Here is a 57,671-nt window from a genome sequence, read left to right as displayed (position 1 = left end):
ATAATCCTTTTGCTAAAACACTTTCTGTCTCTGAATCGATTAACTGATATTTTAATGATGAGCTTCCGCAGTTGATAACTAAAACTTTCATGAAATATGATTCTCCTTAAATTTATTCTTATTTATCTGCTTCCAGTGCTGCTGCCTGTACACATGTGATTGCTACTGCACCAACGATATCTGATGCTACACATCCACGTGATAAGTCATTGACTGGTTTTGCGATTCCCTGTGTAATAGGTCCGAATGCCTGTGCTCCACCTAATCTCTGTACTAATTTGTATCCAATGTTACCAGCATCTAAATCTGGGAATACTAATACATTTGCTTTACCAGCAACTTCACTTCTTGGAGCTTTAGCTGCTGCAACTTCTGGTACGATTGCTGCGTCAAGCTGTAATTCTCCACAAATTAAATACTGAGGATATTTTTCTTTAGCGATATTTGTTGCTTCTACAACTTTTGTTACATCGTCATGTTTTGCACTTCCGCATGTAGAATGGGATAACATTGCAACTCTTGGTGTTGCTCCGATCAGCTGTTCAAATGTCTTAGCTGAGCTTGAAGCGATCGCTGCTAACTGTTCTGGATTTGGATTCTGGTTCAGTCCACAGTCAGCGAATACGAAACATCCGTTTTCTCCCATATCTTTTGCCTTTGTATCCATTAACATGAAGGCAGATACGATTTCTGTACCAGGTGCAGTTTTAACAACCTGAAGTGCTGCACGAAGTACGTTTGCAGAGGAGTTGATCGCTCCTGCTACCATTCCGTCTGCATCTCCGACTCTTACCATTGTTGCTCCGAAGAACAGTGGGTTGGATAGCAGAATCTCTTTTGCATCTTCTGGAAGCAGTCCTTTGCTCTTTCTTGCTTCACATAAAGATTCGATATATGTATTTAAACGATCACTGTTTTCTGGATCAACAAAAGAAGCTTTTGATAAATCCAATCCTTCTGCTTTTGCTTTAATCTCGTCTTCTTTTCCAACTAAAATAATATCAGCAATTCCTTCACTGATAACTTCTGCTGCTGCTGTTAATGTTCTCATGTCTGTAGTTTCAGGCAGTACAACAGTTTTCTTATTTGTTTTTGCCTTGTTTTTAATCTCATCAATAACACTCATTTTTTGCGTTGCTCCTTTCAACTTTCCAAAAAGATGAATTTAATCCTGTTAAATTATACAACATCATTTCTGTGTATACAATAATGGTATTTGTATTTTTCGTTGTACATTTCCAGAAAAATCTATATTCTATTCTACATTTTTTTGTTTCCTCTGACAAGATACTTGTTGTCCATTTTTTGTTTTTTGTGCAATTTTACTTTTTTTGTTTCGTGATTTATAATACATTTATTATATAAAAGATTTAATTTTGGAATTCTGAAAGGATATTTTATGAAGACTGCAGCTATCATTTGTGAATATAATCCGTTTCATAACGGACATAAATATCATATTATGGAAACAAAGAAAAAAACCGGAGCTAAACGTGTAATTGCGCTAATGAGTGGAAACTACGTCCAGCGTGGAACTCCGGCGATCATGGATAAAAAAATACGTGCTCATGCAGCTCTACTATGTGGTGTTGATCTTGTAATCGAACTGCCTCTTTTTGCAGCTGCCTCTTCTGCTCCTGATTTTGCCATGGGTGCTGTTGCTTTGCTTGATAAATTAGGTGTTGTTGACTACCTTTCTTTCGGAAGCGAATGTCAAGAGATTAACAAACTTAAAGCAATTGCATCCTTTCTTATTAAATATGAAAATGAAATTGAATCCGGCATAAAAGATCTTATGAGCCTTGGGCATTCTTATCCAAAAGCTAAAGAACTGTATCTTACAACTCACCTTAAGGATGCTTCCATGATTCAGATTTTAAAGCAGCCAAATAACATTCTTGGGATTGAATATCTAAAAGCATTGATCCGTCTCAATAGTTCTATAACACCGGTCTGCGTAGAACGAATTGCAAACGATCATCACAGCACAGATCTGACACCATCGATCTCTTCTGCGACATCGATCCGCAGTACACTCGAGCAAAATCTGATCGAACCATTATTTTCAAGAGTCCCTGATTCTTTGCATGATCTGTATAAACATCATTACCAACATGATTTTCCTGTATGTTCAGATGACTTTTCTCTTCTTTTGCAAACTAGTATTCATTCCACTGATGATCTGACTAAGATTGTCGGAATTTCTAAGGATTTCAGCGATCGCCTTATGAAAAAACTTCGTCCTGATCAGTCCTTTGAAGATCTTATTTTAGCATGTAAGAGCAAAAATATCACGTGGAGTAAAACAAGCAGAAACCTTCTCCATATTATGCTTGGAATGACAGATTCGAAATTTCTTCTGGCAAAGAAATATCATATGGCACCTTATTACCAGATCCTTGGTTTCCGCCGGGATTCTTCTTCTTTGATCGGTGCTATAAAAAAAGAAACAAGTCTCCCTATGGTCCGTCACCTCCGTCCACTCCACGATCCACTTGAAAAAGAGCAGCAAATTCTGTTGTCAGTTGATCAATATGCCCACCAGATATATCAGGCTGTCATAGGTCAGAAATTCCATACGATCTTGAAAGATGAACAGATTATCGTCTAGTTTTATCTCCCGTTTCATACATTATAAAAAAGGAACGGGAGATTTCCTATGCGTAATGGTATTATTCAATTTTTGCTCATTTTTTGTGCAGTTTCCTTGTTATTTTTTCCACAAACTTCAATCGATGGAGCCAAAAATGGACTACTTTTATGGTCTGCAACGATCACTCCAACACTTCTTCCATTTTTACTTCTATCTGGTTTTATGCAATATTACCAAACGTTCCATTTTCTTTCCCGCCTGTTTTTCCCTTTAAAAAAGCTCTTTCCTGACATTAATGATGACTTTTTCTACACCTGTATTCTTGGTTTTTTCTGTGGCTGTCCACTCGGTGCAAAAATTATCAATGATCTTATTCTCTCTGGTTCTTATACCAAACAGGAAGGTCAGGCACTTCTTTATGTTTGCAATCAGATCAGCCCAATGTTTACTATTGGATATACATTAACTTTGATTCTCCACGGAAACATAAATACTCTTTGTTTCTTTTTCTGTCTTTATTTTCCTGTACTTTGTTATCTTTTTTATTTATTTTATCTATTTTTCACAAAAGATTTTCTTCATGCACATCAAATTTCACATCCTGTTTCTATAAAAAAATCGGCTGATCAGATAATCTTTGACAGTCTCCATTCTATTTTTACGATCGGTATCTGTATCATGATCTTTTCAATCGGTGCATCTTTAATCTCTGTTTTACCATTTCCATTTTTTATAAAGCAAGTGCTGATCGCTATATTTGAGATTACAAACGCCGTCTCTTATTTTGGTACAATGCAGATTTCTTCTTATCATAAAATAATCCTTCTTTGCATGATCACTTCTTTTGGCGGACTTTCTGCTGCTGCACAGACAATAAGCGTATGTAAAAAAAGCAGACTTTCCTTCTGGAAATATCTGCTTGTTAAATTCTTATTCAGTTTATCAAGTGGTCTGCTTGCTGCCCTATTCTTCATCTGAGATAAAATCTTCAACCGTTCTCGTTCTTGTCTGAGGTATGCTGACTCCTGAAAGCTGTTCTTCAATCTCTTTCGCATTTGTCTTAATTGATTCAAGATCAGAATCTAATGCAGACAACAACTGATCAAATATACTTTGCTGTGCTTCTTTTACGCTCACAACATATCCCTGAACATCTTCCATGATCTCATTGACATAACGAAGTGCTCCTGCACGGATCTGATCTGCTTCTTCATTCGCATTATGCATCACACTTCTTGCTGTTTCTTTGGCATGGTTCTCAATCTCATCTGCCCTCATCTTAGCCATCTCAACAATCTCATTATGATCGATCAATTCTCCTGCATCTTTCGCTGCCTGGTCGATCGTCTGTTGTGCTTTCACTCTTGCATCTTCTAAAATCGCATCTTTATTAAGAATGATCTTATGGCTTCGTTCAATCTCTCCTGGAATCTGTTTCCTTAATTCTTCGATCACTGTCATCAAAACATCTTTCTCAATTGTGATCTTTCCCGGACTAAATCTTGCCGGTTTTGCTTCATCGATCAGAACCTCGATATCATCAATCATCTCATGTAAATATTTTTCACTCATTTATTTCGCCTCCTGTGCTTTAAATTTCTTCTCAAGACATTCTTGTACGTAAGGCGGTACCATCTCAGAAATATCTCCATGATAAGAAGCTATTTCTTTTACGATCGTGGAACTTACATAAGAATACTCTATGCTGGTTGTAAAAAACATTGTATCTAAATCTTTATTCAACTTCGCGTTTGTCTGGGCAATCTGAATCTCATACTCAAAATCTGTTACTGCACGCAATCCTCTTACAGATACACTGGCCCCTTGTTCTTTTGCAAAATCTACCAATAATCCCGAAAATGACACTACTTCTACATTATCAAGGTGACTTGTTGCCTTGCGTATCATATCGACTTTCTCCTGTGTCGTAAATAATGGTTTCTTGGCGCTATTAACCAGCACTGCGACGATCAACTTGTCAAATACCTTTGCTGAACGCTCAATAATATCAATATGTCCATATGTAACCGGATCAAAACTTCCCGGATAAACTGCAATACTCACTTTCTAATCCTCCTGTGTCTTCATCAAAAATGTATGTTTATTTGTCTTATATTTCTTGACTCTTGACACCTTTAATTCCTCAAAATCTGAAATCTCCGTCTCAAGTGATGACTCTGCGATCACGACCGTATCTGGCGTGCAGATTGTTGAATCATTCAGTACCGCCAATACCTCATCTTCAAATCCTTTGTTGTATGGAGGGTCCATAAAAATATAATCAAATGTTATCTTCTTTGCTTCTAACTGCCTGATAGCTGTTATGACATCCACAGCCATAACCTGTGCTCTGTCATCAAGCTTTGTATATCTTAAATTCTCTCGGATACATCGAAGTGCCGGCTTTGCCTTCTCCACAAAATAAGCCTGCTTTGCACCGCGGCTCAATGCTTCAATTCCAATCCCGCCGCTTCCGGAAAAAAGATCCAGAAATGTGCATCCGGCAATATCATATTGTATCATATTAAATAATGTTTCTTTGATGCGATCCTGCGTAGGTCTTGTCTCCATACCTTCGATCGTCTTTAATTTTAAACTCTTCGCACTTCCTGCTACGACTCTCATAATCTATGTACATTCCTTATCTGTATTTTATTCCACGATACACTTCTGCTTTCGCAGACTATCATTCTTTTATTTTATTATATCTACAGATTTTGTCAACCGACAATGAGAAAGAAGCAGTCATAGTTTATGCTTTCACTGCCTCTTTCTCTCTTATCTTTCTTTTTTCATTTGTATTTTTAATTTACTAGCGAGACATTTCTTCTTCCTGTCTGCGGATCATCTTACGAACCATTTCTCCTCCGACAGATCCTGCCTGAGCAGTTGTCAGATGTCCATTATATCCATCTTTTAAATCCACGCCAATTTCATTTGCTACTTCAAACTTAAATTTGTCTAAAGCTCCTCTTGCTTCTGGTACTTCGACTCTGTTTGTTCCTTTGCTTCTTGCTGAAGTTCGTTCTTCCATTTTGAAAGACCTCCATTTCTTTTGTTTGTTGTTTGTTACGTTCATAGTATATGTAAACGTTCAAAAGATACACTAGAATCTTTTACATATTGTGGAATTTTTTTGTAACTGTTTCTGATATTTTTTAATATCTTACATGAAATCCTTTTTCTTTTTCATCATATGGGCGTTCCTCTTTTTCAATATGATCAATTCTTACAAAACGATTTCCAGTCTGTGTTAATTCAAGAAATTGTTCGATCTGAAGCCTTGTTCCCTGAACTTCCGCTGTTACCGAACCATCCAGCATATTTTTTACCCATCCACTCAGATGACATTTTTCTGCATTCATTGCTGCAAAAAAGCGAAATCCCACTCCTTGGACTCTTCCTGTAAACCTTAGATAAAAACGTACCATATCTTCTTCCTCCTATATATTTCTTGCAAGACCGATCTGTTTTTCCAATCTGCTATTTTTTAAATTTGAAAAATCAAATCCTTCTTCTTCAAGTTCTTTCACTGCATCTGCCGCCTGCTTCATAATATCTGCATTCGTATAAATATCTGCTAAAACAAAATCTATCATTCCACTCTGTCTGACTCCAAAGAAATCTCCAGGTCCTCTTAATTTCAAATCCTCATTTGCGATGTAAAATCCATCATTTGATTTATTCAATACTTCTAAACGCTGCATAGTTTCTTTTTTCTTGGAACTTGTCATAAAAATGCAGTATGACTGATAAACGCCTCGTCCAACTCTTCCTCTTAACTGATGAAGCTGTGCCAGCCCGAAACGTTCTGCATTCTCTACCATCATAACCGTTGCATTCGGTACATTTACGCCAACTTCCACAACCGTTGTTGATACAAGTACGTCTATCAGCCCTTCTGAAAAATCATCCATCACTTTCTGCTTATCTGCTGCTTTCATCTTCCCATGAAGATAACTGATCCTTACCGATGGTGCAAACTGGCTTCTTAACATCTGTGCATACTGAATGACATTCTCCCCTTCCATTGTCTCACTTTCTTCCACCATTGGACAAATGATGTAAACCTGCCTTCCTTGACTTACCTGTTTTTCAATAAATCGATAGGCTGTCGGACGGTAACTTGTATTTACTACACAGTTTTTGATCGGCAATCTCTCTGCGGGCAGTTCATCAATGATCGATACATCAAGATCTCCATATAAGATGATCGCAAGTGTTCTTGGAATCGGTGTTGCACTCATAACAAGCACGTGTGGTTTTTCTCCTTTTAACGATAAACTTTCTCTTTGTCTTACTCCGAATCTATGTTGTTCATCTGTAATAACAAGTGCTAATTTCTGATATTCTACCTTATCCTGAATTACCGCGTGAGTTCCGATCACAATATCAATCTCTCCACCCTTAATCTTCTGGTAAATTTCTCTTTTTTCTTTTGCTTTTGTTGATCCTGTTAATAATGCAATCTTGATTCCATATGGATTCAAAAGCTCCATAAATGATTCGTAATGCTGCGTTGCAAGTACTTCTGTCGGGGCCATTAAAACGCCTTGATATCCAGCCTTTGCACACATCAAAAGCAATATGATCGCAAGGATCGTCTTTCCTGAACCTACATCCCCCTGCACAAGACGATTCATAACTTTTCCCGATGCCATATCTTTTGCCATCTCATTTAACGCCTGTTTCTGTGCTCCTGTCAGCTCATATGGAAGATTCGCTATTAATTCTTTCGCTTCCTTACAAACACCGATCTTATATCCTTCTTCTTTAATATCTTCACCTGATGTTATCATATGCATTGCTGAGATAAAAATAAAAAATTCATCAAAGATCAAGCGTTTTTTTGCTTCTATCAGATCATTCTTGGACTCTGGAAAATGAATATTCCAAATCGCTTTGTTATATTCCATCGGATGATACTGATCAAGAATATTCTGTGGAAGATATTCTGGAATCTGAAAAATATAATCTTTTGTCTGAAACATTGCTTTGGATACCAGCTTATTGGTAAGCCCGCTTGTCAATGGATAAATTGGCTGCAGTGTTTCCTGTTTTGCCTCATAATCTTCTGGTGTAAAGATTTCTGGATGTTCCATTGTGATCCTGCCATTCTTGTAGATCGGTGTCCCTGTAAATATATAGTCTCTTCCCTGATGTAATTGTTTCTTTAAATACGGCATATTATACCATACAAGCATGATCGTTCCCGTGTGATCCTTTGCAGTGCAAGTAACAATCTTTATTCTTCTTGCATACTGAATATGCACTTCTGAATTAATGCGTACTGCAATCGAAACCCTCTGTCCGATTTCTAATTCATGGATGTCTTTGGGGTCTTCGTAAGTGAGATAATATTTAGGATACATCGTGATAAGACTATCAATATCCCGAATTCCAAGTCTTCCAAATGCCGTTGCACTCTTCTCCCCAATTCCTTTTAATTCTATGATATTCGTTGTTCCATCCATAGGTCTCTCCTTAAATAGTTCCTCTTAAAAGCAAAGAAACCCCGCCTTCAAGCGGGATTTCTTTGTATCATCTTATTCTACTGACAATAAGAAATAATAAATCGGCTGTCCGCCATATTCTAACTGTACATCACAGTCACCATATGTTTCTTCTACTTTCTCAAGTAATGCTTCTGCCTGTTCTTTTGTTGTATCTGCTCCATAGTAAATGCTGATCAGTTCGCTGTCTTCATCTACCATCTCTTCTAATAATCCTAATGTAACTTTCTCGATATCCTGTCCGACTTTCTTGATTCCATCATCATCAATTCCCATAATATCATCAATCTTGATCGCAATTCCATTGATGGATGTATCTCTGACCGCATAAGTTACTTCTCCAGTCTTGACGCATTCGATGATATCTTTCATACTTTCTTCATTAGACTCGACATCTGCTTCTGGATCAAACCCAATGATTGCTGAAATTCCCTGGGGAACAGTTGTTGTCGGAATGATCACAACATTCTTATCCTCTACTAAAGACTGTGCCTGTGTTGCTGCAAGAATGATGTTCTTGTTATTCGGCAGGATAAAGACTGTCTCTGCATTAACCTGTTCGATCGCATTCAACATATCTTCTGTACTAGGGTTCATTGTCTGACCACCTTCGATCAGATAATCTACCCCTAATTCACGGAAAATGTCATTCATTCCCTGTCCAATAGAAACTGCTACAAATCCATAATCTTTCTTCGGTTCTTCTGGTTTCACTGGCTGATCGTCCACCTGTGCTTCTGCCTGTGTAAGATTCAAACGCTCTCTGTGTTCTTCTCTCATGTTATCAATCTTCATATTCGTAAGTTCTCCATATGTGAGACCTTTTTCGATTGCTTTTCCAGGATGATTTGTATGCACATGAACCTTAATGATGTCTTCGTCTGCAACGACTACGATAGAATCTCCGATTCCCATTAAGAAATCTTTGAATTTCTGTTCTTCTTCCATAGAAATCTCTTCTTTGGTCATAACAATAAACTCTGTACAATAACCAAATTTGATATCCTTCTCTTCCAATGGTGCTTCTGTCTGTGTCGCTGCTGGCTTCTTTGCAACTCTTTCTACACCACTTAGATCAACTTCTTTTCCGGACAATACATCTACTGCCCCCTGAAGAAATTCTACCAGTCCCTGTCCACCTGAATCTACAACACCTGCTTCTTTCAGTACTGGAAGCATGTCTGGTGTTTTCTTAAGAATCGCATTTGCTTCCTTGATCACAACCTCTGCAAATTCATTAAAATCTTCTGTTTCTCTTGCACATGCTACTGCTTTCTCCGCCGTTACTTTCGCTACTGTAAGGATTGTTCCTTCTTTGGGTTTCATAACGGCTTTGTACGCTGTATCTACCGCATTCTTAAACCCCGCTGCAGCAGTTTCGGTTGTCAGAACATCTTCACCCTTGACACCTTTGTAAAATCCTCTGAATAACTGAGATAAGATAACTCCAGAGTTACCTCTTGCACCTCTTAAAGACCCGCTTGATAATGCTCTTGTAACTTCCTTAACTGTTACTTCTGGTGCATTTCCAACTTCTTTGGCTGCTGCAAGTGCAGTCATTGTCATATTCGTTCCTGTATCACCATCTGGTACAGGGAATACATTCAGTTCATTAATATATTCTTTATTCGCCTCTAATCTCTTGGCTCCGCCAATCAACATCTTCTGCAGCAATGCTGCATCTATCTGTTTCATCTTAATCTTTGCCTCCATCATCTATTATCCTATATCTTTTACGCCTTCAACGTAAATATTGATCCGTTCTACTTCAAGGCTTGTAAATTCTTCCACACGATACTTTACAGATTCCATAAGATTGCTTGCCACTGTAGAAATAGAAACTCCATAAGATACAATAATATGGAAGTCTATCGTGATCTTATTATTATTTACTGAAACAAATACACCTTTTCTGATATTATCTCTTGTCAAAAGCTTGGCAATTCCATCTTTCATATTCACCATTGCCATTCCTACAATACCAAAGCATCCAAGAGCACAGATCCCGGCATATTTCGCAATTACCTGATTTTCAATGGAGATTTCTCCATTCTTTGTATTCACATGTCCTTTCATAAATTATACCTCCAAACGAGAATTCATATAACTCGATTATACATTATGAGACCCTCTAAGTCTAGTGTTTCAAAAAATGATTTAAAATAAAAGCAAATTTATTCTTGATTTTTATAAATCAATCTGTTAGAATGAAATAGTTGTCGAGCCTGGAATGAAACAGGAATAGAGATTGGAATAAGGAGGTGCTAACATGGCAAAATGTGCTATTTGTGGCAAAGGTGCTCATTTTGGAAACGCAGTGAGCCATTCACATAGAAGATCAAACAAAATGTGGAAATCAAACATCAAATCCGTAAGAGTTAAAGTTAACGGAGCAGCTAAGAAAATGTACGTTTGTACTTCTTGCTTAAGATCTGGTAAGGTTGAACGTGCTTAATCTTGATTGATTATATAAGAAACCACTAAGAGTTGGAATTTTTCCAACTCTTTTTATTTTACCTTTCTATTGAAATTCATTTAAAAAACAAACAATACGCTATAATGTCACATCCTATACAAATAACTATTTTCATAGGATCATGCGTAATCCAAAATCCCGCAAACAACCCCATAGAGAAAAAGAAAAAAGCAATAGCCCAGACTCGTTTCATATTTAAAAATCCTTTTTGTACATATTTATTCCGAAATTTTATTACTCATTCCTTTATAAATTTAGGTTTGCGACGGTAGACTTTTGTATATGTGGCAGAAATAAGATAACAAGAAATATTTAAAATTGTCCACTCTATAGACTTCTGGTATATGATAAAAAATAAATAAGCAACTGAACGCGATGCATTGGAATTTTGCCATATTTTGAATAAATTCGCAGCCCAATTGGACGATTGTCTAAGCTTCAAAGACTTTTGTCTGAAACAAAACTCCAAAGCGAGTTATCGTAGGAAATTGGGCGGATCAGCGATTTGTTCAAAATATGAGCAAAATTCCACCGCATTGCGTTCAGTTGCTTATTTATTTTTTATCATATACTCGAATTCTACAGTTGGCCAACTCGAAATTAAAATTTACTTTTCAAGATCATCCACAATATCTTCCAAACTTTCGTTCTTACCTGCGAACCTATCAATCACATCTGGTACCATATCCAATAACTTCACGATCGTCTCCTGATTCTTAATGTTCACAAGCTTCGTCTGTCCATCTTTAATAACAAGTACAGCACTTGGAGTCATCTTTCCTCCAATTCCTCCTCCACTTTTATCTTTCTTGTCTCCAGAGAAAGCTCCTGCACCCATTCCGAAGGAGACATCTACTAATGGTAAGATGATGGTATCTTTAATATAGATAGGTTCTCCTACGACTGTTTTTGATGTTAAGAATCCTTCCATGCCGTCAAATAGTGAACCCATGGTATCTTTTAAATTTTCTTTGCTCATTTTAGTTGCCTCCTATCATTCTTAATGCTCGGTCTTTTTGTTTTATTAGTTCATCTTTGTCTTTGTATATTTTCCATAACAGCTGTAAGATCTTATATCTTCTTATACTTCCTTTGATCTTTAAATGTCCTTTTAGAGTTCTTTTTTCAAAGTCTGGTGTAATATCTATGCGATCTCCGTAAATTGGAATCAGTACCGCTGCCCATCCTAAGACTTTCCCTGTGTAATATGGGTCTTCGAAACCAAATGTTATCTGTGCATTTAGTTTCTGTGGAAGCAACAGCTTTACTGCATTTATTCCATATTCTTTGATTCTCTTTATTGCATTGATAATATCTTCGTCTTCTAAGATATCTCCAACAGTCTCCATCTTATCTGTAATCTTATGAATCTTTGTTATGAGATTCTTGCATTTATTATAACACTTTTTGAGAAGATTCACGATTTTTTTGCCGAAAAACTCCTTGTCTTTCTTTGTTGATTCTTCTTTTTCATCCCATGTAAGATCAAATACGTCTTCTGAAGTCTTTTTTATTGTTATATCTTTTGCTTCCCGAACCACCTTTTTATCTGAAATTTGTTCTTGTACAGTATGCTTTTCCTGTTTTATCTCTTGTTTATTTTGTTTCGCTTCTTTTTTTGATTTCTTTTCAGATATCGATTTTTTCTTATGTTTCTTCTTGTTTTTCTTCTTATCTTTCTCTGGATGCTCCCCTAATACAGACCAATGGTCCTTTCTTGAATCATATACCGGAATTCCAAAGATGCGGATTGCAAAGTTAAGTTCTTCTTCATAAAACACCTTTGCCCGTAAAAATACGACTGCCCACGATACTTTCGCTTGTGCTTTCGGTGTTTTATCATCAAAATCTCCTTCCATCTGGTAACAGATTGGAAATATCAGAAGGATTAAAAGTAACACGATCGGTATCAAGATCAGGATTCCTATGATCTTTAATATAAAAAATAGTATGCTCATTTATCTTCCCCGCAGAAATATGTTGTGATGTCTTTTAATTTTCCTTTATGATACAGATCATCGATCATACGTCTTAACATAACGACTGCATCATCTTTTCCTGCTGCCATCCCTACGATCGTAATATCTTTTTCTTTGTGAATATCTGATAATAATTCATTATAAGGATATATTTCCAGAAATGCACTGTTCCAGAGTGGCAGTGTGATACAATACAGTCTTGAAATTGATTTTTCTTTCTCTATTTTGCGAAGTAAGTGCCTCTTTTGTATTTTTAATATCTCTGATATGTATACACGTTCTGAAACTTTCACTCGTATTTCCTCCTGAAAATATCCCATCTTATCTTAGTGAATTTCCTGATAAAAGAAAAAAGGGATGTATTGCTACATCCCCATTCTATCATATATTCGTGTCGATTACTCGCCAAATTCACCGATTTTTACTACTTTTAACATATTTGTAACACCTTTTCCACGGTGGTTAGCTGGTCCACCACCTGTTAAGACTAAGATATCATCTTTCTCTGCAAGTCCTGCATCTAATACGATATCTGTTGCTTCATCTAACAGATCTTTTGTTGTCTCAGCTTTGTGAGATTTGAAAGGACGTACTCCCCAGTAGATCTGCATCTGACGTACGATTGCATCATCTGGTGACAGACCGATGATCTGTGCATCTGGTTTGAATTTAGATACGATTCTTGTTGTAAATCCAGACATACTTGATGCTAAGATACATTTTGCATTGACATTATGTGCTGTCTGCACTGCAGAATAAGCGACTGCTGCGGAAATTCCACGATTTACATATTTAGATTTGTAATCTTTTACTTTTGTGCTTAAGTGGATTTCTGTTGAGATTGCAATCTGATTCATCATCTTGACAGCTTCTACAGGATATTTACCTTTAGCTGTTTCTCCAGATAACATGATCGCATCTGTTCCATCATAGATTGCGTTAGCTACGTCTGTAACCTCTGCTCTTGTTGGGCGTGGGTTACGGATCATGGAATCTAACATCTGTGTAGCTGTAACAACTGGTTTGAATGCATTGTTACATTTCTTGATGATCTCTTTCTGTAAGAATGGTACTTCTTCAGCTGGAATTTCTACACCAAGGTCTCCACGAGCTACCATGATACCAGCAGAAGATTCGATGATCGCATCAATGTTTTCAACACCTTCCATGTTTTCGATCTTAGAAATAACACCAACGTGCATGTTGTGTGCTCCGATGATCTCTTTGATCTCTTCTACAGCTTCTGCATTACGGATGAATGATGCTGCGATGAAGTCGATTCCATTCTCAAGACCGAATTCGATATCTGCTTTATCTTTTTCTGTGATAGATGGTAAGTTAACTCTTACGTTAGGTACGTTAACACCCTTACGGCTTCCTAAAAGTCCTCCGTTGATAACGTCACATACGATATCTGTTCCATCTTTGATCTCTTTAACTTTTAACTCAATTAATCCGTCATCGATCAGGATTGTGTTTCCAGCTTCTACATCCTGTGGAAGTTCCGCATATGTAATGCTGGTAATCTCATTATTTCCTTTGATGTCTCTTGTTGTCAGTGTATATTCCTGACCTGTTACTAATTCAACATCATCATCTGTTTCTAATAATCCTGTACGGATCTCTGGTCCTTTTGTATCAAGTAAAATAGCGATTGGTAAATTCAGTTCTTCTCTAAACTTCTTAATTCTCTTGATACGTCCTAACTGTTCTTCATGATCTCCATGAGAGAAGTTTAAACGGGCAATGTCCATTCCTGAACGCATCAGGTCTTTTAATACCTCATCGTCATCTGTTGCAGGTCCCATTGTACAAATGATTTTTGTCTTCTTGGTTAGCATAATTTTTCTCCTTTGGTTTCAAAATATATTTAAATAATAAACAACTCACCTTTTCACATGCTTATGGGTAAATAAATGATCTTGACAATATTCATAATTCCCATCGCATTTTGAACAATAACGAAATTCCAATTCTGGATCGTCAAGTTCTGTTCTGTGGCACACTGCACATTCGTGCATCGCACCATTCTTCTTCTTTGGCGTGATCGTCTTAGCTTTGTACGCTCTTGCCTTCTTCTTATGTATTGTTTTAGCCTTGAAGTTTGCTCCCATTCTTCGTATCTTCTTCATAGAGAAGAAAAATAGTAGAAAATTTAACAAAGCTGCAACTATAGATACTTTAACCGAAATTCCGGCAACTGTAAAGCCTGAACTTAAAAAAATGTAGATTAAATATAATCCGTCTAAGTATCCAAGCCATTTTACCTTGATTGGAAGGATCATGTACAGATACACTTCCATCTCTGGAAACATTGCTGCATATGCTAAAAACAATGTCATATTCAGATAAAATGTGTCCATATTCACAAAAGCACCATAGGATTCTCCATACGCAAACGTAAGAATCGCATAGGTTAAGAACGCTCCAACGATCGTTCCTAAAACTCCGATCAAATAATACATATTAAATCGGAAAGTACCCCATACCTGCTCTAATGAGCTTCCGATAGAGTAATAAAATAATAATACAAATATTACAAAAATCAAATTCGTCTCTGGTCCGATCAGTAAAAATGTTACTAATCTCCAGACTTGTCCGTGAAGGATCAGATACGGATTCAATTCCAGTAAGCTGTATAATTGTGGTGATATATTTGCGATCACAAATCCAACCGCATATAATAAAACTATGATCTTTGGAAGATCTGAAATTGCATATTTGCCAAATTTCTCTTCCAGTTTATTTAGCCACATAAAAAACCTTTCTTATCATCAATCAATATTAAAACATGTTTTTCTTACCCAGGATGTATCCTCCAAAAATTGTGAGAATTAAAGATACGATCACTAGGATCAAAAATCCATATGGTGAATGTGCTAATGGTACTGGAACATTCATTCCCCAAAAACTTGCGATCATCGTTGGAATCGACATAACGATCGTGATGATTGCAAGAACTTTCATTACTATGTTCAGATTATTTGAGATAACTGATGCATATGCATCCATTGTACCACTCAAGATATTACTATAAATATCCGCCATCTCAATAGCCTGTTTATTTTCTATGATAACATCATCCAGTAATTCCTCATCTTCCGGGTACTGTTTGATCTTATCAATCTTTAGCATCTTCTCAAGTACCAGTTCGTTTGATCTTAAGGATGTAGAAAAGTAAACCAAACTCTTCTCTAATTCCAAAAGCTCTATAAGTTCCTGATTCTTCGTTGAGATGTGAAGCTGTTTTTCAACAGAATCACTCTTTTTATCAATGATTCGCAGATATTGAAGATATAATGATGCATTCCTGTAAAGTATCTGTAAGATAAACCTTGTACGCTTAAATGTCCAGAAATTTCTAACTCTTCCATTCTTAAAGTCTGCAAGAACAGAAGTATCTTCAAGACATACTGTAATGATCACTTTCTCAGTCAGAATAATACCACATGGAATCGTTAAGAAATATTCTTTTTCTTTTCGTTCCTCTGTTGTTGGTACGTCTACAATAAACAAGGTATAACCTTCTTCCACCTCGATATGCGAACGTTCTTCTTCGTCCAAAGGGGCTCTAAGATCATCAATATCTATCTTATATTCTGCCGCAATCGTTGCAAGTTCTGCCGCTGTGGGATGAACTAACGATATCCAGGTACCTTCCATAGGTTCACTGATTTCATGAATCTGATGATCCATCGTGCGATAATACTTGATCATTGTCCGCTCCTTTCTATGGAAGTACCTTGTCCATAAGTTTCCCACAAAACAGGACTCTGTATTCTCACAGATCCTGTTTTCTTCTTTGGAATATCTAAAACTCCAAACTTTTACCTATTTCATTATAAAGAACTCATTTTGCTTTGTCAATTAACAGTACTGTACCAACTGGCAATGTCATTTCCCTTATTTTTTTGTTACTTTTTGCTAAATTTTCCACTGTTGTTTTGTGCATATTGGCTATATCAAAGATTGTTTCTCCTTTTTTTACAATATATGGAGTGTATGCATTTTCTGCAACACTTAAAAATCCAGGAACACATAATTCATCACCGATCTGTAAATTATACACATTAACAAAAGGATTTTCTCTCATGATATCTCTTACCTTCACTCCATATGCCTTTGCGATCTGATACAGGCTGTCTTTTTCTTTTACAATATAAACTGTTCCTTTGCATGTATTTGTTTGACTCATTTTTAAGAATTCCTTCGCTTTTTTATAGAATATGCAGCAGCATTTCCTTGTTTCCACTATTTTCCCCCGATTTTTTAGATAATATTCCTATTTGCAATTATTTTGAAAATGATTATAATAGATATAATGTCCATGTATATTGGACAGATATGTTTTTTTAACATTATTTTAACGCTTGAAATTATAGTATTTTATAGAAAGCAGGTATACGAGAAGATGAAACGATTAGGAATTGATATTGGCTCAACGACAGTCAAGGTCGCTGTCATCGACGAACAACATAATATACTTTTCTCTGATTATCAGAGACATTTTGCTAAGATTCAGGAAACACTATCTTCCTTATTAAGAAAAGCAAAAGACCAGATCGGAGAAATGACGTTTGCTCCAACCGTTACCGGTTCCGGAGGACTTTCCATTTCTTCTTACTTAGACATCCCATTCTGTCAGGAAGTTGTCTGTGTATCCAGTGCATTACAGGATTACGCTCCTCAGACAGATGTTGCCATCGAGCTTGGTGGTGAGGATGCAAAGATCATTTATTTCACACATGGAATCGATCAGCGTATGAATGGTGTCTGTGCTGGTGGTACAGGATCATTTATCGACCAGATGGCTTCTTTATTACAGACAGATGCCGGCGGATTAAACGAATATGCAAAAGATTATGACACAATCTATCCGATCGCAGCCCGCTGTGGTGTATTTGCAAAGACTGATATCCAGCCTCTGATCAACGAAGGTGCAACAAAACCAAACCTTGCTGCCTCTATTTTCCAGGCAGTTGTAAACCAGACGATCAGTGGTCTTGCATGTGGTAAACCAATCCGTGGAAACGTTGCTTTCCTTGGAGGTCCTCTTCATTTCCTTACAGAATTAAAAGAGGCATTTATCCGTACATTAAACTTAAAAGATGATGAGATCATTGCTCCAACTCACTCTCATTTATTCGCAGCTGTCGGTGCTGCCTTAAATGCAAAAGAGGAAGTTACAACTGATTTTGAACATTTATTAAAGCAGTTTGAGAAGAAGATTGAGCTTCAGCAGGAAGTTGACCGTTTAGAACCTTTATTTAAGAGCGAACAAGAATATAAGAGTTTCGTAAAAGATCATAACCGCCATGTTGTAAAACGCGGAGATCTTTCTACATATAAAGGAAATTGTTACTTAGGGATCGATGCCGGTTCCACTACAACAAAAGTTGCTTTAGCTGGTGAGGATGGAGAACTTCTTTACAGCTACTACAATAATAACAACGGAAGTCCGCTTCACGCTGTTGTCGAGGCACTTCATGAGATTGATAAACAGATGCCAAAAGAAGCCAAGATCGTATCTTCCTGTTCGACAGGATACGGAGAACATCTGATCAAGGCTGCGTTAAACCTTGATTTTGGTGAAGTTGAAACAATTGCGCATTACTATGCTGCTGCATTCTTTGATCCTGATGTTGACTGTATCCTTGATATCGGTGGCCAGGATATGAAATGTATCCGTATCAAAAACGGTGTCGTTGATGATGTACAGTTAAATGAAGCCTGTTCTTCAGGTTGCGGATCATTTATTGAAACATTCGCAAAATCCTTAAATCATTCCGTACAGGAATTTGCAAAAGTTGCCTTAACAGCACAGAATCCGATTGATCTTGGATCACGTTGTACAGTGTTTATGAACTCTAAGGTAAAACAGGCACAGAAAGAAGGAGCAAGTGTTGGAGATATCTCTGCTGGTCTTGCTTACTCTGTTATCAAGAATGCTTTATACAAAGTTATCAAATTAACAGATCCTTCTGATCTTGGAAAACATATCGTTGTGCAGGGTGGTACATTTTATAATGATGCGGTTCTTCGAAGCTTTGAACGTATCTCTAGATGCCATGCTGTAAGACCTGATATCGCTGGTATCATGGGAGCTTTCGGTTCTGCACTGATCGCCAGAGAACGTTATGAAGCAGATATGGAAACTTCTATGCTTCCTTTAGAAGAGATCTTTGCTATGAGTGTTGATACATCTATGACACGATGCAAAGGCTGCACAAACCACTGTCTGTTAACGATCAACAAATTCTCAAACGGCCGCCGTTATATCACAGGTAACCGTTGTGAACGTGGTGTTGGAAAAGAGCCAAATGCAGAACATATTCCAAACCTTTATGATTACAAACTCCATCGTACTTTTGACTATGAACCTTTATCTGATGAAAAAGCTTCACGTGGTGTCATTGGTATCCCTAGAGTTTTAAATATTTATGAGAACTATCCATTCTGGTATACATTCTTTACAGATCTTGGATTTAAAGTTGTGATATCTCCAGAATCTTCCCGTAAGATTTATGAGTTAGGTATCGAATCTATTCCAAGTGAATCAGAATGTTACCCTGCAAAATTAGCCCATGGTCATGTGATGTGGCTGATCAAACAGGGAATCAAGGATATCTTCTACCCTTGTATTCCTTATGAACGTAACGAGATGGAAGGTACAAATAACCATTACAACTGTCCGATCGTTACTTCTTATGCAGAAAATATCAAAAATAACATGGAAGAACTTGCTACAGAGCATATCAACTTCATGAATCCATTCTTAGCACTGGATAATGAAGAAGCCCTGAAATCCCGTTTATTCGAGGAATTAGAAGCTCAGTATCATTTAACAGTAGATGAAGTCAATCATGCGGTTGATAAGGCGTATGCAGAACTTGCACAGGTTCGTACAGACATTCAGAATAAAGGTGAGGAAGTACTTGCTTACCTTGCTGAAACTGGTAGAACTGGTATCGTTTTATGTGGTCGTCCATATCATATCGACCCTGAGATCAACCATGGTATTCCAGAGCTGATCAACTCTTATGGAATCGCCGTTTTAACTGAAGACTCTATTTCTCATTTATCAAAGGTTGAACGTCCATTAAATGTACAGGATCAGTGGATGTATCATTCCAGATTATATGCTGCAGCAAACTATGCAAAAGCAAATAAACAGTTAGAAGTCATTCAGTTAAACTCTTTCGGTTGTGGACTGGATGCGGTTACAACTGACACAGTAAAAGATATCTTAACAAAATCTGGACGTATCTACACAGTATTAAAGATTGATGAGGTTAATAACCTTGGAGCAGCAAGAATCCGTATCCGCTCACTGATCAGTGCTGTCCGTGTCCGTAAAAAACATAAGATTGAACCAAAACCTGTATCTCCAGCGATCAAACGTGTGGAATTTACAAAAGAGATGCGTAAGAACTATACACTGTTAGTTCCTCAGATGTCTCCGATCCATTTTGAGTTCTTAGAGCCTGCTCTGCAGTCTTGTGGATATAACGTTGAAGTTTTAAATCAGGGTGGTATGGAAGATGTTAACACAGGTCTTAAGTATGTAAATAATGATGCCTGCTATCCATCTCTAATTGTTATCGGACAGTTAATGAACGCATTACTTTCTGGTAAATATGATCCTCATAAGATTGCACTTGTCATCTCCCAGACAGGTGGTGGATGCCGTGCTACAAACTATATCAGTTTTATCCGCCGTGCGCTTGAGAAAGCTGGTTATGGTTATGTTCCTGTTATTGGTTTAAGTGCACAGGGAATTGAGAAAAACAGCGGATTTAGTTTTACACCTGGTTTATTAAATAAAGCAGTTCAGGCGATCGTTTATGGTGATGTCTTTATGAGAACGGTTTATCATACACGTCCTTACGAAGTAAAACCTGGTTCTGTTAATAAATTACACAGACAATGGGCTGCAAAATGTAAACGTGATATTGCCAAAGGTAACTTCTACACATTCCAGAAGAATATCCGTGGAATCATTCGTGACTTTGACCGCATTCCATTAAAAGATATCAAGAAACCTCGTGTCGGAATCGTTGGAGAGATCCTTGTAAAATTCCTTCCAGATGCAAATAACCACTTAGTAGAACTTCTGGAACGTGAGGGTGCGGAAGCTGTTGTACCTGATTTATTAGATTTCTTCATGTACAGCTTCTACAACAGTAACTTCAAATACCGTTACCTTGGTAAATCTAAGAAATCTGCGATCATCAGCAATTCCGCGATCTGGATCGTTGAACGTTATCGTCAGACTCTTCGTAAAGAACTAGCCAAGAGTAACCGTTTTGAACCACCTGCATATATCAAAGATCTTGCAGAATATGCAAAACCATTTGTATCCATCGGTAACCAGACTGGTGAAGGTTGGTTTTTAACTGGTGAGATGGTTGAATTGATTCACAGCGGTGCGCCAAATATCGTATGTACACAGCCATTCGCATGCTTACCGAACCATGTCGTTGGTAAGGGTGTAATTAAAGAAATCCGTCAGGCATTCCCTGATGCGAATATCGTGGCGATTGACTATGATCCAGGTGCCAGTGAAGTTAACCAGATCAACCGTATTAAGCTGATGCTTTCTGCGGCTGAGAAGAATCTGAATAAATAGTTATTTTTCTATTGTTTAGAATCAAATGCTAATAAAAAGAAGCCATGTTCCGGCATAGATAAATCTTGTCTATGCTTGTAACATGGCTTCTTGTTTGTTTCTTTCTATTTCAATTAGATCATTCTGCTAAAATTTCTTCCAGAACGGCTGTTGCATCTTCAATGCAGCCTGGACAGGATCTTAAGACTTTTCCCGTTTCAATCCCTTTTAGGTCCTTACATTTTGTTGCTTGATTCTTCTCCTGAAAGCGTTTTACAAGCTCTCCTGAAAGTTTGTAGGTTGCTGCTTTGGAAACTGGTTTCTCGATGTCTCCACAGCTTTTTATGGCACCGATGACTGCAACGGCTCCGGTGATCGCTCCACATGTTCCTTCCATGCAGCCCATTCCTAGTCCATGACCTTCCATCATCTTGAAAATGATGGATTCGTCGATTCCCATTTCTTCAGCAAATGCACAGGCAACTGCCTGGGCACAATTGTAGCCTTTCTGGTGGTTTTGTGCTACTTTGTCTGTCTTGATACTCATTTGTAATGTCCTCCGATTTTATTCATTATTAATTAGATTGTAGATTTCTTCTGCTGTTTTGTCTGGATGTTGTTTTACTTGATCGTAGATTGGTCTTATCTTGGTTGTTGACTCTTCTAGTTCATCTGTTATTTGTTCTAGATTCTTGTTTTTCTTTACTTTTTTCTGAATCATAGAAATTTGATTTAGTAATTTTCCTGCCCTTACCCCACGATTTTCCGCATTCTGCAGCTGACTCACTCTGTCACTCGCTGCCATCGCTTCTCTCAAATATAGATATCTGTCCCGTTCGTCCTGGCTCATCTTTACCATTTCTTCTTGTATCCTTTCCATATATCTATTACCTGCTGATTCCTGCGCAACCTCTTCCCATGTCGTTGCGGCGATCAGTCTTGCCCAACGGTATAGAGGATGCTTTCTTGCTTTGCCTTTGGCTGTCTTTGTTTTCTTTAATTCTACTTCTTTCCTTAATCATTCATACCATTTTGAATACATCACATCATTTTTCGAAAGTAAATAAACACAGTATTGATTCATACTAATTCCTTCTCTCTGTGAATGTTCTGCTAATGATCTGTGTAGACTTCGTGGTATTCTTAATTTGAATTGTCCAGAATAATTTTCCAAGCTATCTGGTTCATAAATTTCTATTCCCTCTTCCAATGCTGCTCTGATCCACTCTCTTTTTGCATCTTTTGCATTCTGCATTGCACTCTCTATCGTTTCTCCACATGTAATACAACCTGGTAAATCAGGATAAGATATTACAAACCCACCCTCATCTTGATCTTCTATGATTTCCATCTTATATGACATACTCATATACTCATTCAGCGTTTTCATTTTCTCTTTCCTCGCTTTCTACAACCTTTCTTACCATTTCTACATATACTTTTTTAATTGGTTCATGCTTTGGTATTGTAATTGGACTTTTTCCTTGTTTTCTAAATGTATAATGACTACTTCCACTTCTTGGGGCATCCATCCTATACCCATAAGTTTCTAATACCTTTTGTAATTGTGTAAATCGAAGATCCTTCGACAAATTGCAAATACGTGCGATTAGTTTATCCCATTTTGACATTTGTATCTTCCTTTCTTTTATTATATTTGGTGTCGTATTTGGTGTCAATATTTTATTTATGTAAATATTTGTATTTTATGTAATTAAAACACATTCACTTACTCCTGTCAATATTTTACAATAACATTGTATTAAAAAAGAAGACTCCTCAAAAAAAAAGAGTCTTCTTTCCTTATCATCAAATGATATAATTCTATCGTCTGACACTAATCCCTCTCTGATCCAGATATTCCTTGAGATCAGATATCTTCAATTCATTAAAATGGAACAGTGAAGCCGCCAATGCTGCATCTGCTTTTCCTTCTGTCAATGTATCATAAAAATGTTCTTTATTCCCCGCACCACCAGATGCGATCACTGGAATATCAACATTCTCTGCAATGATTCTTGTCAGTTTATTGTCATATCCTGCTTTCGTTCCGTCACAGTCCATGCTTGTTAACAGGATTTCTCCTGCTCCACGGCGGTTTGCTTCCATGGCCCATTCTACAGCATCTAAGCCTACATCGATTCTTCCACCGTTCTTGTAGACATTCCATCCGCTTCCGTCGGCTCTGCGTTTGGCATCAATCGCTACAACAACACACTGGCTTCCGAATTTGTCTGCTGCATCATTGATCAGATTCGGTGTATTGATTGCTGAGGAATTAATCGAAATCTTATCTGCGCCTTCTCGTAAGATTGCTTTAAAGTCATCCACAGTACGGATCCCTCCACCGACGGTAAATGGAATAAATACTTTTTCTGCGACTTTTCTTACCATATCGATCATGATATTTCTTGCATCGGATGATGCTGTGATATCTAAGAATACAAGCTCATCTGCACCTGCTTTGTCATATGCTGCTGCGATCTCTACCGGATCTCCGGCATCAATCAGATTAACGAAATTGACACCTTTCACAACGCGTCCTGCTTTGACATCTAAACATGGGATAATTCTCTTTGTATGCATCGCCAATTCCTCCTATAGTGAAACGAAGTTCTTTAAAATCTGTAGTCCTACGGTGCTGCTCTTTTCCGGATGGAACTGGCAGGCAAAGATGTTGTCTTTCTCTACTGCTGCGTGAATCTTCACACCATATTCGGTTGTTGCTGCTACGATATCTTCATCGTCTGCCTGAAGATAATAGGAATGTACAAAATATACATATGGATTATCTGGAAGTCCTTTGAATAATCTAGAACCTTCTTTAACTTTGATATTATTCCATCCCATATGTGGAATCTTTAAATCTCCACTCTTTGGAATTCTTAAGATCTTTCCTGGTAATAATCCAAGTCCTTTCACCCCTGGTCCTTCATCACTAGATTCAAACATTAACTGTAGCCCAAGACAGATCCCTAAAAATGGAATATTCTTCTCTACGACTTCATGAATCGTATCTTCTAATCCATAATGACGAATCTTCTCCATCGCATCTGCAAATGCTCCAACTCCTGGAAGAATGACTTTGTCGCTGTTTACGATCTCATCGTGATCTCTTGTGATGATTGCTTCTTCTCCGAGGTAATTCAGTGCTTTCTCAACACTTTTGATATTTCCTGCATCATAATCGATAATCGCTATCATAGGCTGTCTCCTCTATTCGTGTGCTATGTTTAAAAAGTCACGGCTGTCCATCTTGATCCCGATTCCTTTTTCTTTGATCTCTTTTCCAATCTGGTAAAGTGAATGATGCACTCTTACAAAAGTTGCTTTCTCATTGTAGAATGCCATCTTCTCGAAAGGCCAGCGGAACAAACTTGGGACTTCAAAACCTTCTCCTAATTCTAATATAAAAAGCTTTTTATTTAAAGTGTTTTGGAGCCATTTCGTATAACTTGCCCATGAATTTAGGTAGGCTCCTTCGATATAGATGGATTTTGTCTCTTCTGTACGGACATTAAAGATTAATTGTTTGCCACACTTTGGACACTCCAGATGTTCTATCTTACCTGTTTTCTCGTAATAATCAATTAGATCTTTAAGTCCTAAGTTGGCTGGATAGAGCTGTTCATCACATGGTCCGCTGCACTGGAAGAAATCACCGTTGCCACATGGTGCAGTAACATGATCTTTCTTTAAATGAGTATGATATAATAATCCATCATCATTGCTTGTCACTACAAAATATTCTTTTCCTTCTAAAACTTCTTCTAATTCTTTGAACAGATCTGTCTCTTTCATAGATAATAAATATTCTCTTTCGTAGACTGTTCTCATCCATTTGGAATCTTCATCATCTTTGCCGATCAGATTCTGATAATGTTCATTTGTGATTGCTTTCTTAAAATCGATCAGACGGTCTGCACGTAATTCTCGTCCGATTCCAACTAATACAAGGTCTGCATCTTGAATCTGGTCTTTGTAATCTTTTAACATATTTCTTTCATCCTTTTTATCCTTATTTGCCAAAGGAAACCAGCTTACACTGATTTCCCCTGCTTTTACTCTTTCTATATCATACCACAAGAATCGTTTCCTTGTCTGTATTATTTTTACATTGAATCATACTATTCGGATTCAGAATCTGCGGATTCTACTTCAAAGTAAAATTCTACTCCACCTTCTACATTCGTAACTCCGTAATCTTTGCCATGGGCTTTCATCGTAGCTTCAACGATAGACAATCCAATTCCGCTTCCACCGTATTCTCTTGTTCTTGCCTTATCGACTTTATAAAATTTTACCCAAAGCTTATTGATATCTTCCTGTGGAATATGATCTCCTGTATTGAATACTTTGACTCTTAAGTCCTTTCCATGCTGACAATAGCTTACTTTGATGATTCCTCCATCTGTAACATGATTTCTTGCATTGCTCAAGTAGTTATTCACAACCTCTTCGATCATAAATTCATCTGCCCACACATGTGTCTCTGGTTCATCAAAAATAATCTGAACTCCTTGTTTCTCCACAAGGATCTTACTTGCTTCCACCATATTTTGAATCATTTCCGTAATATCAAATCGTTCCATGTTAACCTGATTATTTCCAAACTCAATCTGATTGAGTGTCAGCAGTTTCTGAACCATCCTGTTCATCTTCTTTGCTTCATCTGCGATAACGTCACAGTAGAATTCCTTGCTTTCTTCGTCATCTAAGATATTGTCTTTCAGCCCTTCTGAATATCCTTGGATCAATGCGATCGGCGTCTTTAATTCATGTGATACATGGGATAAGAATTCCTTTCGCATCTCATCAATCTGAACTTTCTGCTCAATATCCTTTTGAAGCTCATTGTTTGCCGTTTTTAGTTCTGAAATAGTTAATTCCAATTTAGACGATAGCTCATTGATACTGTTCCCAAGCCTTCCAAGTTCGTCATCTGATCCTGTTGGTACTTTTACATCAAAATCAAGATGCGACATCTGATTCGCTGCTTTTGCCATATCTTCGATTGGCTTTGTAAACTGGCGGCTGTATAAATACATTGCCACTGCACCACAAACGATCAAGACCAATCCAACATACATCGTAAACTGTCCTGATAATCTTGCACTTGTCTGAATACTTTCCATCGGTGTGCTAATGATCACCGTATAATCATCCTCCAGATATCCGATCAGATTAATACTTGTTCCAATACTCTTATTGGAATTGGTCATAACTGCATATCCCTGTTTGCTGATCTCATTACTGATTCTGTCCAGATTATTATTTAGAATATTCCAAAGGTTTTTATACATAAAACTCTTTTCGCCTTCTGAGCTATATACATTCTGTCCTGTCGAATCATTGATCATAATTCTATAATTATACTTTTTGGCAATCTCATCAACATCATTCTTACGAACTGTATCCTTCTTAAACACTTTCTGTATCTCACAGTATGATTCCTTAATTGCCTTTTTCTCTTTTTCTGTATAGTATGTTTTAAGCATCGTAAGATTTACTAATACAGACAATAAGATCACCGATGTCATGATAATGATCAGCATCAAAGTCATCTTTACTCGGACTGAACGGTTTTTTAATACTCTCTTTTTCAATTCTCTTCAACCTCAAATTTATATCCCATGCCCCAGATCGTATGAATGTAAGAACCTTTCTCGCCAAGTTTGCTTCTTAATTTCTTCACATGCGTATCAATTGTTCTGGCATCTCCAAAATAGTCATAATTCCACACCTGATTTAAGATACTCTCTCTTGTAAGTGCTCTTCCCTGATTGGACATAAAGTATTGTAACAATTCAAATTCTTTATAACTTAAATTGATTCCTTTCCCATCTATCGATACATGGTGTCCTCCAACATCCATCACGATTCCGCCTGCTTCTAACTGTTCACCTTCTGTCTGAACCGTTCTTCTTAAAAGAGCTTCCACTCTGGCTACTAAAATCTTTGGGCTGAATGGCTTGGAAATGTATTCATCCACCCCAAGTTCAAATCCAAGAAGCTCGTCCTGTTCCTGATCCTTGGCTGTCAGCATGATAATCGGAACTTTCGATACCTTACGGATCTCTTTGACAACTTCCCATCCGTCCATCTTCGGCATCATAACGTCTAAGACTAAAAGATTGATTCCTTTTGTAGAATAAAAGGTATCAACCGCTTCTTCACCATCCTGTGCTTCTAGTACCTGATAGCCTGCTCTTGTGAGAAAGTCTTTCACTAGCTTTCGCATTCTGCTTTCATCATCCACAACTAATATCTTTAATTCACTCACCTTATATCTTCCTCCTGATTTTATTTTTATACGATCATTTATAATACTGTACTTCCTATCGAGTAAAAAACAGCTTTTCTCATTTTGTTGATTTTATTCTATCATAGGATTATGTCAAAACTGTGAATGTTTGTTATGAATTTACAATCGTAATTTTACGACATACATAACATATGCAAAAAAGGAGCTTTACAGATAAAATTCTGCAAAACTCCTTTATTATACTCTCGTATTTTATTAAATTCATTGGATTATTCAGAAATTGCTTTGATCTTCTCAAGTCCAAAAACGATTGCAATACCGATAATAAAGAATACCGGATGGAACGTATGAAGTGTCATTGCTGCCTTCGTATTCTCCAGTGTTGTTGGTCCCATAACGATTGCATATAAAGACCCGATCATCATTCCAATGACAAAATAAATCATTGCTGAACGATGATTTTCCAAAGCTCTCTTGATCAATTTAATGACAAGTGCGATCCCTGTTAAGACTCCAAGTCCGAAGATCACAACAACTGGAAAGTAAGACAGATTTAGATGCATTACTTCTTTAACAGCAGTGATCACTGGAATGTATAATCCAAAGATCAAAAGCATAGTTGATCCTGAAATCCCAGGAAGCACCATTGCTGAAATTGCTACCATTGCTACCGCAAAGATGTAAATACCAAGTGTAACATTTAAATGTTCTACACTGACACTGATACCTTTTCCAGATACCGGATTAAAATATGTGATCGCTGCAACTAATACAACTCCGATCACTACAAAAATGATATTCTGATATTTCCCTTTTAAGGAATCCCTCTCTTCTTTACAGATCATTGGAATCGCAAAGATGATAAGTCCTAAGAATAAGGAACTGATCTCATAGATCTTATCATCAAAAATACTAGCCAGAACAGAAACCGCTGCCCCCATTCCGATTACCCATCCAATTCCAATTCTTATTAAAAACTTGATTGCTTCGATTCTTTCTTCTTTTGTTCCTGACATCAAATGATCGAGTGATGTGATAAACTTGTCATAAAATCCAAGTAAGAACGCAACCGTTCCACCAGATACACCCGGAACGCTGTCAGCTAATGCCATACAAAATCCTCTGATAAAATTTAGCATACTACCTCTTTCTCCTGTTATTTGTTAATATACAACTCATAGTATTGTAACATACCTTTTTTTTAGAAGAAAGTATGAAATAAAATACGCATATACTCATCTGATATCTATAAAGACTAAGAAGATATTAACAATAAAACCTCTTCCAACTTAGCAAGATCGATCGGTTTAGATAAATGTCCATTCATCCCACTTGCAAGAGACTTTTTCACATCTTCATCAAATGCATTCGCACTCATTGCTATGATTGGAATCTCCTGACAATCTCTTCTTGAAAGTCTTCGAATCTCTTTGGTTGCCTCAAGCCCATCCATCACTGGCATCATGATATCCATAAAAATAAGATCATAATATCCTGGAGCACTTGCTTTGATCTTATCCAATGCTTCTTGTCCATTATAAACAGATTCCACGATCACTTTATAGTCCTTTAGTATCGTTGTAATGATTTCCATATTCAGCTCATTATCTTCTGCGATCAAAATTCTCTTTCCTTCCACATTTAATGGATGATCCTCTGCTTTCTTTACCTCTTCCTGATCTTGTGCAAGTTCCAGTGTCACATGAAATCCAAAGATACTTCCTTTTCCTAACTCACTTTGAAGTTCAATCTCTGAATCCATCATATGAACTAAACGATTACTGATTGCAAGTCCCAGTCCTGTTCCTTGTCTTCTTGCGAGATCAGAATTATCGGCCTGCTCAAAACGTTTGAAAATGATCTCCTGCTTATCTTTTGCAATTCCACATCCATTATCCTGCACCGCAAAATAAACATCAGAATGTTTCTCATCCATAGCTGTTTCTTTCACGATCAGTGAGATATATCCAGCTTCATCACAATATTTGACCGAATTACTTAAGAGATTCACAAGAATCTGATTAAGTCTTAGTTCATCGCATATGAATGTATGGTGAATCAGTTCAATCTGTTTTACAAAATGTAGCTTCTTTTGCTTTATCTTTGATTCCATCACAACGCTTAGATCTTCGATCACTTGATTCAATGAATATTTCTTTTTTACAAGCTGCATCTTCCCACTTTCAATCTTGCTCATATCAAGAATATCATTCAAAATGCCAAGCAGATATGTAGAAGAACTCTGAATCTTTCTTAAACAATCCATTCTTCTTGCTTCCCCTTGATCTTCTCTTAAAGCAATCTCCGTCATACCGATAATACCATTCATTGGTGTCCTGATTTCATGTGACATTCGTGCAAGGAAATCAGATTTTGCCTGAGCCAGGAGATTGTGACGTTGCAGGTTCATTCGGTTTTGGATGATCGCACTAATCTCTTCTAACTGTTTCTGCTCTTTCTCCTCATAAATATATTGACGCTCTACTCCAATAAATAATACACTTCCAGAATATTCTCCATCATCAAGCATATGGAAGATCATACCATCTTGTTCTTTGACAAAGTCTTTCAGTAATGGTTCCTGACGCAGCTTTTGTGTGATTGGAAGAATCTTTTGCTTAATGTTATTTTTTATGAAATCTGCATATTGTGTTGCATTACAATGTACGATTCCGCTCCATTTTTGTGTATCTTCCTGTTTCCACTGATAGGAATAGCTATTTACCAGATATTCTTTGCTAAAGTTTATGATCTCAAGATTTTTAAGATGACAAACTTCCTGAAGTTTCAGAGCAAGTACATCCATTGCAACCTTCATATCACTACTACGGTCAAATAAATTTAATGCCAATGATGACAGACTCATTTCTTTTAGCTTTTCAAAAATTGGGCGTTCTTCAATCTTCATATCTTTAGGAATGATCTGTTCTTCTTTGGATAATTCTTCATAACAAAGTTCTTTCATCTGCTTGCTTTTTGCTAGCTGTAAAGCTTTTTCTGTCTGTTTTAGCATTTCCCATATATCATCATCCTTTGATATCATAGATATTCCTGCCTTAAAGCTTAATTCCTGATAATCTTTATGAATCATATTTTCAAAATCTTCTCTGATCAGATCAAGAAGTTGTTTCATATCATCTACACTTTTGTGTGGAATCCATATTACAATCTTTCCTGCATTTCCACGAATAAAAATAGCATCGTTGATCTTCTGCTCTATACATTCTCTACGAATGATCTTTGCTAAATGTTCCAGTATCAGGTCTCCAAATACCAGACCATATTTTTGGTTTAATTTTGTAAACTGATCAATCTCAAGTTCTGTGAATACTGACTTATGAACCTGTTTCATTCGTAACATGATTTCATTAATTCCATGTTCCAAACGGTAAAATTTCGTTGTAGAATCAAGAATCTGTTTATTTTTCTGTGCTTCTTCTAACATCTTGTGCTGCTGAATGTCATGTACACAGGCAACCACACGATCATATTCTCCATTCTCATCCTTCATCACACTTCCCGTCAGATTTACCCATTTATAGTCTTTATGAACATTCCCTCTTAAACGGCATTCAATATTCAATTTCTTCTCGTCTGTCTTAAAAATGTCAAATACTTTCTTGCGGTCTTCCGGATGGATACACTCGTTTCTTAAATATTCTGGATGGTCTTTGCATTTCCAGACTCCATCAAATCCTTTGCTGTTTACAATTTCAAGGATCTTATCCTTCTTACGATAAGTAAAGAACAAATCATTGGATGTCTCTACTGCAATCTTATAACGTTCTTTTTCTTCCAACAGCCTATCTTCTGCTTCTTGCTGTGCATCTGTCAATGTTTCGATCACTTCATGAAGTTCATTGATTTCTTTGATCGATGATGATCCATACTGATGAATTTTCTTAACCCCGCCTCTTACACTTTCAGCAAGCGTATATACTGGTTTTGTCACATAACGTATCAAAATATATAAAAGGATAACTGCACATAATGTACTTCCTATGATTGTTGCAATGATCCACATATATACCTGATTTCCAAGTCCATAGATAGAATCCTCTGTAACAAATCCACACAATGTCCACTTCGTATCCTCATATGGTACATTATTACTATATAATTTTAGAGGTTTTGTGATCGCATAGATTCTTTGCGTTCCAACAAAAGCATCCTTCACTTTATATAATTCTTTTCCTGTTTGTTGTTGTAATTTTAAAGTCTTTCCAACTCTTGCTGCTGCATCATAAAGTGTTCCTTTTCCACTGATGATCTCATAAGTTTTATCAGAATCCTCCGACTGATCGATCGTCAATGCATATCCTGCATTTCTTGAAGTATCAAGATCATGTACAGAATAGTAACTGTTTAAAAAATCCAAGGAAATCTCCACTCCCAAAACTCCATAGATTTCTCCATCATACTTCAAAGGTACAGAATAAGTGATCATCTTATGATCATCCAAATAACTGTCTTCCAAAATAAATGGCTTAGCCCAATATCCAAGATCGACCATCTTACTATCTTTATATTTCTGTGCCGCTATGTATGGCTGATAATAAAAATCATCGGCACTTCGCTGTCCATTTCCACAAAAATGGAAATTGGTTACCCACGGACTATCTAAGGAAATCTTCTCATTATGAGACAGCTTCTTACTGCCACGTTCCATTAGTAAATCTGTATTCGAAACTGTCTTAGACTGTGGATTAGAATCTCTTACAAAAACTCCTTGATAATCTGCTTCTTTTGAAATATCCTGGTCATTCGCCAGTACTAGGAAAACACCAGATGTTGTATTATACTGTAGTGTACTCAAAAGCTGTGGGAATACCTTTTCCAGATACTGCCCCTGTAATTCTTTTGATTTCAAAAACTGCTTTATCGTTTTATGATCACTTTTTAATAAATTCTCGAGATTCAGTGAAAGCCCATCACTCTCTTTGTAGATCGTACGCCATTTCTCATTCATATCATTTTGCAGGATCAACTGGTTTTTCTCTACCATATGCGTATCCATCTGTATCGTATTATCTTCCAGACTCTTCTTGATCCCGCTCAGTACAAGTGTCAAAAACGGTATACTCCCCTGGATCAATATGATTACAAGCATCGGTATTAACATGATCTGCAATAATGATCTCTTCTTTTTCACGCTCTGTCTCCCCTGTTACTATGAAACTTTCATTTCGTTTCCTTTGCTTCCTGTGCTTTCTCAAGTGCACTGCAAAATCCCTGATACCATGTTTCAAAATTCTTATCTGATGTGTATTGCTTTAACACACTTTCTCTGGATGCACCTGCCTTGATCGCTTTATCAATGGCAGCTTTATCCGCAGTTGCCTGATCGGATAAATTATAGTCCAAGACTTTTCGCATACTATATCCATTCTTGAATGTCTTTGTTGTGTAAAATTTTGTTTTATCAAAATTATCCAATGTGTTCTTCAGACAATCGTAGGTTTTATCATCTACTTTGATCTTCTTATCTTTGATCATCTGATTCACACTCTTCATATTGTTGGCTTCTTTCAAAACTGGCAGATAAGAAGATTCACAAACAAATTCAAGGTTTTGTTTTTTCTTTGAAAACCATTTTAAAAATACAGTCGCTGCATATTCGTGTTTATCATCTGATTTCGTCACTGCCATTCCAGCACCCTGCTGCACTTTATAATTTTTTCCACCTTTCATGATCGGTGCTTCTAATACTTTATAATCAATCTTATGAGAACCCTTATCTTCTTCTACCTTATCCGGGAAATAAAATGCAGAAGACGTAGAACCTGTATATGCAATAATATTTCCTGTCTTCACATCGTCAGATCTGAATCTTCCGTAAGATGCAAAATAGCCACTCACATATGGTACATAATAGTTTTCCCATAAACGTTTTATGGAGTTTTTATCTACATTCACTGTTACTTTTCCATCTTTGACTCTAAATAATTCCTGACCCATCTGCTTCATTCCGATCACAAAATAATTTGACATGGAATCTCTTCCATAGAATGCTTTTCCATCATTTGGTGTATTCGGTGTCTTTGCATCTGTCCATTCATAGTATTTCTTTGCTACTTTTGTGATTCCCTCTGTTGTCTTCAGGTCATCCGTTGTCACTTTCATTGCCTTGGCAAATGGTTCCCAGTCTGTCGTATTTAAAAGCATTGCTTCCGTTGATTTAGCAACTGGAAGTAAATACAGCTTTTTATCGTTATTTAAATATCCTTCTTTGATGTAGGAATCTACATATTTTGAAAGTTCTTTCTTCGTAAAATATGGTGATAGATCTGCTAATTTTCCCTTTTTCTGGATGGAATATGCCGTATCTGCATAAGTTGAAAAAATATCTGGCATATCTTCTGCACCTACTTCTTCGTTTACCGAACTTGTCAATGCCTTATCAAGATCTGCAACTGATCCGTGTCCATAGCCTTCAACATAAATTCCTTGTTCTTTTCCAACGGTTGAATTAAATTTCTCTAGTAGTTTGTCAAATATTGCCTGCTGGTTTCCATTATAATAATGCCAGACTTTTAACGTCACTGGATTATCTGGGTCTAGCTTGACCGTCTTTGCCTCATCTTTCTTTAAACTGCCACATGCTGTCAATAATGATATGATCATCATGCATGCCATCAGTGCGGCCAGAAACCTTTTTTTCATAATATCATTTCCCCCTTATCATCATGAACTGCTTTTTTCATTATAACATGATTTTTTTATTTGAAATAGAAAAATATAGAAAACAAGGAAGTTTTTATACCTTTTTTGAGATATAAAAACTTCCTTGTTTTTTTATTTATTCATTTGCCGCACGAAGAATCGTAGCTCCTCCTGCAACAATATCTCCATCATAGAATACAACGGCCTGTCCCGGTGTGATCGCTCTTTGTGGGTCGTCAAAGACAACTCTCACTTCATCTTCCCCTGTCATATAAACTCTGCAAGGAACTTCCGGACTATTATAACGGATCTTCGCCATCAGTCTCATACCATCTTCAAATGCTGGTACAGACATACAGTTAACTTTATTTCCATATAAAACATTGGCAAATAAATCCTGCTTGTCTCCGACGACGACCTCATTCGTATCTTTATCTACTTTAATGACATATCCTGGTTTCTTCAAGGACAGTCCCAAACCTCTTCTCTGTCCTACAGTATAGTAGATGATTCCTTTGTGCTGTCCTAAGACATTGCCTTCTGGATCTACAAAATTTCCTTTTGGAATCTTTGTTCCAGTTGTCTCTTCAATAAATTCACCATAGTTATCATCTACAAAGCAGATATCCTGACTATCAGGCTTCTTAGCTACTAAAAGTCCGATCTCTTCTGCGATCGCTCTGACTTCATCTTTGGTATATGCCCCGATTGGCATGAGTGTTTTGGAAAGCTGATTCTGAGTCAGATTATACAGGGCATAGGTCTGATCTTTCTTCTGTGTCTTAGAACATTTTAATGCGTAACGTCCGTTATCAAGCTTTGTGATCTGTGAATAATGTCCGGTTGCAATATAGTCTGCTCCAATATCTAAGCAACGCTTTAACAAGGACTCCCATTTTACATAACGGTTACATGCGATACATGGATTTGGAGTTCTTGCATTTAAATATTCTTCACAGAAATAGTCAATGACTTTATCTTTGAAGTCTTTTCTGAAGTTCATAACATAATGTGGGATTCCAATTGCCTGGGCAACACGTCTTGCGTCATCAACCGCTGATAATCCACAGCATCCGCCATTCTCCTCCTGAACAAACTCATCTTCTTCCTGCCAGATCTGCATTGTCACACCGATCACGTCATATCCCTGCTTCTTTAAGAGATATGCCGCAACAGATGAGTCAACACCTCCTGACATTCCAACCACGACTTTTTCTTTCACAGCTGCCTCCTAGTATTCCTCTTCTTCTTCACCTTCACTGATATCTGTTTTAGGTTTTTCTAATCCTTCGATCTTGATACCATTTTTCTCAGCATAATCCCATAATGCTGCGTGAATTGCTTCTTCTGCAAGTAAAGAACAGTGAACTTTCACTGGTGGAAGTCCGTCTAATGCTTCCATAACAGCTTTGTTTGTTACTTCTAATGCCTGCTGGATGTTCTTTCCTTTTACTAATTCTGTTGCCATACTGCTTGTTGCAACAGCTGCTCCACATCCAAATGTCTTGAATTTGACATCCTGAATGATTCCATTATCATCGATATCTAAGTAGATTCTCATGATATCTCCACATTTTGCGTTACCAACTGTTCCAACACCACTGGCGTTTTCAATTTCTCCTACGTTTCTTGGATGCTGAAAATGATCCATTACTTTCTCACTGTACATTGTGATTCCTCCTGATTTATCTATCTATAATTTTCTAGTTATTTTTCTTTACGAAATCTTCGTATAATGGTGACATCTTTCTTAATTTTGTCACGATTTCTTTGATCTTATCAACAACATAGTCCATATCTTCTTTTGTTGTTTCTTCTCCAATTGTCATACGAAGTGATCCATGAGCGATCTCATGAGGCAGTCCGATAGCTAACAATACATGAGATGGATCTAAAGATCCAGATGTACATGCTGATCCACTAGATGCACAGATTCCTGCCATATCAAGCATGATCAGTAAGGATTCACCTTCGATAAACTGGAAACTGATGTTGATATTATTGGGTACTCTCTTCACTGCATCTCCATTTAATCTGCAGTATGGAACTTCTGCTAAGATTCTCTTGATCGCATAGTCACGAACTTCTGTTTCTTTCTTGATTCTTTCATCCATTGTTGCAAATGCGATCTCGACTGCTTTTGCAAGTCCTACGATACCTGTGATATTTTCTGTTCCGGCACGTCTCTTTCTTTCCTGAGCTCCACCATGAACGAAAGAACGAAGTTTTAATCCTTTTCTGATATATAAGAATCCGATTCCTTTTGGTCCACCGAATTTATGTCCGCTGACACTTAACATATCGATGTTGTATTCATCGACATTGATTGGAATCTGTGCATATGCCTGAACTGCGTCTGTATGGAAGATGATTCCATGTTCTTTCGCGATCGCACCGATCTCTTTGATTGGCTGGATCGTTCCGATCTCGTTGTTTGCAAACATCACAGAAATTAAGATCGTATCTGGTCTGATTGCTGCTTTTAGGTCATCTAATTTTAAGATTCCGTTTTCATCAACATCGATATATGTGATCTCGAATCCTCTTTTTTCAAGATATTCACATGTATGAAGGATCGCATGATGCTCGATCTTACTTGTGATGATATGTTTTCCTTTGCTTGCATAAGCTTCTGCTGTACATTTTAATGCCCAGTTATCAGATTCAGAACCACCTGCTGTAAAATAGATGTTCTCTGGTGTTGTTCCAAGAGATTTTGCGATCGTATCTCTTGATTCATCTATGACTTTACGGTTATTTAATGCTGGTGTATATACACTGGATGGGTTCCAGAAATTTTCTGTAAAATAAGGAAGCATTGCATCTACAACTTCCGGTCTTGTTGCTGTAGTTGCTGCATGATCTAAGTAAATGATTTTCTTTTCCATGATTATGATTCCTGCCTTTCTTCTTGATCATATTTATTATGTATTTCGATTGATTCTTCCATCAATTCTTGTAAGGTAATTGAATCAACCGCCTGCTGGATGCTATCATTGATTCTTTGCCAGACTGTCTTAGTTACACAGAACTTTGTTCCGCTGCAAGTGGATGTATCTCCAGTAAATGCTGCACAGTCGATCGGTGTTAGATCTCCTTCCAGAGTTCTTAAAATATCTCCTGCGGAAATGTCTTTTGGATCTTTATCCAACATATATCCACCTTGTGCCCCACGAATACTTTTGATGATTCCTGCCTTCTTAAGTTTTGGTAATAATTGCTCTAAGTAGCTGACAGAAATATTCTGCCGTTCTGCGATCGCACTGATCGGTACCGGACTATCCTGACTGTATACTGCAATATCTACCATTGCTCTTAATCCATAGCGTCCTTTTGTCGATAATTTCATTCTCTCACCTCAATCCCGACTATATAACTCGGATTTCATTTGTTATATTAACAAAGCATCTTTGTGATGTCAACATTATTTGGAATATCTTATTTTTTTATTTCATACAATGATTAAAAACGGCTGGTATCTCTTATGAAAAATGCAAGCCCATTTATCTGTGGCACTGTGATCTTAACAATTTCAAATTTTCTTTCACGGCTCATTGGATTCTATAATAGAATATTTCTTGCAGGGATGATTGGTGCACATCAGATTGGAATTTATCAGTTGATCTTTCCTGTATATCTTCTTGGGTTTGCGGTCTGCTTTCAGGGATTTCAGATTGCACTTTCTAAGATCACTGCGGAAAAAAAAGCTGCAGGAATAGTTGATGCTGCCAAAACAACTCTTCGACTTACAATTATTTTGACAATGGTGCTTTGTTTTATTTTTTCCTTTTTTTGCTTTGTATATGCAGATAAAATCTGTGCTGTCTTTCTTCATGAACCTGCCTGCGTGCCATGCCTTCGGCTTGCTGTCCTTGTTCTTCCTTTTGTCGGTGTCAAAAATTGTATTCATGGATATTGTCTTGGAGTCGGAAATTCTTATGTCCCCGCGCTTTCTTTGTGTTTAGAACAGATTTCTCGGGTTTCTTCCATTTTTTTGCTTTCTATATTCTTGATAGAAAAAATGCCAGTTGCTGCATTCCTTGCTGTTTGTGGAATGGCTGTCGGTGAAATCGTTTCATTTTTCTTTACTGTGATCTATTATCTTTTACATAAAAAATCTGATCATGTTAAGGCAGGATCCGGTTCGACTGTATCAAAACGTTCTTTATGTTACGAACTGTTATCTCTTGGGATTCCCCTGACTTTAAACAGCTTGTCTGTCACTTTATTGCAGAGTGTGCAAAGTATTCTGATTCCGATGATGTTATATCGCTTTTATGGAAATCGGTATCGTAGTGTCGAGATTTATGGAATCTTAAGTGGAATGGTACTTCCTTTTATTATGTTTCCATCTACGATCACAAATGCTTTATCTTTAATGCTCTTACCTAAGATTTCCGCTGCCAAAGCTGAAAATAATTCTGCTTATCTTAGACGTTGTGCGATCCTGCCTATCATTTTTTGTTTGATTCTTGGAGTTGGGGCTTGGGGCGGATTCTTTGTATTAGCTCCTTGGATTGGGAACTTCTTTTTTCATAATAAACTTTGCGGGGAATATTTAAGATTATTGTCTTTTCTATGTCCGTTTTTGTATTGTTCTTCAATCTTATCTACGATTTTAAATGGACTTGGAAAAACGAAAGATACACTGCTACATAACAGTGTATCTCTTGTGATTCAGATCTGTTTTATTTTATTTGTCATTCCTTTGTATGGGGTTAAGGGATATTTTGGAGGATTGTTTCTTAGTTGTTTGTTCCTTTGCTGGGCGAATTATCGGAAATTGAAAATTGTGATTTGATAGGCTTTCGTATATGTGACAAAAATCTACAGTTGGCCAACTCCACAACTTAAATTTTTTCTACCTTACAACTACTTCTTCAAAATCGTACATCTCTTTTTATAAAAAGAAATCCCATAACAAATCACTTCATCACAGCTGTCTTCATACTCTTTTGCATACATCCGTTGATCGATCTGTTTGATCGCTGCCTGACAATCCTGATCCATTGCATCGATCGTCTTCGAATACTTTGCCTCGAATATCACAACTCTTCCATCTATAGAGTCATAAACAACCACATCACTTCTGCCTTCTCCATGTTCTTTATTTGATTCCACCATATATCCTGCTCCTGCAAAAATTCCTGCAAGAAATGGGTAGAAATCTTCTTTATAATCGTGATAACTGATTGTTTTTCTAAGTAGTTTATTCTTTTCCATAATATTTATTCATGATCTGCAATAATAATTGTAAGGAGCGCGAAATCTCAACTGTACTGGCTTGCTGATTCTGTAATCTTCGAAACATCTGTCGTTCATTCTCACTTAGTTGTTCACAATCTGTTAAGTATGAATGCTCTTCAAATAAACTTCCAATCTCATATACTAACTGATCATATGCTCCTTGGAAGTTTAATCCATCAATATTTTTAAATGTTAGAAAAATGACTAGATACTGGTTCATCCACTCTTTGCATACATTATCTTTTTTTGAAATCTCCAGACCTTCAAATAATTTCCTGCTGTCTTTTTTTATATCAAAGAAATTGTATAACATACTCATTCCAAGTGTTTTTCCAAAACGTCTTGGTCTTGTGATCAATGTAACTTCCGTTGCTGGTGTTTTTAGAATTTCACTGACCAAGCCTGATTTAGTCTGAAATTCCTACTGGAATGTTTAAGTTTATCATGTTACACCTTCTTTCCTGCGATATTAATAGTTAACAAAAATATCACTTTTTTCCATTTTGAACACTTGTAATATTTTCAATCCTGTCTCCTGCTGCTTCAAACAATTTTCTTATCTTCATTCTTTTACCGTATTCCCAAAAACGTCTCATAAAGATCAACTTCCCCATATCCCCATTCTCGATTAGGATATATTCTCCCTTGATCTCTTCTTGCACCGCGGATCAGATAATTCTTAATCCTCGTCGTATTCATCTGCATATCATTTTTCTGTACAATTCCCCATTCCAACATCAATGCTGCGATTCCCGCTGTGATAGCTCCTGAGACACTGGTTCCTGATCTTCTTCCATAACGATTTCTTGGAAGTGGTCCTAAGATTTCTACTCCGGGTGCTGTAAAATCTGGTTTGATCGCATTTCTTGGGAAACCTCTGCTGCTGTCGATCGCAAGACTTCCTGTATTAGAATTATAATTTCCGCAACACATTAATAATCCTGTATTGGATGGTGCTACCAGTGTATTATATGGTGTCGATTCTAAAAAAAATGTGTCTTCACTTAGAAAATTTGTAATTGGAAGCCATAGATCAAACTCTCTGTTTCCAACTTCATCATCGCTGACATAGATATTCCAAATCCCGGGGGCTGGATTTTGAAATCTCATAACGATGACAGGTGCTCCTGCAGATGTATCTACTGTAAAATATTCCACGATCAGCCTTGTTCTTTCCAGTAAAAATGTGACATCTCTCTGTCCGCTTAATCCTCCTTGAATCCTTCCCGTTTTCTGTCCAGATGGTGATTCGATATCCACATAATATCGGTTTGGTGCTAATCCCCATAATTCCATCGTAAATCCATATTCTGATTCTCCGACTTTTACTTCTACTTTGGATGCATTTTGTGAAACCTGACCGCTGTAGTGATGTCTTGCCTGCCCTTCATTTCCGGCACTTGTGACGACTGCAACTCCTCGAAGCATAGCTCTGCCTGACAGATATTGATCTAATGGACCTGTTCCAAGATGGGATGCAAGGCTTGTTCCGATTCCTAAAAATATGACAACAGGTCTTTGCAGTTGTTCTGCGATCGCATCAATATAGCGGACTGCCAGCATGATATCTGTTTCTGCATATACTTCGTATTTTGGGTCAATGCAGTAGTATTCTTTTAAATAATCTTTTGCCTTTCTTAACTTGACAACAATGAGTCCTGCATTTGGGGCAATCCCTGAAAAACCTGCTTCGTTGTCCTCATTTCCTGCGATTAATCCTGCTAAAAAAGTACCATGTCCGGATTCATCCTTCGATGGTACTTTTTCTTGCGGCACTTTACTTCTTAGTGCTTCTTCGATCTGTTCTTTTGTGTATTCTGTTCCGTATCCTAGGAAGGTATCTTCTGGATTGCCTTTGATTGTCTGATCCCATAGAGAATAAATCTTGCTGCTACCGTCTTCATAGCGGAATGCCTGATGTTCATAGTCGATTCCTGTATCGATCATTCCGACCAAGACACCATTTCCATAAAGTTCTAACGTACTTCTCCTTACTTGTGCAACTCCAACATCTTCTAACATCTGTGTATCCATCAAGCCAAAACATCTTGGGATCGTGTTGTATGGGCAGTTTTGTCCGTAGATTGATGTCCGTCCATTTTTCGGGACGTATGCGATTGCAAATCTTTGATCGATGACTGTGATACATTCGGTGTTAAATTCTTCTTTTACATAGTCAACAACTCCACTATATTCTCCAATAAATTCAAAGTAGTCATCACTTTGAGCGGCATTTTCGCATGGCATAAGAATACCTCGGATTTTTTTATAGTTTATGCTGCAACTTCTTAATTTGTTATTTTACAGTAACCTTACACTTCATTGTCTTACCATTGCAACTTGCTATAATATACGCTCCGTAATCAGTCCTTTCTGATAAGCCCATAATAACTGTTCAAGATCTGCCACTTTTTCTTGTAATGCTTTTCCATTATCCGTATCAAGAACACATTTTCGTTTTGTTACCTTATTGATAATCGTTGTGTCAGAATGAATATCTGTTTCCTCACGAATTGCTGTATCTCTTGATACAAATGGTTCATGTGCTACGATTTTTAATTCATACGAATTCGAAACAAGTGTATATCCCGCAATTCCTGTTGTCTTCTGATATGCTTTTGAAAATCCTCCATCAATGACAAACAGTTTACCACCACATTTAATCGGACTTTCTCCTTTCTTGACCGCAACTGGCATATGTCCATTGACGATCTTTCCTGTCGCCGGATCTAAGCCAAACTCTTCTAAGATCTGATTGATCACTGTTTCATTTTCATACCATTGATAATAATAGTCTTTTTTCTCTTTCTTAAGATCTGCATCATCCAGAAAATACCTTTCAAACGTTGCCATCTTTGCTTTTCCATAAACAGGTGAATTTTCATTAGACCAGATGAACCACATGATATCCTGTCCGTATTTTCTATCTTTCATATTCTTCTCTTCATAATACCCTTGTCTTGCCAGATGTTCCAAGATATCATAAAGTTCTTTTCCCGCATATTTTCTTCCTTCGATCTCTACCTCACGGAAGGTACCATCTTCATTCAACGGTACACAGCCATGATACAGAAGCATTCCATTAAATACTTTATATAAATTTCCTTTCGCAAACAAAAATCTTACATGTTCCTGAAGATAAGCACAATATTTAAATACGGTCACAAGATGATCCATCACGTATTCTTCTTCTTTTGTCAGCTTATATGGATCTTCTGGATCGATCGTTGGAAAATTCTTGTCTTTTAGTTCATATTCCTTTCCATCCAATGTGATCGTTCCTTTTTCATAATCAACCTTGTCTAATAACAATCGATCGTCCATTAAAAAATCCGGACGCCGTTTGATCAGTTGTCCTTCAACTTTGAACTGAATGATGGCGATTGCTTTATGCATCTTCTTATTTAATTCTTCTTCACGGATGTTACTTTCATCAACTTCTCCAGATGCATGGAATAGCTCACAATCGTCATCTTTATAACATTCCAGTGCAAATCTTGCCAATGGGATCAGATTAATTCCATAACCATTTTCCAATACATCCAGATTATTATATCTTGCACAGATCCTTACTACATTACAAATACATGCCCGATGCCCGGATGCAGCTCCCATCCATAAAATATCATGATTTCCCCACTGAATATCTACATTCTCCGTTTTCATGATACAATCCATGATCCTGTGTGGACCTGAACCTCTGTCATAAATATCACCGATCACATGCAAATGGTCAATGGAAAGATCCTGAATCAGATGTGCCATTGCTGCGATAAACTGTCTGACCCTTCCTGTTGTTATGATCGTCTCAAGAATCTGTTCTACATATTTTTTCTTATCTGCTCTTCGATGTTCCACCATCAATTCTTCCATAATATAGGCAAATTGAGGATTCATTGCTTTTCTTACTTTTGATCTTGTATACTTGTTTCCAACCGCTCTTGCAACATGCACAAGCCGTACCATCGTATCATGCTGCCACTCTAACAGTTCATTCCTTGGTAATTCTTCTTCCATTAAATCCATTTTCTGCTCTGGATAATAGATAACAGATGCTAGATTTTTCTTTTGTTTTTTTGTTAGTGTATTTCCAAATTCATCCTCAATCTTACTTCTGACTGCTCCTGATCCATTTCTTATAATATGACTGAATTTCTCATATTCTCCGTGGACATCAGACAGGTAATGTTCTGTTCCTTTTGGCAAATGTAAGATTGCCTGAAGATTAATGATCTCCGTTGAAGCAGCTGCGACATTTGGATAACGCACTGCCAGTTCCTTTAGATACTTCATCTGGTCCATGAGAAGAATCCCCTTTCGTTTACGCTTATTTTATTGTTCTGTAATATTATATCATTATTTTTCATACTTTCCCAATAACTTTCTTTCATTTTCCTTAATTATGATGCTTTTATGAAAATAATGTCATTTCTTGTGTTATACTGTAGTCAGTCTTTGCAAAATCTATGTAAATTTTCTGATTTTTGATCGTAGATTTGAAAGGCTGCATACAATAAGGAGGAGATTATGTTAAAAAAGAACAAAAGCATTGCACTGGTGATGATCTTAACTTTATTGATCGTCACTTCTTCTTGTGCACCAAAAAACTCGCAGACAGAACTTAACCAGCCTGCAAAAACAAACACCTCTTGGGAGCGGAAACTTTGCAGATCAAAACTTAATATCATCAGTTCTTATGGTGATGATCAGGCATTTCACCCAAAAGTCTTGAATTTTGACAAACCTTGGAACGGCTACCGCTACTGGATGGCTTATACACCATACCCAGGTGCTGACCAGCGAAAAGAAAATCCCCATGTCTGCGTATCCAATGATAAAATTCACTGGAAACCATTTGAAGGAGAAGGAAAAGCTGTTGCATTGGATCCACTAACTCCATTTGAAAATCCTGACAAGCAATATAATTCTGATACACATCTTGTATATAGAAAGGATATCAATACTTTGGAATGCTACTGGCGCCAGGTTGATAATCGTACCCAGATCGATAAGATCATGAAACGCACAACAACTGATGGTATCCATTGGAGTAAAGCTCAAAATGTATTGGTTTCTGATGCACACACTGACCGCATTCTAAGTCCATCGATCATCTATGAAAATGGACGATATAAGATGTGGACCGTTAATTGCAAAGGAAAATATCCGATTCTATACCGTGAAAGCAAAGACGGATTCCATTGGAGTAATCCACGCAAGATTCAGTTAAAATATCCATCAAATAATCTTCGCAGCTGGCATCTCGATGTCATTCATACGAACAAAGGATATGAGATAATCGTTGTTGCTTTCATTAATGGTCATAAGCACAGAGAAATGAATCTTTACTATACTTCTTCTAAAAATGAACATGATTTTAAGAAATGTATCACGATCTTAAAACCATCCCAAAAGAAGAAAACATGGGATAACCGTGGTATTTACCGCAGCAGCTTCTTTGTAGAAAATGGCACCTATTATATCTATTACAGCGGCATCGGTTATCCAAAGGGACCAAAAAGTTCTCAAGGTGTTGGTCTTACCTATGGGCCATCGGTGAAAAACATTCATGGTTATGATGTATAAAATATCTTGACGTCATAAATATTCGGGTGTAAACTGTTAGCAATAAGAATTTTTAGCCAACCATCCATAGACTGGCTAACGACTCTACAATAAGATTAGAAGGAAGTGCATTAATATTATGGAAAAGAAAAATATCGACTGGGCTAACATCGGTTTTGGTTATATGCCAACAGATTACCGTTTTGTTGCAAATTATAAAGATGGAGCATGGGATGAAGGAGCATTAACTACAGATGCTACGATCACACTCTCTGAATGTGCCGGTGTATTACAGTACGCTCAGACATGTTTTGAAGGAATGAAAGCTTACACAACTGAAGATGGACATATTGTTGTATTCCGTCCTGACTTAAATGCAAGCCGTATGGCAGATTCTTGTAGAAGACTTGAAATGCCTGTATTCCCTGAAGACAAATTTGTAGAAGCCATTGAGAAAGTTGTTGCAGCTAACGAAGCATTCGTACCACCTTTTGGTTCTGGTGCTACATTATATATCCGTCCATATATGTTTGGAAGTGACGCCGTTATCGGTGTTAAACCTGCAAACGAATACCAGTTTCGTGTATTCACTACACCTGTAGGACCTTACTTCAAAGAAGGTGCAAAACCTATTACTATCCGTGTCAGTGATTACGATCGTGCTGCACCTCACGGAACAGGAAACATCAAAGCTGGATTAAACTATGCAATGAGCCTTTACCCAATCATGGAAGCTCATCGTCAGGGATTTGATGAAAATATGTATCTTGACCCAGCAACAAGAACAAAAGTAGAAGAAACAGGTGGAGCTAACTTTATCTTCGTTACAAAAGATGGTAAAGTCGTAACACCTAAATCTGACAGCATTCTTCCATCTATCACTCGTCGTTCTTTAGTTTATGTAGCAAAAGAATATCTTGGACTTGAAGTTGAAGAACGTGAAGTATTATTTGATGAAGTAAAAGATTTCGCTGAATGTGGATTATGCGGAACAGCCGCAGTTATCTCTCCTGTAGGAAAGATTTATGATCATGGTAACGAAATCTGTTTCCCAAGCGGAATGGAAAAAATGGGACCAGTCATCCAGAAATTATATGATACTTTAACAGGAATCCAGATGGGACATATCGAAGCACCTGAAGGATGGATTAAGGTTATTAAATAATCTTTCGTAATCAATAGAATATAGAAAATAAAATAGTAGTCAAATTGACTACTATTTTATTTTCTATATTCTTTTATACGGAAGGTTATTGAATCACATAAAAATGCAGACGGAAAGCTATTGGTTAATAATTCCGTCTGCATTGTGTTTAGATATATCGTGGATTATCTGGATTGTATTTATTGGTCTCTTAGATGAATTTCTGGATTTCCGTGGTTTTCGATGTAGCCTCTTGTGATCGTTACACTTCCGATCGTGTCGTCTTTTGGTATTTCGTACATGATGTCCAGCATAAATTTCTCGATGATCGCACGTAATGCTCTGGCTCCTGTTTTCTTTTTCAGGGCTTGTTCTGCGATGGCTTCTAATGCTCCATCGTCGAATTCTAATTTGACTTCATCTAGTTCTAATAACTTCTGGTATTGTTTCAGGATCGCATTCTTTGGTTCTTTTAAGATCTTGACTAACATTTCTTTTGTTAATCCGTCTAATGTAAATACCATTGGAAGTCTTCCGATAAATTCTGGGATCATTCCATATTCTCTCAGATCGTCGTTTGTGACTTTGGAGATGATGTTCTCTTCGTTATCAAAGTGATCTTTAAGATCCGCTCCGAATCCGATAGATGTTTTCTTCATCAGTCGTTTTTTGATGATTCCTTCGAGTCTTGGGAAAGCTCCTCCGCAAATAAAAAGGATATTTCTTGTATTGATCGTTGTCAGTGGTACCATGGCGTTTTTGCTTGTAGCTCCGACTGGTACTTCGACTTCTGCTCCTTCTAAAAGTTTTAACAGTCCCTGCTGTACGGATTCTCCGCTGACATCTCTGCTGTTTGTGTTTTGTTTCTTGGCGATCTTATCGATCTCATCGATAAATACGATTCCGTGTTCTGCACGATCTACATCGTTGTCTGCAGCCTGTAAAAGCTTTGATAAGACACTTTCTACGTCATCTCCAATATATCCGGCCTCCGTTAATGATGTGGCGTCTGTGATCGCAAGGGGCACTTTTAACAGTCTTGCCAGTGTTTTGACAAGATATGTTTTACCACTTCCTGTTGGTCCGATCATCAGCATATTGGATTTGTCGATTTCAATCTCATCCATTGTATTTGTGACCACTCGTTTGTAATGGTTATATACTGCAACAGACATGACTTTCTTTGCATAATCTTGTCCAATGACATATTCATCTAACATTGCCTTGATCTGATGTGGTGCTGGAATGTCTTTTAATGTAAGTTCTGGCGTTTCTTTTTTGTCTTTCTTTTTCTTCTTTACTTCTGCTTTTGGCTGCATACTTTGCATATCGTTCATCATCTTTGTGATGTCCATGCTGTCAAGATCCATATTTCTTGCATCAATGAAACCAAACTGGCCATTGCTCATAGAATTTAATGTTCTTTGCATGCAGTCTGTACAAATATAAATATTATTAGGAAGTTCTAACATCTTACCGGCTGCAGATTCCGGACGTCTGCAAAGATAGCAGTAATGTTCTACACCTTTGTGTTCGTCTTCATTTGTTACTTCCTCAATCTCGTTTTGATTCTTCTCTTCTGACATATGATTGTCCTCCACTGTTTATTTTGAATAGAGTACTTCTCTTATAATTTCAATCCCTCTTATCATATCTTCTTTTTTCATTCTAGTAAACCCTAAAATATATTCTTCTGTCGATGGCTTTCCTTCAATATAGTACCATGAAAGCGGATAGATCATCACACCTCTTTGTTTTAATTCTTTCTGGAACTTGTAAGGATCATTTACCGGGAAGCTTACAATGATATGTGCACCAGCTCCATGTCCATATATTTTGATCTTTGAATCCAATTTTTTAAGACTTATGATAAGCTGATCATGTTTTTCCTTATAAATATTTCTCATGCGATTTAAATGCCGCTCAAAATGTCCTTCTGTCAGAAACATGGTTAATACTTTCTGATCAATTCTTGATACTGCACATGAAAATGTCCGCCCAATCTTCTGGTATTGTTTTACCAGCTTTTGAGGTAATACCATATAACATACACGAATGGCCGGTGCGATCGCTTTTGAAAATGTTCCAGTATAAATTACATTTTCTCCATCGTCTAATCCCTGCATTGCTGGAATTGGCTTTCCTTGATATCTGAATTCACTGTCATAGTCATCTTCAATAATATAACGGTCTGGGTCTTTTTTTGCCCATCTTAGTAACTGGCTTCTACGACCAACTGGCATGATCACTCCAGTTGGATACTGATGTGCTGGTGTCACATAGGCCAGATTAGCATCTGTTTGTTCTAGCTGCTCCACACACATTCCCGATTCATCCATAGTGATCGGATAAATCTTAAATTTTAGTTCTTTTAAGATTGCATAAGCATTTTTGTATACTGGATTCTCAATTCCGATAGAAACTTTCTCTCCAAGAATCTGATGAATCAAAAACAATAGATTCTCCATTCCTGCTGCCACTACAATCTGGCTAGTGTGAACATGCACACCTCTTGACTGTCTCAAATAATACATGATTGCCTTACGAAGTTCTAAATCTCCCTGAAAATTTCCCTTCTGGAACAATTCACTATTATCATTGATCATGATCTCTTTTAAAAGTTTTCTCCAAATATGATATGGAAACTGCGTCATATCAACTCCTACCGGAGAAAAATCATAAGGAACTTCTTCCTTCTTGATTTCTTCTTCCTCGTCCTCAATTTTAACTGGAATATGTAATTCTGCGAGTTCTTCAACCTGACAGACAAAAAATCCCCTTTTGGGCTTTGACTCTATATAGCCTTCTGCACACAACTGTGCATAAGCTGTATCCACTGTATTGCGGCTTACATCCAGATGTTTTGCAAGTCTTCTTGCAGAAGGAAGCCTTGCCCCGAAAGGTAAAGCTCCTGTTACAATTTCTTCTTTTATAGAATTATAAATCTGCTCATATAAAGGTTCTTTCCTTGATGCATCAAGTGCAACGATCAGCATATCATCACCTGTTTCCCCTTTTATTTATTTTGCATTTGAAACCGCCATTTTCTCAATCACAACTTTCTTCACCGGCTGGCTTTGTTCCCCACTTCCACTATCCTTTGTCTCACATGCTGCAATCTTATCTAACACATCATATCCTTCGATCATCTGTCCGAATACCGTATAGCTTCCTGTCAAGGATGGGTATCCACCCTGATCTAAAAATAATTGTTTTTGTTTCTTGGTAAAATCCATAGTTCCTTCTTCCAGACCTTTTTTTGCTGTATCTGATTTGGCCTGAACGATGAAGAACTGGCTTCCATTTGTATCAGCTCCAGAATTTGCCATACATAACGCCCCTCTTAAAGGTAAAAGTTCATCACAGACTTCATTCTTAAATTCTTCTCCCCAGATACTTTCGCCTCCAGTACCTGTTCCTGTTGGATCTCCACCCTGGATCATAAAATCATTAATGACTCTGTGAAAGATCTGTCCGTCAAAATATCCATTTGATGCAAGTGTTACGAAGTTTTTCACTGCCAATGGTGCTTTTTTCATAAAAAATTTAAACTTCATCTCTCCATAACCTTTAACTTGCATCGTAACAATTGTTTCACCCTTTTGTACTTCAGCCAGCTGATCCGTTTTCTTTGCTGCTGTGATCTTTGGTACTTTATATTTGGACTGTACTTTCATTTTGGCTTCCGTTGTTGCTGTTGTTGTTTCTTTGCTGTCCTCTTTCTTTGATGAGCATCCCACACATAGTGACATTGCCATCATCAAACATCCTGCTGCTATGATCTTTCTCATGTTTTTTGATTTCCCTTCTTGTTTATTAGTCTTATTTTAAAATCTCTTATTTAGGATCATTGTTCTCTGATCTTATCTGCTGGAAATATGATTCCTGTCTGTCTTCGTACTTCATCTGTGATATCCATCTCAATCTCTGATGATCTTAAAAATTCATGATCGACTTTATGTTTTTTGATCAGTTCTATAAAATCTTTTGTCTCGTAGAGCATTGGATTGTCTCTTTTTTCAAATTGTAATTCTTCTTTCTCCCCATTACGATAAAGAATCGTAATCTTCTTAATGATCGGACATTCTTCAATGATCATACAGCCCTTTTCTCCCTGAATCTGTGTTGGCAGTTTAGAATCTGTGATCTTGGAATAAATGATCTCTGCCTGCTTATCTCCATAAGATGCGATCACACTTCCTGCTCCATCAACTCCATTTTCAAGAAAAATGCTGTCCGCCAAGATTTTTTCTGGTTTGCCAAATAAACTTGCGAGGAAATGGATGCAATAAGATCCAATATCCATTAATGCCCCATTAGAAAGCTTTGGATTGAACGCATTCTCTATGATACCATTTTTGAATTTGTCATATCTAGAAGAATACTGACAATACTGGATCGTTGCTCTCCTTATCGTTCCGATCTTATGAAGATTATCCATCATTGCATAAAATCCTGGTGAATGAACATTCTTCATAGCTTCCATAAATACAACACCTTGTTCTTTCGCTGCTTGGGTAAGTATATCTAATTCTTCACGATTTGAACAGACTGGTTTCTCGCACAAAACATGTTTTCCATAATTGATCATTGTAATGGAATGTGCGTAATGCATATAAGTCGGACTTGCTACATAAACAGCATCAATCTCTGGATCTTGTGCCATTTCTTCGTAATTGTTATATACTTTCTCTACACCATATTTTGCTGCAAACTGCTTTCCTTTTTCTAAATTTCTTGAATATACCGCAGTTAATTTAATCTCTTCTAATTCCTGAACTCCTTCCATGAACCAGTCTGTGATAAAGTTGGTTCCGATCGTTGCTAATCTGATCATTCGTTCTCCTTCCTGATCCACTCTTCCATCTCTTCTTTTACATCTTCTAAGGTTATCTTAGCAAGTTCTTGTTCCATCGCCCTTTGTACTTTATCTAATTTACTATCCAGCACATGATGGATATTACGGCCTACCGGACATTTCTGGTTTGGCTTCTCATGGAAATGGAATAATTCTTCCTGTGGTGTGCATTCCACAGCCTGATAAATATCTAAAAATGTGATCTCATTAAATGGACGTTTCACTTTCACGCCGCCAGTTCCTCTTAATACTTCAACCAGGTCTGCTGCTTTGAGCTGTTGCAAAAGTTTCCTTATGATCACGGGATTCGTTCCGATGCTTGCTGCCATAAAATCACTGGTCATTTTCATATCTTTAAATACATCTATACATGCAAACATATGAATCGCCATTGTAAATCTGCTTGATATCTGCATTTTCTTTCCTCCTGTATACCTTATATTTTATAGTGGCAGTGGTGTAATGTCAATGATTACGACTAGCGCATAATGATGTATGCACTATAGCATAAATACAAGCAGATCATTATGATTCCTTCTGTTCTTGAAATCTCTTTTTTTGTTGCTCCAAAAAACCATACAACGATAGAAAATACGACTAATACAACAATATCGATAATATTTTCACCGATCAATTGTAATGGACTGATCGCAGATGCGATTCCAAGTACCATAAGAATGTTAAAGATATTGGAACCGATCGCATTCCCGACCGCCATATCAACTTCATTTTTTCTTGCGGCTACGATGGATGTGACCAGTTCTGGAAGAGACGTTCCAATCGAAACAATCGTTAATCCTACAAGATTCTGGCTCATTCCAAAATCTATGGCAATCCTGCTTGCGGCATCAACTGTAAGATCTCCACCAAATGCAATGGCTGCTGCACCTCCAATGATACATAACAGACTCTTTGGATAAGACATGATCATCAATTCTTCATTTTCCATTGTTTCAAGTTGTACGACTTCCTGATTATTTCTGGCACGCATTGCCTGAAAAACCATCATAAGAACATATACGGCAAATATAATAAGGAAAATGATTCCATCAAAACGTCCAAGGATCATATGTGATCTATCTCCGAATGCAAGATAACCAAATATGAGAAGTAATGTCGCACATACAAGAGATAATGGAATATCTCTTATAATTGTTTCTCTTTTTACACCGATCGTTGCTAAAATTGAACAGACTCCGATCACAAACATCATATTAAAGATATTAGAACCAACTACATTACTGATCGCCAGAGCATTATTATTGGCAATAGACGCTGTTACACTGACTGCAGTTTCTGGAAGTGATGTTCCCATGGCTACGATCGTCAATCCAATGATAATAGAAGGAACTTTTAAACGTTTGGCGACACTTGAACTTCCTTCTACAAAATAGTCTGCTCCTTTCATTAAAAATGCAAATCCTATGATCAGACAGATGATCACTAAAAATAATGGGGATTGGTTGATAAATTTCTCCATTTGTTTTTCTCCTTTCAAAATTGTCTTTTTATTTGTACATAAGAAAAACTCATGTATGTTCCAGATATACTATAAGAACATACATGAGTCTCATTCTTTAATATTTGCCAGGCTGACTTGCTTGATATCTGCGAGTCATTACCGAGTCTGTTGACAAATCACGTCTTTGTATGACGCGAACTACTCCCTCATGGAATATTGATTGTTTGATTACTTTAACAAAAAAATATTGATCTGTCAAGTATAGTTTAAATTGCAAATTGAATCATAAAACCGTATAATAAAATTAATTATGTTGATTTTGATATACAATGCGATCAACAAATGGAGGGGGGAAACTATTTTTGATCAGAAAACCATACAAAACTAATAAAAATATTTCCAGACTATTTTATATTTTGATGATGATCATCTTTGTCTGGTTCATTGGGATTCAGATTTTAGGACCTGATGAACAGTTTTTTGACCAATCTGGACATTCCATCATCTACAATGGTACTTTTACATGGAAGAAATCCGATGGCACAAAACAAAACATTTCTGTTCCTGGACGTTATAAAGTTCCAGCAAAACAGACGATGATCATTACTACTACACTTCCAGATGATTATAACGAGAATGTGATCGCAATCCGTTCTTCCCTTCAAGATGTACGTTTTTACATTGATGGAAAACTTCGAAAAGAGTACAATGCAAAAAGCCTTCACCGATTTGGCAAAAACTCTGCCAGCCGTTATATATTCTGCAATACTTCGTCTGCAGATGCCGGAAAGGAACTTTGTCTGGAACTTACAACATATACGAGTAACTACTCTGGTGTTGTCAATACGATTTACTGTGGAGATCAAATGCAGATCTGGAGTTATATTTTCAATCATAACTTCTCTGGAACCGTGATCGAATCATTTATCTTTTTTGCATCGATTGTCACAATCTTATTCAGTATCGCCCTTGGAATTGTTTACAAAACCAAGTTTAATATGGAATATCTTGGATGGTGTATGCTTATGGGTTCTGTCTGGATGATCGGAGAATCAAAAATGCGGCAGATCCTTGTTCCAAATGCATCTGGACTTGCAACTTCATGTTTTATTATGCTCATGTTATGTCCGTTGCCGATTTCCTTATATGTCAATAATCTTCAGAAAGGTAAATATAAAAAGATCTTTCAATCGATTTGTTTTATTGCTTTATTGAATTTTATCATCTGTACGATCCTGCATCTTACAGGTGTTGCAGATTATATTGAGACAATGCCAGCAGCACACGCAATCCTTATTATTACTTTCCTTGCTGTCATTCTTACTTTCCTGATCAGATATTGGAATCATCGGAGTCGAAGTGATTGCCTGTTGTTCTTTGGACTGCTTATTACAATGCTTTCTGTGATTTTTGAAGCAATTTCTGTATATTACAAAGTATCTGTTTCCGGTGTATTTGTCGGTATCGCTATTTTGATCTTACTGTTTATAAATGTGATCTATACGATCCATATCATCCGTGATATCATCAAACGCCAGCAGCAGGAAGAACTCGATAAACGTAAAAAAAATATAGAAGAGATGTCTCTGCAGTTGATGCAAATGTTATCCACCACGATCGAGGCAAAAGATGAATATACGAAAGGACATTCTCATCGTGTTGCAGAGTATTCCGTTTTGATTGCTCGTGAACTTGGATGGAATGAAAAAGAACTTAGTAATCTAAAAAATGCTGCTCATCTTCATGATATCGGCAAAATTGCTATTCCTGATACCATTTTAAATAAACCAAGCAAACTTTCTGAGGAAGAATTTTCTATTATTAAGGAACATACAATCATTGGTGCAAATATCTTAAAGAATATTTCTCTGATCGATCACGTACAAGAAATTGTACGCAATCATCATGAACGTTATGATGGAAATGGTTATCCTGACGGTTTAAAGGGAAAAGAGATTCCACTACATGCAAGAATTGTTGCGGTTGCTGACAGTTATGATGCTATGAGTTCCCAGAGAATTTACCGAAATCAACTTCCGCCAGAAAAGATCATACAGGAATTAGAGAATAATAAAGGGACTCAGTTCGATCCTGAGATCACTGATATCTTTTTAAAACTATTAAGGGAAGATCGTATTCATATCAAAGAAGATCATTTAAGTATCACTGAGAATACTCAGATTCCTGAAGCTGAAATCGAAATGAGTCAATTCATTTCTGACATCATGAGCACGATCCGTACACAAAAAACCAAAGAAAATCTCGACTTTTTAACTGGGCTTCCAACCAGAAATAAAGGTGAGCAAACCATTGCGCAGTTGATGAAACGCCACAGCGGATGTCTTGTCTTTATGGATATGGACAATTTAAAAACCATCAATGACATCTATGGCCACAAAGCTGGTGACCGTGTATTGAAGCTTCTTGGTAATCTATTATTAGAATATTCCAGTGAATGTCTTGTCTGTCGTCTTGGCGGAGATGAATTCCTATTATTTATGCCAAATGCTGATCAAAATAGTATTACAGAAGTTATAACTGCTATTTTTAAGAAATTTAATACTCGAAAGGAACAAGATCCTGAGCTTCATGCTGCATCCATTTCTGCCGGACTATATATGTGCAATATTGGAGATTCTTTTGACGAATGTTATACAAAAGCTGATAAAGCACTATATTTCGTAAAACAAAATGGAAAAAGCGACTTCTCCTTTTATCGGCAGATTTCTGAATCTGGGTGTGACGACCACACGGTTGAAAATGATCTCTCTTTAATTGCAAAAGCATTACGTGAAAATGGTAATTACTCTGGTGTACTTGATCTTGATTATCGTGAGTTTGCTAAAATCTATGAATATATGCATCATCTGGGTAACCGCTACAAATATCACTGTTATCTAGTGATGGTCACGATGGAAACAAATCCTGATCATATCATGTATATCGAGAACATCGAGGATGCGCTTGATTGCATGGAACAGGCGATCCGTCAAAAAATTCGAAAAGTTGATATCTGTACTCATTACAGTTCCATGCAGTATCTGATCATTTTATATGAGACTGATGAAACAAAGATACCTCAGATTATGAATCGTATCTTTATCGAATATTATAAGTTATATAGCAAACATCATCTTGAACCAACTTATGAATATATTCCGATCATGAAAAATAAAGCACCAAACATATAAAGAAGAGAGTGGCAAGAATTTACTTTTGCCACTCTCTTCTTTATATATGGAATAACTGAATCAACACAAGACCAGAAAGTCCATAATATGTGATAACTGCAACTAGATCATTGATAGTTGTGATCAATGGACCAGAAGCCACTGCTGGGTCAATATTGATCTTATGAAAGAACATTGGAATGATCGTTCCTACAAGGCTTGAGATCACCATCGCAACGATCAGTGAAATTCCTACGCACCCTGAAATCAGGAATGAAGAAATCCATGCATAATGTTTAAATAAATGAATGTACACCCCTAAAAATACGAGTGCCATGATCGCTAGGCTCGCTCCATTTAAGAAACCGATCTTCATTTCTTTAAATAACAAAGCAATCTTTTTCTTACCTGACAGATTTTCATCCATTAATACGCGGATTGTTACAGCTAAAGACTGTGTTCCAACATTTCCCGCCATATCAAGTACCAGGGATTGGAAACAGATAACGATTGGTAATACCGCAACAATAGATTCAAACATTCCAACAACTGAGGATACTGCCATTCCTAAGAATAACAATGCGATCAACCATGGAAGTCTCTTCTTCATACTAACTATCGTGGGTTCATTTAAATCTTCCTCTTCTGTTAAACCAGCAAGTTTTGCATAGTCATCTCCCATCTCGTCATCGACCAATTCTACAATATCGGAAGATGTTAAGATTCCTGCGATTTTCTTATCTTGTGTCAGTACTGGGATGGAATCTTCTTCGTAATCTGTTAAGATTTCCATACATTCACTGATTTTTTCATGTTCATATACATAAGGATAAGAACTGCTTATGATGTCCTGTAGATTATCATGTTCTCTTGCGATGATCAAATCTTTCAGATCGATCGCTCCTGCAAAAATCCCATTCTCATCTATCACATAAAGTGTCTGGATATTATCATGTTCTCCTGCCTGCTTTACAAGTGTACTCATTGCCTCACGAATCGTTACATCATTTCTTACTACGATATAATTATTCGTCATACAACTACCGATCTGATCTTCCTCGTAAGACAGCAGTTTCTGAACATCTTCTTTTGCTTCTTTATCCAGTCTCTTTAATAATTTGTATTTATCTTCTTCATTTAATTCTTCAAACAGATCCATCGCATCATCTGAATCCATGTTTGATACAACTTTCGCTGCCTGTTCAATTGGCATTTCTTCCAGATATTTTCCTGGTTCCTCTTCGATATAAGAAAAAATCTCTGCAATATCTGCAATGTCTAAAATGTCATAGATACATTTTCTAACTGTTTTATCTGATTCTACGATTGCATTTGCAATATCTCTTTCGTGATAAGCTGCGATCTTTTTCTTTAATTCTTCTCTATCTTTCGTTGTCTGTACGATCTTGATCAATTCTTTTGCATAATCTGTTCTATGCTGATTTCTTGCATTTTTCATGATATCCTCCTTCTTTTCCTAAATCTGGTTGCAAAATTCTGTTTCGCGGTGTATCAAAAAGGATATCATAATACAAATGTTGCTATTCGTGTATCTTCACAGAGAGCAGCATTCGCATCTTATATTTTCTTTTTTGACCCCGCATACAACTTCGTCCTATACGATCGCAACTATCCATGAACATACACCTCCTTTCACATCTTTACTAATGTCTCTCAGTATTTTTTGTTTTCGTTCTGGGTTATATTATCAGTTTTTTCTGATATCGTCAACCTATTTTACTATGATTTAACAATCTTTTCCGCCGCAGTGCGATCCTGCCCGGAGGGCTTTTTAATATCATAGGGGATTCCATCGGAATTTCCTATGATATTAAAAAAAGCATCCTTATCTCTAAGAATGCTCGAATTTCATTATTAAATCTATATATAAAGGATATACCTTCAAAACAACATACAAGAACTATTCACATCTTTTACACTTCAGCCTTCTTTGGTTAAAGCCTCGACCGATTAGTAACAGTCAGCTCCATACGTTACCGTACTTCCACCTCTGCCCTATCTACCTCGTCGTCTTCAAGGGGTCTTACTACCTTTCGGTATGGGAAATCTTATCTTTAGGGGGGCTTCACGCTTAGATGCCTTCAGCGTTTATCCCTTCCAGACTTGG

52 protein-coding genes and 1 rRNA gene (1 of these 53 running past the window's edge) are annotated in these 57,671 nt (G+C 37.1%); 7 read left to right on the top strand and 46 right to left on the bottom strand.

Annotation, left to right across the window (positions count from 1 at the left end; translation table 11 throughout):
- Positions 1–91, bottom strand: partial view of an acetate/propionate family kinase gene (locus tag KE503_RS05060; protein ID WP_055197270.1) — the beginning only. The gene continues 1,100 nt to the left of window position 1, outside the view; the window shows 91 of its 1,191 coding nt (coding positions 1–91); it begins with the start codon at positions 89–91; its stop codon lies off the left edge, out of view.
- A gap of 27 nt (positions 92–118) precedes the next feature.
- Positions 119–1,126 (bottom strand): phosphate acetyltransferase, encoded by a 1,008-nt coding sequence (gene pta, locus KE503_RS05055; protein ID WP_055197268.1) that lies wholly within the window; start codon positions 1,124–1,126, stop codon positions 119–121.
- 273 nt (positions 1,127–1,399) lie between these two features.
- On the opposite strand from pta, the gene KE503_RS05050 reads away from it, so the two are divergent.
- The gene (locus tag KE503_RS05050) at positions 1,400–2,611 is read left to right on the top strand and encodes a tRNA(Met) cytidine acetate ligase (protein WP_212384630.1); all 1,212 of its coding nucleotides are present in this window, start codon (positions 1,400–1,402) and stop codon (positions 2,609–2,611) included.
- 791 nt (positions 2,612–3,402) lie between these two features.
- On the opposite strand, the gene KE503_RS05045 is transcribed toward KE503_RS05050, so the two are convergent.
- The 9 genes from KE503_RS05045 to KE503_RS05005 form a co-directional block, all read right to left on the bottom strand.
- A complete protein-coding gene (locus tag KE503_RS05045) occupies positions 3,403–3,567 on the bottom strand; it encodes a hypothetical protein (protein WP_155492458.1) in 165 nt (54 codons plus the stop codon).
- Positions 3,557–4,165 (bottom strand): hypothetical protein, encoded by a 609-nt coding sequence (locus KE503_RS05040; protein ID WP_022375158.1) that lies wholly within the window; start codon positions 4,163–4,165, stop codon positions 3,557–3,559. Before KE503_RS05040 ends, KE503_RS05045 begins: the two co-directional genes overlap by 11 nt.
- Complete coding sequence (coaD, locus tag KE503_RS05035; RefSeq protein ID WP_022375157.1) at positions 4,166–4,657, bottom strand: pantetheine-phosphate adenylyltransferase; 492 nt, start codon at positions 4,655–4,657, stop codon at positions 4,166–4,168.
- A gap of 3 nt (positions 4,658–4,660) precedes the next feature.
- Positions 4,661–5,218, bottom strand: a complete 558-nt coding sequence (gene rsmD / locus KE503_RS05030; RefSeq protein ID WP_022375156.1) for a 16S rRNA (guanine(966)-N(2))-methyltransferase RsmD — start codon at positions 5,216–5,218, stop codon at positions 4,661–4,663.
- Between the two features lie 187 nt (positions 5,219–5,405).
- Positions 5,406–5,627, bottom strand: coding sequence for an alpha/beta-type small acid-soluble spore protein (locus KE503_RS05025; protein ID WP_022375155.1), 222 nt, complete (start codon positions 5,625–5,627; stop codon positions 5,406–5,408).
- Positions 5,628–5,751: 124 nt separating this feature from the next.
- Positions 5,752–6,024 carry an acylphosphatase gene (locus KE503_RS05020; protein ID WP_022375154.1) on the bottom strand — a complete coding sequence of 91 codons (273 nt, stop codon included), beginning with the start codon at positions 6,022–6,024 and terminating at the stop codon, positions 5,752–5,754.
- Between the two features lie 12 nt (positions 6,025–6,036).
- Positions 6,037–8,067 (bottom strand): ATP-dependent DNA helicase RecG, encoded by a 2,031-nt coding sequence (gene recG / locus KE503_RS05015; RefSeq protein WP_212384629.1) that lies wholly within the window; start codon positions 8,065–8,067, stop codon positions 6,037–6,039.
- Between the two features lie 72 nt (positions 8,068–8,139).
- Positions 8,140–9,819 (bottom strand): DAK2 domain-containing protein, encoded by a 1,680-nt coding sequence (locus tag KE503_RS05010; protein ID WP_055197258.1) that lies wholly within the window; start codon positions 9,817–9,819, stop codon positions 8,140–8,142.
- 6 nt (positions 9,820–9,825) lie between these two features.
- Positions 9,826–10,182, bottom strand: a complete 357-nt coding sequence (locus KE503_RS05005) for an Asp23/Gls24 family envelope stress response protein (RefSeq protein ID WP_055197256.1) — start codon at positions 10,180–10,182, stop codon at positions 9,826–9,828.
- Between the two features lie 193 nt (positions 10,183–10,375).
- Between KE503_RS05005 and rpmB the strand changes: the two genes are divergently transcribed.
- The gene (rpmB, locus tag KE503_RS05000) at positions 10,376–10,561 is read left to right on the top strand and encodes a 50S ribosomal protein L28 (RefSeq protein WP_006565876.1); all 186 of its coding nucleotides are present in this window, start codon (positions 10,376–10,378) and stop codon (positions 10,559–10,561) included.
- Between the two features lie 628 nt (positions 10,562–11,189).
- On the opposite strand, the gene KE503_RS04995 is transcribed toward rpmB, so the two are convergent.
- From KE503_RS04995 to KE503_RS04965, 7 genes are all read right to left on the bottom strand, one after another.
- Positions 11,190–11,561, bottom strand: coding sequence for a GerW family sporulation protein (locus KE503_RS04995; RefSeq protein WP_022375515.1), 372 nt, complete (start codon positions 11,559–11,561; stop codon positions 11,190–11,192).
- A gap of 1 nt (position 11,562) precedes the next feature.
- The gene (locus KE503_RS04990) at positions 11,563–12,540 is read right to left on the bottom strand and encodes a DUF2953 domain-containing protein (protein WP_212384628.1); all 978 of its coding nucleotides are present in this window, start codon (positions 12,538–12,540) and stop codon (positions 11,563–11,565) included.
- Positions 12,537–12,854 carry a hypothetical protein gene (locus tag KE503_RS04985; protein WP_022375513.1) on the bottom strand — a complete coding sequence of 106 codons (318 nt, stop codon included), beginning with the start codon at positions 12,852–12,854 and terminating at the stop codon, positions 12,537–12,539. The genes KE503_RS04990 and KE503_RS04985 overlap by 4 nt, the downstream gene beginning before the upstream one ends.
- 105 nt (positions 12,855–12,959) lie before the next feature.
- Entirely contained in the window at positions 12,960–14,402 is a 1,443-nt protein-coding gene (gene pyk, locus KE503_RS04980) for a pyruvate kinase (protein WP_212384627.1), read from the bottom strand.
- Positions 14,403–14,447: 45 nt separating this feature from the next.
- The gene (locus KE503_RS04975; RefSeq protein ID WP_212384626.1) at positions 14,448–15,317 is read right to left on the bottom strand and encodes a rhomboid family intramembrane serine protease; all 870 of its coding nucleotides are present in this window, start codon (positions 15,315–15,317) and stop codon (positions 14,448–14,450) included.
- A gap of 28 nt (positions 15,318–15,345) precedes the next feature.
- Complete coding sequence (locus KE503_RS04970; RefSeq protein WP_022375510.1) at positions 15,346–16,278, bottom strand: magnesium transporter CorA family protein; 933 nt, start codon at positions 16,276–16,278, stop codon at positions 15,346–15,348.
- 133 nt (positions 16,279–16,411) lie between these two features.
- Positions 16,412–16,756, bottom strand: coding sequence for a LysM peptidoglycan-binding domain-containing protein (locus KE503_RS04965; RefSeq protein WP_212384625.1), 345 nt, complete (start codon positions 16,754–16,756; stop codon positions 16,412–16,414).
- Between the two features lie 216 nt (positions 16,757–16,972).
- On the opposite strand from KE503_RS04965, the gene KE503_RS04960 reads away from it, so the two are divergent.
- Positions 16,973–21,190 carry a 2-hydroxyacyl-CoA dehydratase gene (locus KE503_RS04960; protein WP_212384624.1) on the top strand — a complete coding sequence of 1,406 codons (4,218 nt, stop codon included), beginning with the start codon at positions 16,973–16,975 and terminating at the stop codon, positions 21,188–21,190.
- A 118-nt stretch (positions 21,191–21,308) separates the two neighbouring features.
- Here KE503_RS04960 and KE503_RS04955 read toward each other — a convergent pair whose 3' ends face one another.
- From KE503_RS04955 to KE503_RS04880, 16 genes are all read right to left on the bottom strand, one after another.
- Positions 21,309–21,716, bottom strand: coding sequence for a C-GCAxxG-C-C family protein (locus KE503_RS04955; RefSeq protein ID WP_212384623.1), 408 nt, complete (start codon positions 21,714–21,716; stop codon positions 21,309–21,311).
- Between the two features lie 18 nt (positions 21,717–21,734).
- Positions 21,735–22,049, bottom strand: coding sequence for a hypothetical protein (locus KE503_RS04950; RefSeq protein WP_212384622.1), 315 nt, complete (start codon positions 22,047–22,049; stop codon positions 21,735–21,737).
- A 138-nt stretch (positions 22,050–22,187) separates the two neighbouring features.
- Complete coding sequence (locus KE503_RS04945) at positions 22,188–22,559, bottom strand: type II toxin-antitoxin system HicB family antitoxin (RefSeq protein WP_212384621.1); 372 nt, start codon at positions 22,557–22,559, stop codon at positions 22,188–22,190.
- Positions 22,543–22,800, bottom strand: a complete 258-nt coding sequence (locus tag KE503_RS04940) for a type II toxin-antitoxin system HicA family toxin (protein ID WP_009203026.1) — start codon at positions 22,798–22,800, stop codon at positions 22,543–22,545. The genes KE503_RS04945 and KE503_RS04940 overlap by 17 nt, the downstream gene beginning before the upstream one ends.
- A gap of 193 nt (positions 22,801–22,993) precedes the next feature.
- Positions 22,994–23,755 carry an imidazole glycerol phosphate synthase subunit HisF gene (hisF, locus tag KE503_RS04935; RefSeq protein WP_055197245.1) on the bottom strand — a complete coding sequence of 254 codons (762 nt, stop codon included), beginning with the start codon at positions 23,753–23,755 and terminating at the stop codon, positions 22,994–22,996.
- 12 nt (positions 23,756–23,767) lie between these two features.
- Positions 23,768–24,373 (bottom strand): imidazole glycerol phosphate synthase subunit HisH, encoded by a 606-nt coding sequence (gene hisH, locus KE503_RS04930; RefSeq protein WP_055197244.1) that lies wholly within the window; start codon positions 24,371–24,373, stop codon positions 23,768–23,770.
- Positions 24,374–24,385: 12 nt separating this feature from the next.
- The gene (locus KE503_RS04925) at positions 24,386–25,165 is read right to left on the bottom strand and encodes a hypothetical protein (protein WP_055197522.1); all 780 of its coding nucleotides are present in this window, start codon (positions 25,163–25,165) and stop codon (positions 24,386–24,388) included.
- Between the two features lie 131 nt (positions 25,166–25,296).
- Positions 25,297–26,775 (bottom strand): HAMP domain-containing sensor histidine kinase, encoded by a 1,479-nt coding sequence (locus tag KE503_RS04920; RefSeq protein WP_055197242.1) that lies wholly within the window; start codon positions 26,773–26,775, stop codon positions 25,297–25,299.
- Entirely contained in the window at positions 26,772–27,452 is a 681-nt protein-coding gene (locus KE503_RS04915; RefSeq protein ID WP_022375237.1) for a response regulator transcription factor, read from the bottom strand. The genes KE503_RS04920 and KE503_RS04915 overlap by 4 nt, the downstream gene beginning before the upstream one ends.
- A 251-nt stretch (positions 27,453–27,703) precedes the next feature.
- Positions 27,704–28,573 (bottom strand): DUF368 domain-containing protein, encoded by an 870-nt coding sequence (locus tag KE503_RS04910; protein WP_055197240.1) that lies wholly within the window; start codon positions 28,571–28,573, stop codon positions 27,704–27,706.
- A gap of 116 nt (positions 28,574–28,689) precedes the next feature.
- Positions 28,690–32,586 (bottom strand): response regulator, encoded by a 3,897-nt coding sequence (locus KE503_RS04905; protein ID WP_212384620.1) that lies wholly within the window; start codon positions 32,584–32,586, stop codon positions 28,690–28,692.
- A 29-nt stretch (positions 32,587–32,615) separates the two neighbouring features.
- A complete protein-coding gene (locus tag KE503_RS04900; RefSeq protein ID WP_212384619.1) occupies positions 32,616–34,097 on the bottom strand; it encodes an extracellular solute-binding protein in 1,482 nt (493 codons plus the stop codon).
- A gap of 136 nt (positions 34,098–34,233) precedes the next feature.
- Entirely contained in the window at positions 34,234–35,319 is a 1,086-nt protein-coding gene (gene mnmA / locus KE503_RS04895; protein WP_081020042.1) for a tRNA 2-thiouridine(34) synthase MnmA, read from the bottom strand.
- A 9-nt stretch (positions 35,320–35,328) separates the two neighbouring features.
- Complete coding sequence (gene nifU / locus KE503_RS04890) at positions 35,329–35,766, bottom strand: Fe-S cluster assembly scaffold protein NifU (protein ID WP_008391662.1); 438 nt, start codon at positions 35,764–35,766, stop codon at positions 35,329–35,331.
- A 34-nt stretch (positions 35,767–35,800) separates the two neighbouring features.
- Positions 35,801–36,985: a cysteine desulfurase NifS gene (gene nifS / locus KE503_RS04885; protein WP_055197238.1), complete on the bottom strand. Its 1,185-nt coding sequence runs from the start codon at positions 36,983–36,985 to the stop codon at positions 35,801–35,803.
- A 2-nt stretch (positions 36,986–36,987) separates the two neighbouring features.
- Positions 36,988–37,446, bottom strand: coding sequence for an RrF2 family transcriptional regulator (locus KE503_RS04880; RefSeq protein ID WP_022375440.1), 459 nt, complete (start codon positions 37,444–37,446; stop codon positions 36,988–36,990).
- A 135-nt stretch (positions 37,447–37,581) separates the two neighbouring features.
- Between KE503_RS04880 and KE503_RS04875 the strand changes: the two genes are divergently transcribed.
- Entirely contained in the window at positions 37,582–38,898 is a 1,317-nt protein-coding gene (locus KE503_RS04875; RefSeq protein ID WP_055197236.1) for a polysaccharide biosynthesis protein, read from the top strand.
- 71 nt (positions 38,899–38,969) lie between these two features.
- On the opposite strand, the gene KE503_RS14845 is transcribed toward KE503_RS04875, so the two are convergent.
- The 4 genes from KE503_RS14845 to KE503_RS04860 form a co-directional block, all read right to left on the bottom strand.
- Complete coding sequence (locus KE503_RS14845; RefSeq protein WP_055197234.1) at positions 38,970–39,320, bottom strand: PD-(D/E)XK nuclease domain-containing protein; 351 nt, start codon at positions 39,318–39,320, stop codon at positions 38,970–38,972.
- Positions 39,307–39,744, bottom strand: a complete 438-nt coding sequence (locus KE503_RS14840; RefSeq protein WP_055197232.1) for an AAA family ATPase — start codon at positions 39,742–39,744, stop codon at positions 39,307–39,309. Before KE503_RS14840 ends, KE503_RS14845 begins: the two co-directional genes overlap by 14 nt.
- A gap of 170 nt (positions 39,745–39,914) precedes the next feature.
- Positions 39,915–41,591: a S8 family peptidase gene (locus KE503_RS04865; protein WP_022375435.1), complete on the bottom strand. Its 1,677-nt coding sequence runs from the start codon at positions 41,589–41,591 to the stop codon at positions 39,915–39,917.
- A 96-nt stretch (positions 41,592–41,687) separates the two neighbouring features.
- Positions 41,688–43,646: a fructose-1,6-bisphosphatase gene (locus KE503_RS04860; protein ID WP_212384618.1), complete on the bottom strand. Its 1,959-nt coding sequence runs from the start codon at positions 43,644–43,646 to the stop codon at positions 41,688–41,690.
- Between the two features lie 225 nt (positions 43,647–43,871).
- Here KE503_RS04860 and KE503_RS04855 point away from each other — a divergent pair, with 225 nt between their 5' ends.
- Together KE503_RS04855 and KE503_RS04850 are read left to right on the top strand one after the other, a co-directional pair.
- A complete protein-coding gene (locus KE503_RS04855; protein WP_117944545.1) occupies positions 43,872–44,930 on the top strand; it encodes a hypothetical protein in 1,059 nt (352 codons plus the stop codon).
- Between the two features lie 118 nt (positions 44,931–45,048).
- Complete coding sequence (locus tag KE503_RS04850) at positions 45,049–46,074, top strand: branched-chain amino acid aminotransferase (RefSeq protein ID WP_022375432.1); 1,026 nt, start codon at positions 45,049–45,051, stop codon at positions 46,072–46,074.
- Between the two features lie 179 nt (positions 46,075–46,253).
- Here KE503_RS04850 and clpX read toward each other — a convergent pair whose 3' ends face one another.
- The 6 genes from clpX to KE503_RS04820 all read right to left on the bottom strand — a co-directional run bounded on the left by clpX (position 46,254) and on the right by KE503_RS04820 (position 52,391).
- Complete coding sequence (gene clpX / locus KE503_RS04845) at positions 46,254–47,639, bottom strand: ATP-dependent Clp protease ATP-binding subunit ClpX (RefSeq protein ID WP_212384617.1); 1,386 nt, start codon at positions 47,637–47,639, stop codon at positions 46,254–46,256.
- A gap of 18 nt (positions 47,640–47,657) precedes the next feature.
- A complete protein-coding gene (gene pdxR / locus KE503_RS04840; protein ID WP_212384616.1) occupies positions 47,658–49,049 on the bottom strand; it encodes a MocR-like pyridoxine biosynthesis transcription factor PdxR in 1,392 nt (463 codons plus the stop codon).
- Between the two features lie 24 nt (positions 49,050–49,073).
- A complete protein-coding gene (locus tag KE503_RS04835; protein ID WP_212384615.1) occupies positions 49,074–49,844 on the bottom strand; it encodes a peptidylprolyl isomerase in 771 nt (256 codons plus the stop codon).
- 56 nt (positions 49,845–49,900) lie between these two features.
- Positions 49,901–50,890 carry a Gfo/Idh/MocA family protein gene (locus tag KE503_RS04830; RefSeq protein WP_022375428.1) on the bottom strand — a complete coding sequence of 330 codons (990 nt, stop codon included), beginning with the start codon at positions 50,888–50,890 and terminating at the stop codon, positions 49,901–49,903.
- A complete protein-coding gene (locus KE503_RS04825; protein WP_022375427.1) occupies positions 50,887–51,327 on the bottom strand; it encodes an Rrf2 family transcriptional regulator in 441 nt (146 codons plus the stop codon). Before KE503_RS04825 ends, KE503_RS04830 begins: the two co-directional genes overlap by 4 nt.
- 62 nt (positions 51,328–51,389) lie before the next feature.
- Positions 51,390–52,391 carry a calcium/sodium antiporter gene (locus KE503_RS04820; RefSeq protein WP_212384614.1) on the bottom strand — a complete coding sequence of 334 codons (1,002 nt, stop codon included), beginning with the start codon at positions 52,389–52,391 and terminating at the stop codon, positions 51,390–51,392.
- 344 nt (positions 52,392–52,735) lie between these two features.
- Between KE503_RS04820 and KE503_RS04815 the strand changes: the two genes are divergently transcribed.
- Positions 52,736–55,564, top strand: a complete 2,829-nt coding sequence (locus tag KE503_RS04815) for a bifunctional diguanylate cyclase/phosphohydrolase (RefSeq protein ID WP_249182967.1) — start codon at positions 52,736–52,738, stop codon at positions 55,562–55,564.
- A 40-nt stretch (positions 55,565–55,604) separates the two neighbouring features.
- On the opposite strand, the gene mgtE is transcribed toward KE503_RS04815, so the two are convergent.
- Both mgtE and KE503_RS04805 read right to left on the bottom strand, forming a co-directional pair.
- Positions 55,605–57,002 carry a magnesium transporter gene (mgtE, locus tag KE503_RS04810; protein WP_008391695.1) on the bottom strand — a complete coding sequence of 466 codons (1,398 nt, stop codon included), beginning with the start codon at positions 57,000–57,002 and terminating at the stop codon, positions 55,605–55,607.
- 492 nt (positions 57,003–57,494) lie between these two features.
- Positions 57,495–57,671 (bottom strand): 23S ribosomal RNA (locus KE503_RS04805); the annotation flags it as partial.

Source organism: Anaerostipes sp. Marseille-Q3525, from assembly GCF_018223505.1.
Classification (GTDB): Bacteria; Bacillota; Clostridia; order Lachnospirales; family Lachnospiraceae; genus Anaerostipes; species Anaerostipes amylophilus.
This window is presented reverse-complemented; position numbering and strand designations above follow the sequence as displayed.

What these genes read in the sequence shown, in the direction of transcription:
- pta (WP_055197268.1), bottom strand. Translation starts at nt 1,126, where the DNA reads ATGAGTGTTATTGATGAGATTAAAAACAAGGCAAAAACAAATAAGAAA.
- KE503_RS05050 (WP_212384630.1), top strand. Translation starts at nt 1,400, where the DNA reads ATGAAGACTGCAGCTATCATTTGTGAATATAATCCGTTTCATAACGGA.
- KE503_RS05045 (WP_155492458.1), bottom strand. Translation starts at nt 3,567, where the DNA reads ATGAAGAATAGGGCAGCAAGCAGACCACTTGATAAACTGAATAAGAAT.
- KE503_RS05040 (WP_022375158.1), bottom strand. Translation starts at nt 4,165, where the DNA reads ATGAGTGAAAAATATTTACATGAGATGATTGATGATATCGAGGTTCTG.
- rsmD (WP_022375156.1), bottom strand. Translation starts at nt 5,218, where the DNA reads ATGAGAGTCGTAGCAGGAAGTGCGAAGAGTTTAAAATTAAAGACGATC.
- KE503_RS05025 (WP_022375155.1), bottom strand. Translation starts at nt 5,627, where the DNA reads ATGGAAGAACGAACTTCAGCAAGAAGCAAAGGAACAAACAGAGTCGAA.
- KE503_RS05020 (WP_022375154.1), bottom strand. Translation starts at nt 6,024, where the DNA reads ATGGTACGTTTTTATCTAAGGTTTACAGGAAGAGTCCAAGGAGTGGGA.
- recG (WP_212384629.1), bottom strand. Translation starts at nt 8,067, where the DNA reads ATGGATGGAACAACGAATATCATAGAATTAAAAGGAATTGGGGAGAAG.
- KE503_RS05010 (WP_055197258.1), bottom strand. Translation starts at nt 9,819, where the DNA reads ATGGAGGCAAAGATTAAGATGAAACAGATAGATGCAGCATTGCTGCAG.
- KE503_RS05005 (WP_055197256.1), bottom strand. Translation starts at nt 10,182, where the DNA reads ATGAAAGGACATGTGAATACAAAGAATGGAGAAATCTCCATTGAAAAT.
- rpmB (WP_006565876.1), top strand. Translation starts at nt 10,376, where the DNA reads ATGGCAAAATGTGCTATTTGTGGCAAAGGTGCTCATTTTGGAAACGCA.
- KE503_RS04995 (WP_022375515.1), bottom strand. Translation starts at nt 11,561, where the DNA reads ATGAGCAAAGAAAATTTAAAAGATACCATGGGTTCACTATTTGACGGC.
- KE503_RS04990 (WP_212384628.1), bottom strand. Translation starts at nt 12,540, where the DNA reads ATGAGCATACTATTTTTTATATTAAAGATCATAGGAATCCTGATCTTG.
- pyk (WP_212384627.1), bottom strand. Translation starts at nt 14,402, where the DNA reads ATGCTAACCAAGAAGACAAAAATCATTTGTACAATGGGACCTGCAACA.
- KE503_RS04975 (WP_212384626.1), bottom strand. Translation starts at nt 15,317, where the DNA reads ATGTGGCTAAATAAACTGGAAGAGAAATTTGGCAAATATGCAATTTCA.
- KE503_RS04970 (WP_022375510.1), bottom strand. Translation starts at nt 16,278, where the DNA reads ATGATCAAGTATTATCGCACGATGGATCATCAGATTCATGAAATCAGT.
- KE503_RS04965 (WP_212384625.1), bottom strand. Translation starts at nt 16,756, where the DNA reads ATGAGTCAAACAAATACATGCAAAGGAACAGTTTATATTGTAAAAGAA.
- KE503_RS04960 (WP_212384624.1), top strand. Translation starts at nt 16,973, where the DNA reads ATGAAACGATTAGGAATTGATATTGGCTCAACGACAGTCAAGGTCGCT.
- KE503_RS04955 (WP_212384623.1), bottom strand. Translation starts at nt 21,716, where the DNA reads ATGAGTATCAAGACAGACAAAGTAGCACAAAACCACCAGAAAGGCTAC.
- KE503_RS04950 (WP_212384622.1), bottom strand. Translation starts at nt 22,049, where the DNA reads ATGGAAAGGATACAAGAAGAAATGGTAAAGATGAGCCAGGACGAACGG.
- KE503_RS04945 (WP_212384621.1), bottom strand. Translation starts at nt 22,559, where the DNA reads ATGAAAACGCTGAATGAGTATATGAGTATGTCATATAAGATGGAAATC.
- KE503_RS04940 (WP_009203026.1), bottom strand. Translation starts at nt 22,800, where the DNA reads ATGTCAAAATGGGATAAACTAATCGCACGTATTTGCAATTTGTCGAAG.
- hisF (WP_055197245.1), bottom strand. Translation starts at nt 23,755, where the DNA reads ATGCATACAAAGAGAATTATCCCATGTTTAGATGTCAAAGCAGGACGC.
- hisH (WP_055197244.1), bottom strand. Translation starts at nt 24,373, where the DNA reads ATGATAGCGATTATCGATTATGATGCAGGAAATATCAAAAGTGTTGAG.
- KE503_RS04925 (WP_055197522.1), bottom strand. Translation starts at nt 25,165, where the DNA reads ATGTTAAAAGATTACAAAGACCAGATTCAAGATGCAGACCTTGTATTA.
- KE503_RS04910 (WP_055197240.1), bottom strand. Translation starts at nt 28,573, where the DNA reads ATGCTAAATTTTATCAGAGGATTTTGTATGGCATTAGCTGACAGCGTT.
- KE503_RS04900 (WP_212384619.1), bottom strand. Translation starts at nt 34,097, where the DNA reads ATGAAAAAAAGGTTTCTGGCCGCACTGATGGCATGCATGATGATCATA.
- nifU (WP_008391662.1), bottom strand. Translation starts at nt 35,766, where the DNA reads ATGTACAGTGAGAAAGTAATGGATCATTTTCAGCATCCAAGAAACGTA.
- nifS (WP_055197238.1), bottom strand. Translation starts at nt 36,985, where the DNA reads ATGGAAAAGAAAATCATTTACTTAGATCATGCAGCAACTACAGCAACA.
- KE503_RS04880 (WP_022375440.1), bottom strand. Translation starts at nt 37,446, where the DNA reads ATGAAATTATCGACAAAAGGACGCTATGGATTAAGAGCAATGGTAGAT.
- KE503_RS04875 (WP_055197236.1), top strand. Translation starts at nt 37,582, where the DNA reads ATGAAAAATGCAAGCCCATTTATCTGTGGCACTGTGATCTTAACAATT.
- KE503_RS14845 (WP_055197234.1), bottom strand. Translation starts at nt 39,320, where the DNA reads ATGGAAAAGAATAAACTACTTAGAAAAACAATCAGTTATCACGATTAT.
- KE503_RS04865 (WP_022375435.1), bottom strand. Translation starts at nt 41,591, where the DNA reads ATGCCATGCGAAAATGCCGCTCAAAGTGATGACTACTTTGAATTTATT.
- KE503_RS04860 (WP_212384618.1), bottom strand. Translation starts at nt 43,646, where the DNA reads ATGGACCAGATGAAGTATCTAAAGGAACTGGCAGTGCGTTATCCAAAT.
- KE503_RS04855 (WP_117944545.1), top strand. Translation starts at nt 43,872, where the DNA reads ATGTTAAAAAAGAACAAAAGCATTGCACTGGTGATGATCTTAACTTTA.
- KE503_RS04850 (WP_022375432.1), top strand. Translation starts at nt 45,049, where the DNA reads ATGGAAAAGAAAAATATCGACTGGGCTAACATCGGTTTTGGTTATATG.
- clpX (WP_212384617.1), bottom strand. Translation starts at nt 47,639, where the DNA reads ATGTCAGAAGAGAAGAATCAAAACGAGATTGAGGAAGTAACAAATGAA.
- pdxR (WP_212384616.1), bottom strand. Translation starts at nt 49,049, where the DNA reads ATGCTGATCGTTGCACTTGATGCATCAAGGAAAGAACCTTTATATGAG.
- KE503_RS04835 (WP_212384615.1), bottom strand. Translation starts at nt 49,844, where the DNA reads ATGAGAAAGATCATAGCAGCAGGATGTTTGATGATGGCAATGTCACTA.
- KE503_RS04830 (WP_022375428.1), bottom strand. Translation starts at nt 50,890, where the DNA reads ATGATCAGATTAGCAACGATCGGAACCAACTTTATCACAGACTGGTTC.
- KE503_RS04825 (WP_022375427.1), bottom strand. Translation starts at nt 51,327, where the DNA reads ATGCAGATATCAAGCAGATTTACAATGGCGATTCATATGTTTGCATGT.
- KE503_RS04820 (WP_212384614.1), bottom strand. Translation starts at nt 52,391, where the DNA reads ATGGAGAAATTTATCAACCAATCCCCATTATTTTTAGTGATCATCTGT.
- mgtE (WP_008391695.1), bottom strand. Translation starts at nt 57,002, where the DNA reads ATGAAAAATGCAAGAAATCAGCATAGAACAGATTATGCAAAAGAATTG.